The organism is Streptomyces sp. MZ04, from assembly GCF_004684775.1.
Lineage (GTDB): Bacteria > Actinomycetota > Actinomycetes > Streptomycetales > Streptomycetaceae > Streptomyces.
On sequence record NZ_SRIC01000022.1, the window covers coordinates 1 to 51,917 of the forward strand.

General features: G+C 67.6%; 74 protein-coding genes and 2 pseudogenes (1 of these 76 running past the window's edge). 13 read left to right on the plus strand and 63 right to left on the minus strand.

Going from position 1 to position 51,917, the window contains the following annotated elements; genetic code table 11:
• Positions 1 to 199: 199 nt before the first annotated feature.
• Positions 200 to 541 (minus strand): annotated as a pseudogene (locus E2651_RS07660) (chitinase); the annotation flags it as partial.
• A 537-nt stretch (positions 542 to 1,078) separates the two neighbouring features.
• Here E2651_RS07660 and E2651_RS07665 point away from each other — a divergent pair.
• Positions 1,079 to 1,693 (plus strand): GntR family transcriptional regulator, encoded by a 615-nt coding sequence (locus E2651_RS07665; RefSeq protein WP_135330264.1) that lies wholly within the window; start codon positions 1,079 to 1,081, stop codon positions 1,691 to 1,693.
• Positions 1,694 to 1,920: 227 nt separating this feature from the next.
• Here the strand turns inward: E2651_RS07665 and E2651_RS43805 are convergent, their stop codons facing one another.
• The 3 genes from E2651_RS43805 to E2651_RS07675 all read right to left on the minus strand — a co-directional run bounded on the left by E2651_RS43805 (position 1,921) and on the right by E2651_RS07675 (position 3,784).
• A complete protein-coding gene (locus tag E2651_RS43805) occupies positions 1,921 to 2,091 on the minus strand; it encodes a hypothetical protein (protein WP_167828725.1) in 171 nt (56 codons plus the stop codon).
• A complete protein-coding gene (locus E2651_RS07670; protein WP_245238641.1) occupies positions 2,088 to 2,501 on the minus strand; it encodes a hypothetical protein in 414 nt (137 codons plus the stop codon). Before E2651_RS07670 ends, E2651_RS43805 begins: the two co-directional genes overlap by 4 nt.
• 71 nt (positions 2,502 to 2,572) lie before the next feature.
• Positions 2,573 to 3,784, minus strand: a complete 1,212-nt coding sequence (locus E2651_RS07675; protein WP_135330265.1) for a helix-turn-helix transcriptional regulator — start codon at positions 3,782 to 3,784, stop codon at positions 2,573 to 2,575.
• Positions 3,785 to 3,907: 123 nt separating this feature from the next.
• Between E2651_RS07675 and E2651_RS07680 the strand changes: the two genes are divergently transcribed.
• The 3 genes from E2651_RS07680 to E2651_RS07690 all read left to right on the plus strand — a co-directional run bounded on the left by E2651_RS07680 (position 3,908) and on the right by E2651_RS07690 (position 5,067).
• Positions 3,908 to 4,585: an HAD family hydrolase gene (locus tag E2651_RS07680; RefSeq protein WP_135330266.1), complete on the plus strand. Its 678-nt coding sequence runs from the start codon at positions 3,908 to 3,910 to the stop codon at positions 4,583 to 4,585.
• A 113-nt stretch (positions 4,586 to 4,698) separates the two neighbouring features.
• A complete protein-coding gene (locus tag E2651_RS07685) occupies positions 4,699 to 4,848 on the plus strand; it encodes a hypothetical protein (protein ID WP_348541611.1) in 150 nt (49 codons plus the stop codon).
• Between the two features lie 9 nt (positions 4,849 to 4,857).
• On the plus strand, positions 4,858 to 5,067 hold the full coding sequence (locus E2651_RS07690) for a hypothetical protein (protein ID WP_135330268.1): 210 nt from the start codon (positions 4,858 to 4,860) through the stop codon (positions 5,065 to 5,067).
• Position 5,068: 1 nt separating this feature from the next.
• Here E2651_RS07690 and E2651_RS43810 read toward each other — a convergent pair whose 3' ends face one another.
• The gene (locus E2651_RS43810; RefSeq protein ID WP_167828726.1) at positions 5,069 to 5,227 is read right to left on the minus strand and encodes a hypothetical protein; all 159 of its coding nucleotides are present in this window, start codon (positions 5,225 to 5,227) and stop codon (positions 5,069 to 5,071) included.
• A gap of 287 nt (positions 5,228 to 5,514) precedes the next feature.
• Between E2651_RS43810 and E2651_RS07695 the strand changes: the two genes are divergently transcribed.
• Together E2651_RS07695 and E2651_RS07700 are read left to right on the plus strand one after the other, a co-directional pair.
• Complete coding sequence (locus tag E2651_RS07695) at positions 5,515 to 5,856, plus strand: DUF6233 domain-containing protein (RefSeq protein ID WP_135330269.1); 342 nt, start codon at positions 5,515 to 5,517, stop codon at positions 5,854 to 5,856.
• 23 nt (positions 5,857 to 5,879) lie between these two features.
• A complete protein-coding gene (locus tag E2651_RS07700) occupies positions 5,880 to 6,089 on the plus strand; it encodes a hypothetical protein (protein ID WP_135330270.1) in 210 nt (69 codons plus the stop codon).
• A 341-nt stretch (positions 6,090 to 6,430) separates the two neighbouring features.
• Here the strand turns inward: E2651_RS07700 and E2651_RS07705 are convergent, their stop codons facing one another.
• From E2651_RS07705 to E2651_RS07720, 4 genes are all read right to left on the minus strand, one after another.
• Complete coding sequence (locus tag E2651_RS07705) at positions 6,431 to 6,781, minus strand: hypothetical protein (protein WP_135330271.1); 351 nt, start codon at positions 6,779 to 6,781, stop codon at positions 6,431 to 6,433.
• Complete coding sequence (locus tag E2651_RS07710) at positions 6,778 to 7,434, minus strand: recombinase family protein (protein WP_135330272.1); 657 nt, start codon at positions 7,432 to 7,434, stop codon at positions 6,778 to 6,780. The genes E2651_RS07705 and E2651_RS07710 overlap by 4 nt, the downstream gene beginning before the upstream one ends.
• Positions 7,435 to 7,580: 146 nt before the next feature.
• Positions 7,581 to 9,008 (minus strand): DNA methylase, encoded by a 1,428-nt coding sequence (locus E2651_RS07715; protein ID WP_209446088.1) that lies wholly within the window; start codon positions 9,006 to 9,008, stop codon positions 7,581 to 7,583.
• A 66-nt stretch (positions 9,009 to 9,074) separates the two neighbouring features.
• Positions 9,075 to 9,281 (minus strand): hypothetical protein, encoded by a 207-nt coding sequence (locus tag E2651_RS07720; protein WP_135330273.1) that lies wholly within the window; start codon positions 9,279 to 9,281, stop codon positions 9,075 to 9,077.
• Between the two features lie 154 nt (positions 9,282 to 9,435).
• Here E2651_RS07720 and E2651_RS07725 point away from each other — a divergent pair, with 154 nt between their 5' ends.
• From E2651_RS07725 to E2651_RS07750, 6 genes are all read left to right on the plus strand, one after another.
• Positions 9,436 to 9,735 carry a sigma-70 family RNA polymerase sigma factor gene (locus tag E2651_RS07725; RefSeq protein WP_135330274.1) on the plus strand — a complete coding sequence of 100 codons (300 nt, stop codon included), beginning with the start codon at positions 9,436 to 9,438 and terminating at the stop codon, positions 9,733 to 9,735.
• 160 nt (positions 9,736 to 9,895) lie between these two features.
• Entirely contained in the window at positions 9,896 to 10,195 is a 300-nt protein-coding gene (locus tag E2651_RS07730; protein WP_135330275.1) for a hypothetical protein, read from the plus strand.
• Positions 10,192 to 10,491: a hypothetical protein gene (locus E2651_RS07735; protein WP_245238643.1), complete on the plus strand. Its 300-nt coding sequence runs from the start codon at positions 10,192 to 10,194 to the stop codon at positions 10,489 to 10,491. The genes E2651_RS07730 and E2651_RS07735 overlap by 4 nt, the downstream gene beginning before the upstream one ends.
• Positions 10,488 to 10,700 carry a hypothetical protein gene (locus E2651_RS07740; RefSeq protein WP_135330276.1) on the plus strand — a complete coding sequence of 71 codons (213 nt, stop codon included), beginning with the start codon at positions 10,488 to 10,490 and terminating at the stop codon, positions 10,698 to 10,700. The genes E2651_RS07735 and E2651_RS07740 overlap by 4 nt, the downstream gene beginning before the upstream one ends.
• A gap of 9 nt (positions 10,701 to 10,709) precedes the next feature.
• Positions 10,710 to 10,892, plus strand: coding sequence for a hypothetical protein (locus E2651_RS07745; protein WP_135330277.1), 183 nt, complete (start codon positions 10,710 to 10,712; stop codon positions 10,890 to 10,892).
• A gap of 140 nt (positions 10,893 to 11,032) precedes the next feature.
• Complete coding sequence (locus tag E2651_RS07750) at positions 11,033 to 11,659, plus strand: hypothetical protein (RefSeq protein ID WP_135330278.1); 627 nt, start codon at positions 11,033 to 11,035, stop codon at positions 11,657 to 11,659.
• Positions 11,660 to 11,695: 36 nt separating this feature from the next.
• Here E2651_RS07750 and E2651_RS07755 read toward each other — a convergent pair whose 3' ends face one another.
• From E2651_RS07755 to E2651_RS07920, 35 genes and pseudogenes are all read right to left on the minus strand, one after another.
• Entirely contained in the window at positions 11,696 to 11,890 is a 195-nt protein-coding gene (locus tag E2651_RS07755; RefSeq protein WP_135330279.1) for a hypothetical protein, read from the minus strand.
• Between the two features lie 542 nt (positions 11,891 to 12,432).
• The gene (locus tag E2651_RS43815; protein ID WP_167828727.1) at positions 12,433 to 12,588 is read right to left on the minus strand and encodes a hypothetical protein; all 156 of its coding nucleotides are present in this window, start codon (positions 12,586 to 12,588) and stop codon (positions 12,433 to 12,435) included.
• Between the two features lie 9 nt (positions 12,589 to 12,597).
• Positions 12,598 to 13,233, minus strand: coding sequence for a collagen-like protein (locus tag E2651_RS07760; RefSeq protein ID WP_135330280.1), 636 nt, complete (start codon positions 13,231 to 13,233; stop codon positions 12,598 to 12,600).
• Positions 13,230 to 13,580, minus strand: a complete 351-nt coding sequence (locus tag E2651_RS07765; RefSeq protein ID WP_135330281.1) for a hypothetical protein — start codon at positions 13,578 to 13,580, stop codon at positions 13,230 to 13,232. Before E2651_RS07765 ends, E2651_RS07760 begins: the two co-directional genes overlap by 4 nt.
• 13 nt (positions 13,581 to 13,593) lie before the next feature.
• Positions 13,594 to 13,938: a hypothetical protein gene (locus tag E2651_RS07770; RefSeq protein WP_135330282.1), complete on the minus strand. Its 345-nt coding sequence runs from the start codon at positions 13,936 to 13,938 to the stop codon at positions 13,594 to 13,596.
• Between the two features lie 5 nt (positions 13,939 to 13,943).
• Positions 13,944 to 14,957: an N-acetylmuramoyl-L-alanine amidase gene (locus E2651_RS07775; protein WP_135330283.1), complete on the minus strand. Its 1,014-nt coding sequence runs from the start codon at positions 14,955 to 14,957 to the stop codon at positions 13,944 to 13,946.
• Between the two features lie 15 nt (positions 14,958 to 14,972).
• Entirely contained in the window at positions 14,973 to 15,401 is a 429-nt protein-coding gene (locus E2651_RS07780; RefSeq protein WP_135330284.1) for a hypothetical protein, read from the minus strand.
• A gap of 62 nt (positions 15,402 to 15,463) precedes the next feature.
• Positions 15,464 to 16,084 (minus strand): hypothetical protein, encoded by a 621-nt coding sequence (locus E2651_RS07785; protein ID WP_135330285.1) that lies wholly within the window; start codon positions 16,082 to 16,084, stop codon positions 15,464 to 15,466.
• Positions 16,084 to 16,296 carry a hypothetical protein gene (locus E2651_RS07790; protein ID WP_135330286.1) on the minus strand — a complete coding sequence of 71 codons (213 nt, stop codon included), beginning with the start codon at positions 16,294 to 16,296 and terminating at the stop codon, positions 16,084 to 16,086. The genes E2651_RS07785 and E2651_RS07790 overlap by 1 nt, the downstream gene beginning before the upstream one ends.
• A 10-nt stretch (positions 16,297 to 16,306) precedes the next feature.
• Positions 16,307 to 16,975, minus strand: a complete 669-nt coding sequence (locus E2651_RS07795; protein WP_135330287.1) for a hypothetical protein — start codon at positions 16,973 to 16,975, stop codon at positions 16,307 to 16,309.
• Entirely contained in the window at positions 16,972 to 18,063 is a 1,092-nt protein-coding gene (locus tag E2651_RS07800) for a DUF5047 domain-containing protein (protein WP_135330288.1), read from the minus strand. The genes E2651_RS07795 and E2651_RS07800 overlap by 4 nt, the downstream gene beginning before the upstream one ends.
• Positions 18,064 to 18,066: 3 nt before the next feature.
• Positions 18,067 to 20,301: a hypothetical protein gene (locus E2651_RS07805; protein WP_135330289.1), complete on the minus strand. Its 2,235-nt coding sequence runs from the start codon at positions 20,299 to 20,301 to the stop codon at positions 18,067 to 18,069.
• 3 nt (positions 20,302 to 20,304) lie between these two features.
• Positions 20,305 to 25,563: a peptidoglycan DD-metalloendopeptidase family protein gene (locus E2651_RS07810; protein WP_135330290.1), complete on the minus strand. Its 5,259-nt coding sequence runs from the start codon at positions 25,561 to 25,563 to the stop codon at positions 20,305 to 20,307.
• A 21-nt stretch (positions 25,564 to 25,584) separates the two neighbouring features.
• Positions 25,585 to 25,935, minus strand: coding sequence for a hypothetical protein (locus tag E2651_RS07815; protein WP_167828728.1), 351 nt, complete (start codon positions 25,933 to 25,935; stop codon positions 25,585 to 25,587).
• Positions 25,936 to 25,991: 56 nt separating this feature from the next.
• Positions 25,992 to 26,429: a hypothetical protein gene (locus tag E2651_RS07820; RefSeq protein ID WP_245238645.1), complete on the minus strand. Its 438-nt coding sequence runs from the start codon at positions 26,427 to 26,429 to the stop codon at positions 25,992 to 25,994.
• A gap of 84 nt (positions 26,430 to 26,513) precedes the next feature.
• On the minus strand, positions 26,514 to 27,098 hold the full coding sequence (locus E2651_RS07825; RefSeq protein WP_135330291.1) for a phage tail protein: 585 nt from the start codon (positions 27,096 to 27,098) through the stop codon (positions 26,514 to 26,516).
• A gap of 72 nt (positions 27,099 to 27,170) precedes the next feature.
• Complete coding sequence (locus tag E2651_RS07830; protein ID WP_135330292.1) at positions 27,171 to 27,563, minus strand: hypothetical protein; 393 nt, start codon at positions 27,561 to 27,563, stop codon at positions 27,171 to 27,173.
• Complete coding sequence (locus E2651_RS07835) at positions 27,560 to 27,889, minus strand: HK97 gp10 family phage protein (RefSeq protein ID WP_135330293.1); 330 nt, start codon at positions 27,887 to 27,889, stop codon at positions 27,560 to 27,562. Before E2651_RS07835 ends, E2651_RS07830 begins: the two co-directional genes overlap by 4 nt.
• Before the next feature lie 39 nt (positions 27,890 to 27,928).
• Positions 27,929 to 28,291, minus strand: a complete 363-nt coding sequence (locus E2651_RS07840) for a hypothetical protein (protein ID WP_135330294.1) — start codon at positions 28,289 to 28,291, stop codon at positions 27,929 to 27,931.
• Positions 28,291 to 28,704, minus strand: coding sequence for a hypothetical protein (locus tag E2651_RS07845; RefSeq protein WP_135330295.1), 414 nt, complete (start codon positions 28,702 to 28,704; stop codon positions 28,291 to 28,293). The genes E2651_RS07840 and E2651_RS07845 overlap by 1 nt, the downstream gene beginning before the upstream one ends.
• Positions 28,705 to 28,713: 9 nt before the next feature.
• Positions 28,714 to 29,745: a glycosyltransferase family 4 protein gene (locus E2651_RS07850; protein WP_135330336.1), complete on the minus strand. Its 1,032-nt coding sequence runs from the start codon at positions 29,743 to 29,745 to the stop codon at positions 28,714 to 28,716.
• On the minus strand, positions 29,745 to 30,668 hold the full coding sequence (locus E2651_RS07855) for a phage major capsid protein (RefSeq protein WP_245238647.1): 924 nt from the start codon (positions 30,666 to 30,668) through the stop codon (positions 29,745 to 29,747). Before E2651_RS07855 ends, E2651_RS07850 begins: the two co-directional genes overlap by 1 nt.
• Positions 30,669 to 30,720: 52 nt before the next feature.
• Positions 30,721 to 31,377, minus strand: a complete 657-nt coding sequence (locus E2651_RS07860) for a hypothetical protein (RefSeq protein ID WP_135330297.1) — start codon at positions 31,375 to 31,377, stop codon at positions 30,721 to 30,723.
• Positions 31,378 to 31,443: 66 nt separating this feature from the next.
• Entirely contained in the window at positions 31,444 to 32,259 is an 816-nt protein-coding gene (locus E2651_RS07865) for a hypothetical protein (protein ID WP_135330298.1), read from the minus strand.
• Positions 32,237 to 33,697: a phage portal protein gene (locus tag E2651_RS07870; RefSeq protein ID WP_135330299.1), complete on the minus strand. Its 1,461-nt coding sequence runs from the start codon at positions 33,695 to 33,697 to the stop codon at positions 32,237 to 32,239. The genes E2651_RS07865 and E2651_RS07870 overlap by 23 nt, the downstream gene beginning before the upstream one ends.
• Positions 33,694 to 34,923 (minus strand): terminase large subunit, encoded by a 1,230-nt coding sequence (locus E2651_RS07875; RefSeq protein ID WP_245238649.1) that lies wholly within the window; start codon positions 34,921 to 34,923, stop codon positions 33,694 to 33,696. Before E2651_RS07875 ends, E2651_RS07870 begins: the two co-directional genes overlap by 4 nt.
• A gap of 424 nt (positions 34,924 to 35,347) precedes the next feature.
• Positions 35,348 to 35,503 (minus strand): annotated as a pseudogene (locus tag E2651_RS45125) (HNH endonuclease signature motif containing protein); the annotation flags it as partial.
• 861 nt (positions 35,504 to 36,364) lie between these two features.
• Entirely contained in the window at positions 36,365 to 36,772 is a 408-nt protein-coding gene (locus E2651_RS07885) for a hypothetical protein (RefSeq protein WP_245238651.1), read from the minus strand.
• Positions 36,773 to 36,867: 95 nt separating this feature from the next.
• Positions 36,868 to 37,308 (minus strand): hypothetical protein, encoded by a 441-nt coding sequence (locus E2651_RS07890; RefSeq protein WP_245238653.1) that lies wholly within the window; start codon positions 37,306 to 37,308, stop codon positions 36,868 to 36,870.
• 1,126 nt (positions 37,309 to 38,434) lie between these two features.
• A complete protein-coding gene (locus tag E2651_RS43820; protein WP_167828729.1) occupies positions 38,435 to 38,608 on the minus strand; it encodes a hypothetical protein in 174 nt (57 codons plus the stop codon).
• A 10-nt stretch (positions 38,609 to 38,618) separates the two neighbouring features.
• Positions 38,619 to 38,930 (minus strand): HNH endonuclease, encoded by a 312-nt coding sequence (locus E2651_RS07900; RefSeq protein ID WP_135330303.1) that lies wholly within the window; start codon positions 38,928 to 38,930, stop codon positions 38,619 to 38,621.
• Positions 38,927 to 39,148 carry a hypothetical protein gene (locus E2651_RS07905; protein ID WP_135330304.1) on the minus strand — a complete coding sequence of 74 codons (222 nt, stop codon included), beginning with the start codon at positions 39,146 to 39,148 and terminating at the stop codon, positions 38,927 to 38,929. Before E2651_RS07905 ends, E2651_RS07900 begins: the two co-directional genes overlap by 4 nt.
• Positions 39,149 to 39,151: 3 nt before the next feature.
• Positions 39,152 to 39,700 (minus strand): hypothetical protein, encoded by a 549-nt coding sequence (locus E2651_RS44600; protein WP_209446089.1) that lies wholly within the window; start codon positions 39,698 to 39,700, stop codon positions 39,152 to 39,154.
• On the minus strand, positions 39,700 to 39,912 hold the full coding sequence (locus E2651_RS07915; RefSeq protein ID WP_135330305.1) for a hypothetical protein: 213 nt from the start codon (positions 39,910 to 39,912) through the stop codon (positions 39,700 to 39,702). The genes E2651_RS44600 and E2651_RS07915 overlap by 1 nt, the downstream gene beginning before the upstream one ends.
• Positions 39,912 to 40,187 carry a hypothetical protein gene (locus E2651_RS07920; RefSeq protein WP_135330306.1) on the minus strand — a complete coding sequence of 92 codons (276 nt, stop codon included), beginning with the start codon at positions 40,185 to 40,187 and terminating at the stop codon, positions 39,912 to 39,914. The genes E2651_RS07915 and E2651_RS07920 overlap by 1 nt, the downstream gene beginning before the upstream one ends.
• 39 nt (positions 40,188 to 40,226) lie before the next feature.
• On the opposite strand from E2651_RS07920, the gene E2651_RS07925 reads away from it, so the two are divergent.
• Complete coding sequence (locus E2651_RS07925) at positions 40,227 to 40,571, plus strand: hypothetical protein (protein ID WP_135330307.1); 345 nt, start codon at positions 40,227 to 40,229, stop codon at positions 40,569 to 40,571.
• Here the strand turns inward: E2651_RS07925 and E2651_RS07930 are convergent, their stop codons facing one another.
• From E2651_RS07930 to E2651_RS08020, 19 genes are all read right to left on the minus strand, one after another.
• Positions 40,572 to 41,015: a hypothetical protein gene (locus E2651_RS07930; RefSeq protein ID WP_135330308.1), complete on the minus strand. Its 444-nt coding sequence runs from the start codon at positions 41,013 to 41,015 to the stop codon at positions 40,572 to 40,574. It abuts the gene before it with no gap.
• A gap of 20 nt (positions 41,016 to 41,035) precedes the next feature.
• Positions 41,036 to 41,218, minus strand: coding sequence for a hypothetical protein (locus tag E2651_RS07935; protein WP_135330309.1), 183 nt, complete (start codon positions 41,216 to 41,218; stop codon positions 41,036 to 41,038).
• Between the two features lie 274 nt (positions 41,219 to 41,492).
• Positions 41,493 to 42,374 (minus strand): NAD-dependent epimerase/dehydratase family protein, encoded by an 882-nt coding sequence (locus E2651_RS07940; RefSeq protein WP_135330310.1) that lies wholly within the window; start codon positions 42,372 to 42,374, stop codon positions 41,493 to 41,495.
• Between the two features lie 142 nt (positions 42,375 to 42,516).
• A complete protein-coding gene (locus tag E2651_RS07945; RefSeq protein WP_135330311.1) occupies positions 42,517 to 43,110 on the minus strand; it encodes a class I SAM-dependent methyltransferase in 594 nt (197 codons plus the stop codon).
• Positions 43,107 to 43,475, minus strand: coding sequence for an HIT family protein (locus E2651_RS07950; RefSeq protein ID WP_135330312.1), 369 nt, complete (start codon positions 43,473 to 43,475; stop codon positions 43,107 to 43,109). The genes E2651_RS07945 and E2651_RS07950 overlap by 4 nt, the downstream gene beginning before the upstream one ends.
• Positions 43,472 to 44,182 carry a hypothetical protein gene (locus E2651_RS07955; protein ID WP_135330313.1) on the minus strand — a complete coding sequence of 237 codons (711 nt, stop codon included), beginning with the start codon at positions 44,180 to 44,182 and terminating at the stop codon, positions 43,472 to 43,474. Before E2651_RS07955 ends, E2651_RS07950 begins: the two co-directional genes overlap by 4 nt.
• A 13-nt stretch (positions 44,183 to 44,195) precedes the next feature.
• Positions 44,196 to 44,489: a hypothetical protein gene (locus E2651_RS07960; RefSeq protein WP_135330314.1), complete on the minus strand. Its 294-nt coding sequence runs from the start codon at positions 44,487 to 44,489 to the stop codon at positions 44,196 to 44,198.
• Positions 44,480 to 45,322, minus strand: coding sequence for a hypothetical protein (locus E2651_RS07965; RefSeq protein WP_135330315.1), 843 nt, complete (start codon positions 45,320 to 45,322; stop codon positions 44,480 to 44,482). The genes E2651_RS07960 and E2651_RS07965 overlap by 10 nt, the downstream gene beginning before the upstream one ends.
• A gap of 14 nt (positions 45,323 to 45,336) precedes the next feature.
• Positions 45,337 to 45,636: a hypothetical protein gene (locus E2651_RS07970; RefSeq protein ID WP_135330316.1), complete on the minus strand. Its 300-nt coding sequence runs from the start codon at positions 45,634 to 45,636 to the stop codon at positions 45,337 to 45,339.
• Positions 45,637 to 45,738: 102 nt separating this feature from the next.
• A complete protein-coding gene (locus tag E2651_RS07975) occupies positions 45,739 to 46,038 on the minus strand; it encodes a hypothetical protein (RefSeq protein WP_135330317.1) in 300 nt (99 codons plus the stop codon).
• Positions 46,029 to 48,329: a hypothetical protein gene (locus E2651_RS07980; RefSeq protein ID WP_135330318.1), complete on the minus strand. Its 2,301-nt coding sequence runs from the start codon at positions 48,327 to 48,329 to the stop codon at positions 46,029 to 46,031. The genes E2651_RS07975 and E2651_RS07980 overlap by 10 nt, the downstream gene beginning before the upstream one ends.
• Before the next feature lie 3 nt (positions 48,330 to 48,332).
• Positions 48,333 to 48,791: a hypothetical protein gene (locus E2651_RS07985; RefSeq protein ID WP_135330319.1), complete on the minus strand. Its 459-nt coding sequence runs from the start codon at positions 48,789 to 48,791 to the stop codon at positions 48,333 to 48,335.
• Positions 48,792 to 48,817: 26 nt separating this feature from the next.
• On the minus strand, positions 48,818 to 49,264 hold the full coding sequence (locus E2651_RS07990; RefSeq protein WP_135330320.1) for a hypothetical protein: 447 nt from the start codon (positions 49,262 to 49,264) through the stop codon (positions 48,818 to 48,820).
• Positions 49,265 to 49,282: 18 nt separating this feature from the next.
• Positions 49,283 to 50,110, minus strand: coding sequence for a glycoside hydrolase family 16 protein (locus E2651_RS07995; RefSeq protein ID WP_135330321.1), 828 nt, complete (start codon positions 50,108 to 50,110; stop codon positions 49,283 to 49,285).
• Between the two features lie 208 nt (positions 50,111 to 50,318).
• Positions 50,319 to 50,600: a hypothetical protein gene (locus E2651_RS08000; protein WP_135330322.1), complete on the minus strand. Its 282-nt coding sequence runs from the start codon at positions 50,598 to 50,600 to the stop codon at positions 50,319 to 50,321.
• Between the two features lie 85 nt (positions 50,601 to 50,685).
• The gene (locus E2651_RS08005) at positions 50,686 to 50,922 is read right to left on the minus strand and encodes a hypothetical protein (protein ID WP_135330323.1); all 237 of its coding nucleotides are present in this window, start codon (positions 50,920 to 50,922) and stop codon (positions 50,686 to 50,688) included.
• Positions 50,919 to 51,356, minus strand: a complete 438-nt coding sequence (locus E2651_RS08010) for a DUF6221 family protein (protein ID WP_135330324.1) — start codon at positions 51,354 to 51,356, stop codon at positions 50,919 to 50,921. Before E2651_RS08010 ends, E2651_RS08005 begins: the two co-directional genes overlap by 4 nt.
• A gap of 19 nt (positions 51,357 to 51,375) precedes the next feature.
• Entirely contained in the window at positions 51,376 to 51,837 is a 462-nt protein-coding gene (locus E2651_RS08015; RefSeq protein ID WP_135330325.1) for a hypothetical protein, read from the minus strand.
• Positions 51,834 to 51,917: the final stretch of a hypothetical protein gene (locus E2651_RS08020; protein WP_135330326.1), read on the minus strand. Its footprint extends 657 nt past the window's final position; the window shows 84 of its 741 coding nt (coding positions 658–741); its start codon lies beyond the right edge, outside the window; its stop codon occupies positions 51,834 to 51,836. The genes E2651_RS08015 and E2651_RS08020 overlap by 4 nt, the downstream gene beginning before the upstream one ends.

Here is a 51,917-nt window from a genome sequence, read left to right on the forward strand (position 1 = left end):
GCCCACCCCGACTTCCCTGACGCTGCGTCACCCACCTCCAGCGCCGATCCAGCAACCGTATAGATGACCAGCGATGACGACAGCTGACGAACCGCGAGACCATACAGCGCGGATCCAGCAACCGTCGTGGGACGGATGCGTCCACCACTCGGGACGCACCCTTCTGACCTGCAAGTTTGCCAGTGTCACAACGTCGATGCTATGGAAGCCCCTTCACATTGTCCCCGAACGTCCACCCCTTGGATCCGTCCCAGTTGATGGACCACGTCATGAGGCCCTTCAGCGCGCCGTTGTAGTGGTTCCACGCCTGGGCCACCAGGTTCGGGGCCATGTAGCCGCCGCCTGCGCCCGGTTGGGCGGGCAGACCCGGGACCTGTTTGTCGTAGGGGACCTTGATCGTGGTGCCCTGGACGACGAGGCCCTTGTTCAGGCAGTCCGTCTGGGCGGTGAAGCCTTCGACGGTTCCGGCGGAGTAGGAGTCGCCTGAGCAGCCGTACATGCTGCCGTTGTAGTACTGCATGTTCAGCCACCAGAGGCGGCCTGGTTGTTTCCGTAGAACTTGCTGGTGAGGGCCGTTTCGGGCTTCGCGAGTTACTGCCTGGTTGGTCGTGGTTGAGCTCTGGTTAGGCGAGTTGGGTTCCCACTTGTTTCCCAGTGCTGACCGCAGCGGAACCCGAAAGCCGCAGCGGCAGGTACGGGAAGAGCGATAGGAACGAACACCGGAGCCGGATCCCCGTGCACCCTTGGAGGCGATGAGGGGGTCCGGCTCCGGCTTCCATGGCCAACGAGGGACCTCCGTCTACGGCACGGCGATTAGGTCACTCGTTCGGGTGGATACCTGGCATGTGTTGCTGGGTATACCGGGAGCCGCCACCGAGCCCGCTATAGGGGTACGACGGGCCGGTGGCGGCCCCTTCGGGGCGGCGGGCCCTGAAGTTCCGCCGCCCCAAAGCTCTCTTTTCAGTTGCTCCTGGCATACGCCAGGCCGTTCGCCCTGCCTGGTTGTAACCAGCCAGGGCCCGCGTTCGTAGCTTCAGACCTCACGTCATGATCAAAGTGATCGAGGCCAGGGGTCCGTATGCCAGTCGCGCGCTACCGCCGTATCGCCGACGACATCCGCCGACGCATCGCCAACGGCGAGTGGCGTCCCGGCGATCCGCTCCCCTCGCGCCGCGTCATGGCCGGCGAGTACGGCGTGCACCACGAGACCATCAACCTGGCCTACACGCTTCTGCGGCGAACCGGCGCTCTCGAGGGCGAGGAGCGGAAACAGGTCGTTGTCGCGCATCCTCCTACTGTGCGCACCCTCACCGATGTCGACGCCGTCTGGCCGTTCGCCAGCGAGACCACCGATACCCGCCCGCGCCCCGCCACCGAAGAGCTCGCCGAGCGGCTTGGCGTCCGCATGCGGACGGTGCTGCAGCACGAGACCGTGGAGTGCCTGGATCCGGGTGGCCGCTCGGCGATGCTCGTGACCAGTTGGTGGCGTGGCCGGCGGCAGGCTCATGCGTCGTTCACCGCCGAGCTCAGCACTGCCCCGCTGGACGTTGATCAGGCTCACGCGTTGGGGTTGCTGGTGGACACGCCCGCGTTCTGCGTGATGCGAACCCGGCTCGATATCCATGGCACCCCTATCGAAACTGCGGATCTGATCCTGCCGATGGACAGGTGGCGGATCCGGCTGAGTGGCTGACCGGTCGCCGCACGGGGTCTGGGTGCGGCGGCCGGAAGCTGACGCGTGATTGACCATTGAAATGCATATATCTGCGGTGGGGAAGAGTGCCGCACGCATATGTCCCTGCATTCCGTTCGCACCCCGTGTGAACCGATCACGCCACGTCATACCAGGGGTAACGATTCACTGGTTGGGTGCGGAACGTTCACACCGCATCCGCGCTCTGTGGCGCCGCGGGGTGACCGTCAGCCCTGCGGCTGCGCCCGCCGTGCCAGGTTCGGCCACCGTGTCTTGGTGTAGGCGTGGTAGTGGTCGTCCTTGTGGTCCTGCCCGAGGGTGCAGTGCAGGACGTCTCCGGGTTTCTCGTCCCAGCACAGGCCGCGAATCTTTGTCTGCGCGTACTTGGGTGCGTTCACGTGAAGTGCTCCATCCTCGGGTTCCACGAAGGCCGCGACCCGGTGACGCGCTCGAGGGCGGCCCGCACCGTGGCCGTGTCGGTGTGGAGGCGGCCGTCGGCGGGCGATGTCAGCCAGTACGGGCCGGGTGGCATGACCCGGCTCTCCGGCGGGAGTGTCACGTGGTTGGTGACGCTCAGCGCCGTGGACTGTGCGACGTTCCAGCCGTCCGTGGTGCCGGGCCGGACGAAGAAGTACACGGCGGGAGCAGCCGCGCTGGGGTCGACGACGACCGCGCCAGGTTCTGCTATCCGGTCGAGGGCTTGCAGGCCGAAGGACCGGACGACTTTGATGGCGTCCCAGTCGACTCCGGCGGCCACGATCCGGGTTCCTGCCGGCCCTGGCACGTAGGGGGCATTTCCGCTGGTCATGCGCAGAAGCTAGTGGCGGGGCGCCCGCGCTACCCGAACTGGCGGTTCGGGGTGCCTGCGAGTTCGGGTTGTCAGAGCAGGCCGAGGCGTTGGGCGAGTCCGACGGCTTGTGCGCGGTAGGTGGGGCGTACCCGCCGCAGGAGCCCTTCGACCAGCTCGACGGCCAGAGGGCTGCGGGCCAGGTCTTCGGGCGCCAATTCCTCCAGGCCGAGGAGGTGGACGAGGACCGCGGCGTCTTCGCGGCGCAGGTCGTACAGGCGGGTGACCTCGAGGCCGAACGTGAACTGCCGTTCACGGGACGGCATTCGGCTGACGTCGATCTTGTCTGCGACGTGGAGACCCTCGGAGGCCTCCCCGGCGAGCATCTCGATGCTGACCGCGTGGAGGCGGACGTTGGTCGGGCCGAACACCGTGTGCTGCGCGTTGCCCTCACCGCTCCGTTTGGCGAGCGGCACGGCACGCCCCTCCAACCGGGCGCGGGCGTCCCACCAGCGTCTCGTGCGGGCCTCCGCCACCACTGCCACCAGCTCCAGCGCGCCAGCGACCGCGTCCTTCTCATGCCCGGCGGGCGCCTGTTGGAGGTCTTCGACGGCGAGGACGGCAACCTCACGAGCGTGGGCCACAGCTCCGGCGTCGTTGTGGGAGAGCAGGACATGGCCCAGGTTCCACTGCGCTGCCGCGATACGGATGGGATCGTCGGCATCTTCCGCTGCGCGCATGGCCCGGTCGGCGACCATCAGGGACAGATCCAGGCGTCCGGTGCGGCGGCAGTAGGAGCGCAGCAACCCGTACAGGTCGGCGGCGCAGCGTGATACTTCACGGCGGGCCTGCTGGTCGCTGCCGGTTCGGTGGACTTTGCCTGCGTGTTCGACGTCGGCGATGAGGGTTGGCAGAAGTGCCTCGGCTTCGGTGAAGCGGGTCTGGGACGTCTGCCAGATCCGCCAGGCGTTCTCGACGCGGTCGCGGAGGTCGCCGGCTGTGGCCGCGGGTTCGCTGCGCGGGGTGCTGCATCCCATGAGGGCGTGGGCGACGCTGGGCGCGGCGGTGATGGCGGGGACCGCGTCGGGCACCGAGTCGTCGCTGAGCAACATCGCAATGGTGACGCCGAGTTCGGCGGCCAGACGCCCCAGCAGGTCGGGGGATGGGCTCTTCCTGCCGTTCTCGATGAGGGACAGGTAGCGCTCGGTGATGCCGCAGAGTCCGGCGATGGCGACCTGGCTGCGGCCTGCCTGCTCGCGGTGGTAACGGATGCGGACGCCGACCGGGAGACGTGGTGTGCTCATGCCTGCCACCTCCCCGTTTGTGTCGACTGGTGGGGCTCAGCGTATGGCTGAGCATTCCCTTGTGGGACGGTGATTCCACGGATGGGTGACGGGTTGTTACGGCTGGGCGGGAGAGGGTGCGTTATGGCGCAGCTGGTGTTGTGGGACATCGACCACACGTTGATCTCGACGCGCGGCGTGGGCCGCGAACTGTCGGCGGCGGCGTTCGAGAGCACGCTGGGCCAGCCGATGAGAGAGCAGGCGAAGATCGACGGAATCACGGAGCCGGTCATCTTCCGTGAGACGGCGAAGCTGCACGGGCTGACCACGACCCGCGGCGACTTCGAACGGTTCGCCGCGGCGCTGGCTGAGGAGCATCTGCGCAGCGTCGGAGAGCTGCGGGAGCGCGGGCACGCCCTCCCGGGTGCCGCATCCGTCCTCGACGCCCTGGATGCGGCGGGGGTTCGACAGGCCGTGGTATCCGGCAACATCCGGGCGGTCTCGGAGATCAAGCTGGGAGTCTTCGGGCTGGACACGCACATCGAGTGGGAGGCCGGCGCCTACGGGGAGGACGACGACCTGCGTCCCGCCCTGGTCCGGCTGGCGCTCGAGCGCGCAGCGGTACCAGCCTGCGAAGCGGTGCTGATTGGGGACACTCCTGCCGATGTGGAGGGCGGGCACGAGAACGGGGTGCGGGTCATCGCCGTCGCCACCGGCAAGAGCGACGAGGCAGTACTGCGGGAGGCTGGCGCGGAAGTCGTGCTGTCGGATCTGCGAGACACGGACCTGCTGGTGAAGCTTGTCCGCGGGGATGGCGGGTAGCCGTGATCGTCATATGCCGATGTCGCCGCTTCCTGGGTTCTGTCGGACCCGGCGCCTAGACTTGCTGCATGATCCCCTTTCCCCCGTCGCCTGGTTCCGCACGGTCTGCGGCCGTGGTGAACTCTGAGATCAGGGAGCTGTGGCCGCATCCCGCGGTGCGCCTGTCGTCGGAGGATCGGGCCCGGTACGAGGAACTCGTGGCCGAGTGGGCGGCCGCCTCCCGCGCAGAGTCACTGCGTGGAGAGATCGTGGAGGCGGCGTAACATCCCTGCGTGGCTATCGAACTCCCTGACGACCTGATCGTGCTGGAACGTTCCGCCTGGGAGGCAATCCAGGCGGGGACGCTGACCGTGGACACTGCGCTCGCGGTACAGGAGCGGATCCGGGAGTACGCCGCAGAGTCCGGGAAGTCACGGCTCGCTGTCGAGACCGAGCTGAAGAAGCGCGTGCGGCACCCGGAGTCTATGAGCGACGCGGCCTGAGCTACGGCCGCCACCTGTAGGCGAACCAGTCGTAGACGGATGCGGGCCAGCGCAGCCACAGCGGCGCGTCAGGATCGAGGACGTAGAGCGCGGCAACACCGGCGTATCCGTAGCTCAGCAAGATCAGAACGAGCAGCAGCCAGTCCACGGCGCCCTCCATGATGCGAGCGCCCCGCCGGGCATCACTCCGGCGGGGCGGCAGCGCTGCAGCCACAGCGCGGATGTGATGGCAGCAACGGTAGCGGTAGCCACTGACAACGCGGCCGGGGTCAGCTCGCGAGCTGGAGCACGGCAACGATCACGAGTACCGCGACTGCCGCCAGGGCGCCCTGCGCGACGGACTGCCGCCAGGCCGGGCTTGCGATCCAGGAGCGGACGACGTGCATGGCGCCTCCTCGGTAGGGCCTCAGGATGGCAGACAGCTCCGACGCGGGTAGAGTCGAACGCATGTCCGATAGCCCGCGCCCGTCCCGCATGGAGAAGCTCCGCATCGTCCGCGGCTTTCTCGCCCACCAGCTCGACCAAGTCGACCGCTGGATCGCCGAAGAGCAGCAGCGGCAGCAGGAGAAGGCGCGCGGCGAGGAAGCCCGGCCACCGGCCCCGGACTGGTTGATCGAGCAGGGCCTCGACGGGCGCGCCGCGGTGTACGTGCACGTCGGCGGCTGCCACATGGCGGGCAAACGGTCCCGCGGCGTCGACCGGGACCAGGCGCGCCAAGCCCTGTACGAGCTGCAGGTCGACGCGTGCCCGCACTGCCGTCCCGACACCGAGCTCGGCGTGCTGGAGTGAGCGACCCGTCGCACCCTGAAAGCATGAGCGCCCCGATAGTCGTGCACCAGCCGTCCCCCACCGGCGGCCGGCGAGTCACCGTGCGCGGGGAGATCCTCGGCCTCGCACACTCGGACGCGGACGTGTTCGAGTTCCTGCGGCGGGCCGGACTCCCGGAGGCCGAGGGACTGCTCGATGACCCGGCTTGGGTGACGTGGCGGGGCGGGCGGGCGCACCACTACGAAGCGGCGTGAGCGGGAGATGCACGAGCGCCCGCCTCCGACGAGGGGGCAGGCGCAAGGCGAACGTCTCCGGGGGCCTCTGCCCCGCCGATAGGGCGGGAGGGATGCGGTTGCCCGCGCCCGGCTGATCCCGGCAGACGGTGGTCCTGGCGGGCTGTGAGCTTCCACTCCGCGCTTACGCCTCTGACCTAGTGGGAGACCAAGACCCTGACCAACATGGCATGAGGGGCTGACAGGCGGTACGAGATTCACCTACCGTGGCCGCACCTACTTGGGGAGGCGCCGTGAGCGACACGTGGTGGGGCTAGCCCCCCAGCCGCTCAGCCGAGGGCACGCCACTGCAAAGCGGCGTATTACGGATCTTGCAATCCGCGATCGCGCGCTTCTCCCTCCCCTATGCGCTGCCTGTATTCCAGCAGGAGATGGCGATCTTCGAGGGTCAGGTTCGCAGCTAGCTGGTTGATCTCGTTTGAAACAGCGGCGCAAGCGACTCGACCGGCGGGCCAATCGCGTCGGCCCACGGCCGCGTACAGGTGGCGCCAACTCTGGTCGAGCGGCTTCCGGGCAGCCAGCTGCTTCTTTGAGAACTTGCGCGTCTTCTTCGGAGACTTGCGCTTCTTCGAGCCGCCAGGTGTGGCGCGGGCCTTCTTGAAGGTGGGGCCGCCTGCCGTGAGGCGTATGCGTGGGCTTGCGCGATGCGTCATGGCCTGGCTCCTGTCAGCGCTCCTTCGCGAGTCGCGACATCGTGATCCCGCAGAGCCTGCGAGATGGCGCCGGTGCTGGGACTCTTCCCCTTGTTCTTCCCCTCGGCGATACGGAGGTGCGGCTGGATCTGGCGGATGCTGAACCCCTTCCCTCGCAGCGCCAGAGCCTGGATCACCATGGTCTCCGTCATCACCGGCCGACGGCCGAGCTGCTTGCCCGACTTGCGGGCAGCCTCGAGGCCGTTCTTCGTCTTGCGGCTGATGTCCTTGCGGCGCTCCTCAGCGAGCAGCATCGCGAGCTTGAGCATCATGTCCGCCTGTGGATCGTGCTTGGGATGCTCCTCGGGGTAGTGGTCGCCCGCGCCGATGCCCTTGAGGACCCGGAGCGGGATCCCCTGGGTGCCGAGGTGCCCCATGAGGAGCAGTCCGTCGAGAAGGTTGCGGCCGAGGCGGTCGACCTCCTGTACGCAGAGCATGTCGCCGTGCCGCATCCAGTCGAGGGCCTTCGCAAGTTCGGGGCGCTTCTCGTGACTGATCTTGCCGCTGATCTTTTCCTCGAAAATGCGGATGCATCCAACCGCTTCGAGGTCGATCCGCTGGCGCAGCGTGTTCTGCTCGTCGGTGCTAACGCGGCCGTACCCAATGAGGTCCAATACCCCTCCGTGTTCAGAAAGTTGGTAGAGAACAGTTTCTGAACACGATTGCAGATGAACGGGAAGATGAACAGAGGAACCCTGAACTCCGCCCTCTCCGAGGGGGTCCCGTTCAGAATCAGCAGCGGACCGTTTGATGAAGGGAGTCAGGCAGCCTCGCCGACTTCGGCTGCGAACAGGGACAACTGCTCGACGATGCGCGCCTCCGGAGCGGGCGGGACAGTGTCCTCTGCGGCAGCACAGGTGGTGTCGGCGCTCGCCGCAAGGCGCTGGAAGGCGAGCCTCTCGCGCACCCCACGCTCAATATCCGACCACACGACGCCGCGTGACGGATCGGCCGGCGTGGAGGGTTCGCCGCGGTTTCCCAGCACGGCGGAGACCTTGTCACCGACGGGCGCCTGGTTGCGATGCACGAGGATCACGGTCGGCGTGCCGTGTCCGGGAATGTAGGCGCCGGACGTGTCGATGACCCACCGCAGATCCTGCCGGGCCAAGTACTTCTCAACGAACGGCTTGCCGAACTCCCGCTTCATGAACGAGTTCGCGGTCAGCTGCGCGCACCATCCGCCCGGAACGAGGAGCTCGGTCATCAACTGATGGAAGGGCAGGCTGAGCGCGTACTTGCCGTGGCACACGAGCGAGTAGGCGGCACGGACCGCGTCCCGTTGCTCGGGCGACTTTGGCGTGATGTACGGCGGGTTCCCCAACACGGCGTGGTATCGGCCGCGCTCCAGGAGCGGCTCGGCGCGGTCCAGCAGGGCGTCAGCAGCGGCCACATTGACGGGCCAGTCGGCGGGCATCCGTTCCGGCATCTCCGGGTGGTTCTTCCGGTTCACCCGCAGGAAAAGCGTCACGTGAGCGACAATGCGCAGCCTGGCGATCAGGACGGCGTAGGGGTCGAGGTCGACACCGCACACAACATGCAGGGCCTGCTCAAGGCGGGCGGCCGAGGCTGCGACGAAACTGTGCGGTGGCCCCCAGAACTGCGCCGCACCCAGCGCCTCGTACAGGATGTGGCCGGTACCGCACGACGGGTCGATCATCCGGAAGTCGTCCATGGTGCCGTGCGCTTCCGCTGCGGGCCGGAACGCCATCTCCAGCAGCAGGTTGGTGACGAAGCGCGGGGTCTGCGCGAGCGCCCGGTGTTTGCGGGACTCCTCTGAGAGGGCCTGGTAGGCGTTGCCGAGCAGGTAGCCGTGCGGTCGACAGTCCGGGTCCTTGACGTATCCGGCCGCCCACAGGTCGCGTATCGCTGCCGCGTTCTCGTCGTCGATCGGCTGCCGCCACAGGGCGTTCACGGCGGGGTCGGTGAAGCCGGCGAGCGCGGGATGCAGATCGGCCAGCCGCTTCAGTCCGTCGCAGATGCCCGCCGCCGTGCCGGACGGGCGCGCACCGGGCGCCAGGTGTAGCGCGTCCGCCCACCACAAGACGGCGCCGGTGTGCACCCAGGCGACTGCGGCCTGGTGGCCGATCTCGCGTGCGAGCCGGTCGACGATACGGCCGGCCTCACGGTCTGCGGCCTTCGGGAATCCGGCATGGCCATGCTGGGCGGGGGTGCCGTCGAGCAGTCCCACGATCTGCCTTCCTGATTGAGTCGAGAGCGAGGGGAGGCCCGGCCCCGGAGGGCCGGGCCGGGCGGGTCAGCAGACCTCCCAGTCGTCACGCTCCGGCCACAGCTGCGCGGGGCGCTCCCGGCCCGGCTGCTCGACCTCGATGAACATGATCGAGTTGTTGAGGTTGCGGCTGATGCCGGTGACGCGGCCGACGACCGGCACGTCCCGGTAGTCGAAGCCGCTGACCAGGCAGCCGACGAAGGTGCTGTTCTGGGTGGTGGAGGTGGTGGCCATGAGGCCCTCCTCTGGAGTGGGTTGATGTAGCTGAGTTCCGCTGCTCCGAGGTGACCTGTGGCCTCCTCCATAGCTTCAATTTAGTGGGTACCCATCAATTGCGTCAAGTGGGTACCCACTATTCATTTTGAGGGGTACCCACTAGGGTTCCCGCATGGAGACTCCGCCCGAACCATTCACCAGCCTCGCCAAGCTCACCGAAGGCGCAGAGAGCATCGAGCAAGCCAAGGCGCTCACCGAGGCGCTGAACGCCGTACCCGATCTCCAGCGTTGGCTCCGCGAGGAGCGTCAGCGCATCGTGCGGACGCTGCATGAGCGGGACGGGGTGAGCTACACCGAGATGGCGCCACAGCTTGGGGTCAAGCCGGAGCGAGTGTCAGGCATTGCCCGCGGCCATAGCCGCTCTCCGCGCCGCGGGACCGAGGGCGGGGGCGCCCCCGCGACCACTCCATAAATTCGGACAACCACCCCAAACGGCGCTCGCGATAGGGCATGTTATCGAGAGTGCTTCATGGTCAACTCGCAGCGCTTAACAAGACGTTATGCGCTCCCCCCCTCTAAACGGTCTTGACGTGAACCCTTGACCTCAAGTCTTGACTTGCTACCTTGAGTTCATGACGAACACTCAAACCGAGACCAGGCTCCAAGAACGCATCTACGACTCCCTGGTCGCCTTCAACAAGACCGCCCACACGCCCGAGTTGCGCCTCGCCCAGATGCGCCAGCACCTCGCCGAACACCTCACCCGCGATCTGCTCTCCTACTGCCGCGCCGAGAACCTCCGCGAGGCGATTGAGGCCGCGCGTACCGAGTACCTGACCGGCAGCACCGGCACGGCCGAGGACACCGCCTACAACGATGGCGTCGCCGACGCCATCGCCGCGATCGGTGCGCTGCTGGAGGGTGGCAAGTGAGCAAGCCTCGCCTCCTCCCGACTGGCAACTGCTGGTGTGGCTGCGGCCGGGAGGTCGGTCTCGGGAAGTTCTTCGCCCAAGGCCACGACAAGGTGGCGGAGGCTGCACTCGTGGCCGTCCGCTACGAAGCGTCCGTGCCACGCCTGCTCGCCGAGCACGAGTTCGGCCCGGACAACTCGGTAACCGGCGCGGCCGTCGCGGAAGGGCGCTGGGAGCGCTGCGACCGCTGTGGCTATACGGGTGCCCCCGCCAGCATGCGCAACCACGAGAAGAAGCCCCACAAGGAGACCGAATGATCGTCGTCACCCCGCCCAGCCCGCGCGCTCTCGCAGGATCCACGGCCCCGCTCATCAAAGCCCTCCAGGACTACGCCGAGCAGCGACCCGGCGGAGACGGAGGCGCCATGCTCGAAGTGCGCGACGAGCACAACCAGCGCGCCATCAGCATCATCTGCGACGCGGCCGAGATGAACGAACTCGCCGCCCGACTCACCGACGAGAAGTGAGGAGCGCAGGTGACCGAGGTGCACATCCCGGCTGACGATCTCCGTATCGGGGACGTCATCGTCCATGGCGGCGGCGAGACCACGGTGCGCGACCTGGACCGCAGCAAGTCGCCGACCATCGTCACCAACCCCGGCCAGCCCGACGAGATCAGCGGCTATCTGTGGCAGCACGTGGCCGTTCGCCGCGCCTGACACAGAACAACGGCGCCCCGGCTGAGGAAAGCAGCCGGGGCGCCGTCATGCCCGCACCCTACCGGGGGGGCACCGCTCCCTCTCCCCCGCTGGTCGCTTCTGCCCTACGGTGTCCCTCTGGCTCAACCCTGGGGGGACATATGCGAGTTCGCACCATCTCGGCGTCGGCCGTCCTGCTCCTTGCCGCCCTCACGGGGTGTGGCGACAGCGGCAGCGGCGACGAGCCCGCAGCGAAGCAGCCCACGAAGACGGCTGTGTCGAAGGAGCCGAACGACGGAGACGGCGGCGGTGTCGAGAAGGCGCTGAAGCTCGGCGAACCCGCGCAGACCATCGGCGACGGAGGAACCGGCGTCCTGCAGATCACCCCGGACACCGTCGTGTACGTGAAAGAGAGCAGCGGGGAGAAGGCCGCGAACGGGACCTTCGCCGTCATCACGATGCAGGTGAAGGCGATGACCGGGGCGCCAGCCGCACAGACTGCGCCGATCACGGGTGACGGTTGGAAGTGGATCGCCCCGGACGGTGAAGCGATCGGCTTCGACAGCGGCAACTCCACGATGATCAGCCTGGGCAAGTACAGCAGCGGCGGCGCAGTACAGCCCGGCACCTACGAATGGGATTCGCAGGTCTTCGACCTGACTGCGGCGCAGGCGAAGGGCGGCACGCTCCTCTACACCGACGGCGACGGAACCGCCTATCGGTGGAAGATGCCAGCCGCAGGCTCGGGGCCGCACGTCGCCGAGGTGAAGAAGCAGTTGGCGGAGTAGACGCAGAAGAGCCCGAGGCGGCACTGTTCATCTACGTCAGGACTTTCCCTTCTCGATCTGATCCACTCGGGAAGGGCTGGTCCCGATCAGCTCGCCGATCTCCCGTCGCACCAGCGTTTTCCGCAGCGTCAGGACGTCGGCCTGCCTGGTGCGCTTCATCTGAGGGCCCTTGTCCTGCATCACGGCGAGGATTTCGGTGATCGCGCGGGCGCGGTCTGCGGGATCTTGCATGGACAGAGCTTGCTCGACAGCGGCTCGGACGCGGCTTCCTGGAGTGTCATCCATGAGTGGATTATAGGACCCTCTAAAGAATCTTGACCAGACCCCTAGACGTGGACATTAGAGGGCCCTATAAATGAAGTAGAGCAGAACAAGAGAACAGCACAAGGGGCCCCACGAGGAGATCACGACCGGTTCGAATCCGGCGCGGGGCGCGTGGATCTGCAGCACGGGTACCGCGTCAGATGAGGGGCACCTCAAGCTGATCGGTCAGACAGAGAAGCCCGGCAGCACAAGGCCAGTACCGGGGGCACCTGGTGCAGGCTGCAAAGCACAACGGCATCCCGGGGGCACTCGGGATGCCGTTGTCAGCTACCCGGAAGACAGGGGCCGTCATGGACAACATCGTTTTCGAGTCGGTCCGCTGGATCTGGGCACACTGGGCCGTATTCGCCGCAGCGGCCATCGCCATATCCAGCATTGCAACATCCGTCAAAGAAGCGTGACGTGACGAAACGCCCCGCTCCTGCCATGAGGCAGGAGCGGGGCGTTGGTCATTCTGCGGGGTCAGCGGGCGGCATGTCCGGCTCGAGGAACAGTCTCTCGTAGATGGGCTGTGGCGGCGCCTCGGCCAAGCCGAGCTGCACGAGGGATGGGATGTCGCCTGCCGAGTCGTCGACGCGGCGGGCCATGGGGCGCGGGTCGGGCATCGGCTCTCCTCAGTACTGGCGGCGTTGCGGATCCAGCGCGGCGGCCTGCGGTCCGTTGCCCGGCGGGTCAGGGTCCGGAGCCCCGTCACGGCGGCATACGAGCGCATCCGGGTCGTCGGCCGGGGGCTGGAGCGAGTAACCGTCGGGGCAGGTCTGTCCGTCGCGGCCGTCTGCCCCGTTCTCTCCTGCGGGTCCCGGCTCGCCCTGCGGGCCGGCAGGGCCCGGTTCCCCCTGTGGGCCGGGCGGGCCTGCAACACCGTCCGGACCTGCGGCTCCGGTTGGTCCGGTCTCCCCCACGCCGTCGCTGCCTTCGTCGCCGGTCTCGCCATCGTCGCCTTTCCTGCCAGGCGCCCCTGACGGGCCGGGCTCGCCTGAATCTCCCTTGTCGCCCTTGGGGCCGCGGGGTCCGGTGATGGATTCGCCGCGGCTGCCCGGCGGCCCGGCCACGGGTTTCCCGCCGAGGCCTTGCACCTGGCGGGCCAGGGCGTCGCGCGCGTCGTTGGCCGTCCGCAGATCGCCTGAGAGTGCGACCACCTGGACGGCGAGCCAGCCGAGGAACACTGCGACCAGGACGAGGGTGAACCCGACAAGCCATTCGGCGGGCGGCAGGCGGAGCGGGCGGCGCATTTTGCGGGCGGCGCTCATTTTGACACCACCGCCCACACTGCGATCGCCGCCGACATGATGGCCAGCAGCACGGGAATCACTGCCTGATAGAGGCGACGCTGCCGCTCGTCCTCCCTGCGTTTGGCCTCGTCACGCTGATGTTGCTCGAGGTCGTCCTCGAGTTTCGCGTTCTCGACGCGGGCCTGTTGTACGTCGCTTTGGAGGCGGGCGAGCGCCTCGGCCGTGTACCGGTTGTGCGTGTCGTACACGTTCTGCTGCACGAACTCGCCGAGCCGCACGTTGAGGGTGTCCATGCGGCGGTGCATCTCACCCTGCAACGAGCTGATGAGCCGCCCGAGTTCGCCGTTGGACGGTTCATCGGCCATGTGCGTCCCCGGGTCAGACGGCCGTCGGTTTGGCGGGCGAATTCGGGGACACCTGGCTGCGGGTCAGCAGGCCGAGTACCGCGAGGACAACGGCGTTCAGTGCGCCGACGGTTTCGGCGGAGACGCTGAATCCGTAGGCGGCGAGGAGCGCGACGACTGCGGCAACGAGGCCGGTGAACGCGGAAGGGGCGATCGGGCGGGTGATGGCCGCCGTCGCCGCGGCGAACACCGCAGAGATGACGGCGACGATCGCGCCCGCCTGCTCGGCGCTGAGGCCGAAGTTGAAGCTGACCAGAAGCGACAGGCCTGCGCTGACGGTGGCGATAAGAAGGGCAGGCTCCCTGCCGAAGGTCTTCATGGTGCCTACTTCCAGTAGAGGCCGCGCAGGCGGCTGGTTGAGATGGTGATGGACGTCCGGTCGGTCGGGTCGACAGGCCAGTAGGCGAGTTCGAAGCGGAGCTTTTCGGTGGCCTTGATGGAGCCGGCGTTGTGGAAGTCGGCGAACGTCGACCCTTCGCTGCCCTGCCGCTCGGTGATGCCGCCGGTCCAGCGGGTGCCGTCGGTGCGGTGGTGGTAGAAGCGGCCTTGCAGTGTCGAGCCCTCCGGAGCGCTGGTGGTGATCTGCGCCATCGCCTGGTAGGCGGCGGCTCCGGTCAGCAGGTCGATTCCTTCGATGGACAGGGTCGTCCATTTGCCGGGGACGATGGTGCGGTCGGTCTCGTCGTACTGGCCGAGTGTGTGTGGCACGTCGTCCTCCGTGGGTGGTTCGGTGCCGGGGCTCCATCGGGCGGGGTGGGTGAGGCGGGCTGCGACGTCGTTGCGGAACTTGTCCATGTCGAAGCTGGGGTCGATCTTCCGGCGGGTGCCTTCCTTATGGCCGATCACCGAATGCTCTGACCAGCCGTGCGCCCGGCAGATTGCCGCAGCCCACCGAACGGCCTGGTCGTACTGCACATTTGGGTAGGGGTCGCAGCCGTTGCCGAGGTTCTCGATCTCGATGCCGTAGTAGTGCTGGTTGCCGTCGATCAGTTCGGCGGCGTCCGGCTGCGGGTGCGTCGACGCCTCATTGACGACCGCCCGGTGCGCGTTGGCCGCGAACATTCCGCCATGGTTCACGCGCCCATGCCCGACCATTGTCGCGACACCCGACTTGCTCAGGTGGGTGTGGCACAGCGGGCCCGGCAGCCCGGACAAGCCGTTGATGCAGATGTTCAGACTGTTCGATCCGGCTGTGTGGTGGATGACGATGCCGTTCACCGGGCCCCACGGGCCCTTGTGGTTACGGTTATGGACCCGCCACCCGGAGCTCTCAACGACACGGACACCCTCGGCTCGGAGCTCGGCCAGAAGGGTGTCGGCTGACAGTGGTGCAGCCATTTCCGCGTCCTTTCTCTAGTAGTCCCAGGTGGTGGCGACGAATTGGGCGTGGCCGACGGCTGCTGGTTCGTGGTGGTCGTGCCATACCTGGACGCCGACGGGGACGCCGGACTCGCCGAAGAACGTCCACACGTTGGTGTCCCAGTCGCGGCCGGGGGTGTCGAGCTGGTCTTCGGCGCCGGTGTCGTCGGGTTCACCGAGTGGGTCGCGGACGAAGCGGGCCATGAACTGGCGGACCCGGAGATCGCCGTCTGGGATGGTGAGCGGCTCCCAGCGGATGTTGCGGCCCCAGATGAAGTCCCCGTCAAACGGCGGCATGATCAGCGCGGGCGGGCGGTACATGTGCCGGTCGTTGCGGATCGCGTGGTCGAACGTGAGCAGCGTCCACGAGCTCGGCGGGATGATCTGCGGGGTGTCGCGGTAGAGCTTGCACTGGGTGGCCATGCGGCCTCCGAACATGAAAAGAGCCCCCGACCAGGGGCGCGATGACTGTGCTCTTCTGCTGGTCAGAGGCTGACGATGGTGCCGTTGAAGCCAATCCACGGGGGTTTCACAGAGGACCCGGTGCCGTAGACCTGCAGATAGCCGTCGGTCTGCACGTCGAGCTTCAAGGCGATGCGGTCGGAGGCGATGTCGCTGCAGGGGATCGTCACCGTGCGGAGCGTAGCCGGGCGCACGATCGACGGCAGAGCCGTCGAGTTGATGATGTAGCTGCCAGCCGGAGTCGACGGCCACGACGAGCGTCCGACCGCCCCACGAAGCTGCAATGACTCTTCGCCGCTGATGTTGAGGAGCCGGTACTGGAGTGTGCCGTTGGAGTTGCCGTTCTGCTGAAACCCGGATGCGAGAGAGATCGTTGTCCAGGCTGAGGCGCCTGTGGAGACGGCCACCCACCCAGCTCCGTCGTACACGTCCAGGCGGTTCACGTCCTGGAGCCACGTCTGCATCCCCTCGACCGGAGCTGCGGCGCCTGTGAGGGTCGCGGCCCGGCCGGAAGCCGAGGCGAAGCGCATGACACCGCGCTGCACGATGGCGTTGACGATGTCCTTGGCGAGCTTCCCTGCGTCAGGGGCATCGGTGAGGGCGGCGATCTGGACGTTCTGACCGTAGTCGTCCGTGATCGGCATCAGACCTCCAGGACGGCTGTGGTCACGGGCGAGGTGCGGTGGACGGTGACGGTGTTGGCGCCCTCGACGTCCGAGACCGCTCTGGCCAGCTCCCAGACGAGGGCGGGCATGTCGTCGTCGGTGACGGGCGAGTAGTCGCCTTCGGCGAGGGAAACTTCGAGGCTGGATTCGCCACCGTTGACGACGATCCGGTAGCTGGCAGGGGCAGCCATGACGGCCCTTTCAGTCGAGTGGGTAGCGGATCCCTTTGAGGGAGAACCAGTTGGTCTCTGTGGCACCGGCCGCCGCGCTGATGAGGGAGACGGTGCCGTCGGAGTCGAAGTCGACCTTCACGGAGTGCACAACGGAGGTGGAGTTTGCGACGCCCGTGATGCTGGTGGCGTTGCGGGCGGCGACGAAGGATGCGCGGGCGACGGGTCGGAACTCAGCGGCCAGGGCAGCGGAAAGGATGTTGGTGGTCTGGGCGCCGTTGGCGCGGGTGGCGCCGCCATCCCATTCCATCCACCAGCCGCCCTGCCAGACGGTCTTGCGGTAGCTGATCGGGCCGTTGTTGTTGCCCTGCGTGGTGGTGTTGCCCTGCGTGTATCCGGTGCCGAGCGTCGGCGTCGTCCAGCCTGGATCGCCGGTGCTCATGCGGCCCCATGCCAGCCAGTTGCCGCTGCTCGACTGCGTGAGGGCGATGACGTCGCCGACCTGCGCCAGCGTGTACGTCTCCATCTGCCGAGCCGTAATGCCGTCGTCCGTGATGACCGTGCCGCCAGCGTTGACGGTCTGGACCGTGGCGAGCCGCCAGTCCGAACCCCGCACGCTGGTAGCGGTCGCCCCCGCGGAGACAGCCTGCTGCTGGAGCGCGTCGGCGAGCTGGCGGACCGTGCCGAAGTTGGATTTCACGCGTCCTCCTTCGCCGCGATCGTGGTGATCGGGAAGTCGCCGCCGGTGTCCAACGGCACGCTGAACGACTGCACTTGGTGGAGTTCGCGAGTGCCGTCGGGGTGGATGACGCGGATGACGTCGCCGCATTCCAGCGCCGGGTTCGGCAGGCTGGAGAAGTCGCCGGACGCGTTGGGGGCCTTTCCGGCGATCAGCTTCAGATTGGCCGCCTGCGCGCAGGCGTTGACCGTGGTGAGCGTGCTGGAGCTGTAAAAGTCCGGCCTGCGTCCGTAGGGACCGCCCCAGTAGGTCGGCGAGTTGACGTCGTTGTCGGTGGCGAGGTACTCGACTGGCGGGATGTTTTCCTCGGTGTTCTCGCCGCGGGCCAGGACGCCGTTGAAGACCTTGTCGGAGCTCATGGCCCGGCTGCCCTGCACGTACACGCCGCCCTCCCCAGCAGCGACTTCCCAGACTGCGGGCGTAGCCAGAAGCTCCGGCAGCGCGCTGATGACGAAGACTCCGTCGGCGTTCGTGTAGCACTCGGCGCCGGCCGCGGCCACGATCTCCTGCACTCCTGCCCACGGGTCGGCCTCGACGTCGAACGTCCGGGCGCCGATGGGGCTGTCGACGATGAGGCTGATGACGTCGGCTGTCGGCAGGGAGCGTTGGATGAGCGCAGTGGCGGCGCCGACGACGGTCCCGGTCGCCTTGTACGGCTCGGTGAACTTGTCGTCGGCGACGCACGCCTCCAGCGACTTGCCCTGTAGGGTGACGGGCCCGTCTGTGGGGTCGCCGTCGACGCTGTCGAGACGGAAGACGCCGATCGGGACGAGCTCCTGCGAGCCGTCGCCGTAGCTGACACCGCGCGCTATGCGGAGTCGTGCCCCGTAGGTAGCGAGTTGATCGTTGGGCGTGCGGGGTATCAGCAAAACGTCTGCCGAGGTGACGGTGCAGGTGCGGCGGATCGTCTGCCCGCGGTCCACGGGTACGGAGCCGCCCGTGTGCTCGAGCGTGACCACCGAGCCGTCGTTCTTGAAGAGCTTGACCTCGGTGACGGGTGAATGCGATTCGCCGAGGCGGGGCAGGAATCGGTCGGTGACGGGGTACATGGATCACCCCAGCCTGCGGTCGAGGAGGACATCCTCCCAGGTGGCATACGTGGGGAGCAGATCTCCCCATGTGTCGAACTCGGCGAGGATGTCCTGCCAAGTGCGGCCCGCAGACCCGCTGAGCCCTGTCGTGATCGGCATGTCTGATTGCGTGAGGGGCAGCGTCCAAGCGCGCCAGAGCTCCATCGCCGTGCCACCGACGCGGGCCTCAGGAACGAGTGCGACGCTGACGTACATATCGTCGATGCCCATGCCGGGGACGGCCTGCCAGAGAAGGACATTCCCGGAGTCCAGCAGCCAGTGGAGCGCCTTGCGTTCGTCGTCAGAGCGGGTCCAGACAGCAAGGTCGCCTTCGAGGCCGCCACGGACATCGCTGTGGGTCACGGCGTTACGTCGCCCTTTGACCCGGTAGACCGCCTGCTCGATGGGCCGCTGCCAGTCGGGGGCCTTCGAGATCATCACCCGCATGTTGCGCTGCGGGTTGCCCGGGTCTTTCAGCCAGGCGAGATTGAGGTCTCCGGCGGGGATGGTGAGGGTGTCGGAGCTGCGGGTGCCCGGCGTGGTGGCCCCGTCGGGCCAGAGTTCGATCCGGTACAGGACGGGTACGCCGAGAGGTGCCTCATAGTCCTCGATGATCATCAGGTCGGATGTGATGCGGGTCCGGTCGAGGAGTCCAAGCGGCCCGCGCACCAGGGTGCGGATGCCGTCGAGCCCCTCCCGGTAGACGCTGATGGACTGGCCGACAGCGAGCTCCCGCAGAGTCAGGGTGATGCTGGCGCTCTCCTCCACGACGGTCACCGCGGTGAGCGGCACCGCCAGCCACAGGGCCGCCGTGTCGACGTACATCGCCGAGTTGGTGGCGCCCGCCGTGACGGTGAGCTCGATCGCTCCCTGCGTGGCGTTGGCGGGCACGCTGGCGTCGGTTGACATGGCGTACCAGCTGGCGCCCGGAAACGTGTAGCTGGTGCCTCCCGTGGTACCGAGATCACCGTTGGAGGCGTCGTACCAGCGAACCTTGACGTTCACGGTCCACGATCCGGCGCCGAGGGTGGCGAGGATCTGAGCCCGGTAGCTGGTCCCTGCTCCGCCCGGGGCCGCGAAGCGGCCGGAGCGCACGACGCTGGCCGTCGCGGTCGCCGACGTGATCGACAGGGAGTAGGAGCCGTCGAAGGCGACCTGCCCCCAAGGCGTCGACCGGCCGATGACCGCGACCCCAGAGGGGCGTGTCCACCCGGCGACGCCCTGCTCGAAGCTGCCGTCGGCATAGGGAAGGATCGTCCCGGCCTGGACGATCGGTGCGACGGCGACGACGACGCCTTCGAGCCGCAGTACCTGGCCCCCACTGGCGCCGTTGACGCCCGCCGCCACCCCGCACGTCGCAGCATTCGACGGGGCGATAGCCGAGGCGCGCTGCCGGTACCAGCCCGACCCCGGCATCGGCGAGACGAGCGTCGAACGCGTCGCGCTGATCTGGTTGCCGTTGGCGTCGTAGTAGCGCAGCTCGATCCAGCAGTCGGCCAAGAGTGTTGGCGGGTTGAGGTAGGCGTAGGCCAGGTAGTCGGTGCCCAGGGTGACGGCTGGCCGGTCGGTTGAGACCGCTGCGGCGTTGCCCGCACCGGTCGCGGTGACCGCGATGGTGTGGCCGCCCGCCAGGTAGTTGTCGACCGCCCATGCGGCGACCGGAACCTGGCGGGAGACGCCCGCGTTGACCTCGGCCGTCCACCCGGACGCGTCGACCTCCGCGGACTCCGTCCCGAACGCGAAGAGATTACCGACAGTCCTGATCGGCAACCCCAAATAGACGTTCTCCCAGTACTGATTGACCAACCCGGCCGCCGGGGTCGACGACAGCAGTACCTGCGCTTGCGTCGCCCCGGCCGGCGCCATCCCGGCCACGCCAACCCGGTGCCAGTTACTGGAGGCCGCCAGCGTGGTCAGGGACCAGGTGATCGAGATTTCGGTGCTGGTGGCGCTCAGCCAGCGGATTCCGATCCGCTCGGGGACGACCCCGGCGGCGTCCGCGAACGTCTGGTACGTCGTACCTGCGGTGACGGGGTAGGAGGAGACGGTGCGGGCCTGCATCTCCCCCGCCGCCGCCGACTTGACGACGAGGCAGCCGTCCCCGTTCCGCCCCCCCGTGCCCTTGAGCAGGGTGCAGTTGAGCTTGCTCACCCAGCCGGAGGTGTTCGGGTCAACCGACTCGGTGGTTGCCGACAGGAGATTTCCGGGGATCGGCATGTCTCACCTCCGGCCTGCGGTCAGCGTGGTGGTGAGGTCGGACATGGTCTGCTGCACTTCGCCGCGGACGTGTCCGAGGAAGGCCCCGGAGTCGAGATAGAGGTCGCCCTCGAACTGGCCGCCGCCTCCCGCCGACGGCGACATCGCCAGCCGTGTCAGCGCGCTGGCCTGCGTCGACGTGAAGACCGGCTCCGGACGGCCGGTGCCGTTATAGGCGAGGTTGAGGCCTGGCTCCAGGTATCCGCCCTGGTCGTACCAGTGCGGGCTGCGGGAGAGCCACTTCGAGTAGGCCCGTGACGGGCTGCCGTAGTCGGGGCGGCCCTTGATGTAGCCGAGGCCCCACCGGATCTGGGTTTTCGCGTTCGACCGGTAGTCGGCACCGGCAGACCGCATCTTCGATGCAGGGAGCGCCTGGGGGATGCCGTAGGCCCCTGAGCTGCGGTTTAGTGCGTTCCAGCGCCAGTTGGATTCGCCGGTCCACAGCTTCTTGAGCGGCCCGAACTGGCTCGGGCCCCACCCGTATCGGCCAAGGATCGACTTGGCGTACCGCTGCGCTGCGCCGACTGCGTTGGCGCTGAATCCGCCGCCTCCGGCCGTGAGGTACTTCATGGGGTCGACTGCGCGGCCGTTCTTGCGTGCTTCGAGGTGGAGGTGCGGGCCGGTGACGTTGCCGGTGGCTCCGACGTCGCCGATGCGGTTGCCGCCGTTGACGGCCTTGGGGACGGTGGTGCGGATTTTCGACAGGTGGGCGTACAGCGACTGCAGACCGCCACCGTGGTCGATCATGATGTGGTTGCCGTAGGGGCCGCCACGTGCGGTCTGGGACACGTTTCCGTCGGCGACGGCCTTGACCGCGGTACCTACGGCGGCGGGGAAGTCCAGGCCGGTGTGACGGCCAGAGGACCACATGGAGCCACGCTTACCGAAGGGCGTGCCGTAGCGGGCGTTAACCGGCTTAATCCACTCGCCGCGGCCTTCGTAGCCACCCGCGAACATGCTCGTCGCAGCATCGACGATCTTGTCCTTCAGGCCGGAGATCATCTTGAGTGGGATCTTGCCGACCGCCGTGCCCCACTTACCTGCGGACTCAACCCCCTTGGCAATCTTGCCGACGACGGGCTGGACCAACTTCGTCCACACCTTGGAGGGGTGAACGAGGAGGTCAGCACCGGTCTTGACCCAGTCGATGCCCTTGCCGACGACGTCACGGACGGTGTCCTTCGTCCAGTCCCAGGCGTCACCCAGGACGCCTCCGCCTGCCATCAGCCGCGTGCCCGCAGCTGCGTGCAGAGCCTGCGCCCGGTCCCGGAACTTGGGATCCGTCGGGATGACGTACTCGGGGTAGCGGGGATTACCCTCGCCGACGATCGCGGTCGGCCGGTTGGTGACCATCGGACGCGCAGGCCCGAAGCCTTGGCCGACCGTGCCGCCTGCAGCCAGGAGGTCCGGCCCCTTGGGCATGTGGGGCAGCTTGACGAAATCGGCCACCTTGTCCCAAATGGCTTTGATGCCTTTCCGGTACACGTATTCGATCACGAAATTGACGGGCGCAGCCGTGATCGACTTGATCTTCCCGAAGGCGGTACCGATGGCCTTCCGCGCCGAGTCGAAGGCCTTGCCGACGAGCCGGACTGCAGACTTGATCCGGTCGAAGGCAGGCTTGAGGCCCTTGTTGTACAGCCACGACGCCCGGCTCGCGATGAACCCGAAGGTCGGCCGGATCGCCTTGTCGTACAGCCACTTCGACACATCGCCGATCCCGCGGAACGCAGGCCGCAGCGCGGTCCGGTACAGCCACGTTCCGATGCGGCCGACGAACTTGAAGCTCGCGACGATGCCGTCCGCTGCGGGCTTGATCGCGCTGCGGTACAACCATCGCCCCGTTGCCGCGATGCCGTTGAAGGCAGGCTTGATGGCCTTCTCGTACAACCACTTCCCCGTCGCGCCGATCCCCCGGAACGCAGGCCCCAGAGCCGTCTTCCACAGCCACATCCCGACAGCCGCAGCGAGCCGGAAAGCGATCACGATCGGGGCGACGAGGACTACAACGATGATGGCGACGAGAATCCGCGCGGCGAGTGCGATGCCATCGAACGCGGGCTTGATCGCGTTGCGCCACAGCCACATCGCCCAACGGCCCACCGCTTGCAGGGCTACCGTCACCCCGGTCCGGATGCGGCCGAAGTTCTTGATGAAGGTGACCGCAAAGAAGATCACCCAGCCCAGCGGGCCAGCGCCGAGAAGCACCCACAGGTGATCGCGCACCCACTGGAAGGCGACACCCAGCAGACGAACACCCACCATGATCTTCCCGAAGACAGGCCTGAGCACGGTGTTCCACAGCCACAGCGAGGCGACCTTGATACCGGTCCACGCCGCCTGCACCCCCGTGCGGAACCAGGCGAAGTGCTTGTAGGCGTAGATCACGGAAGCGACGAGCGCGATGATCCCCAACACGATCAGCGTGATCGGGTTGGCATTCATCACCGCGTTGAAAAGGAACATCGCGATGGTCCACAACCGAGTCGCGATGTAGGCGAGATACATGCCCTGGATCAGCCACGGCAGCGTCGTGGCGATCGACGCCAGACCACGGGCCAGCGCGCCGAGGATCTCCAGGATCGGACCCGACAGCGGAGACAGAGCTCTGGCCACCTGATAGAAGGCGGAGCTGATATCACCGAGGGAACGGGCCATGATCGGGCCCTGTTCGGCCGTGTAGGCAAGGAAGCGCTCAAAGGCGGGCGAGCCCTTGAGGTTGGTGCCCCAGTTCGCGAAGCGGCCGGTGATGGCCTGCATCCGCGTCGAGATGGAGTCCATGTGCGGCAGGAAGGCTTGGACGATGCCGCCCATGCCCTTGAACAGGTTCGCGAAGGCCACGCCGAGCCCGATGATCGCGGGCCGAGTGGCGCCCGCCAGGTCCGACTTGAAGGCCTTCCATCCCTCGGACTTGAATCCGCGGGACGCCCGATCCTGCAGCTCACCGATCGCGTCGGCGGCAGCCTTCACGAACGGCGTCAGCCCCGGCAAGCTGTTCTTCAGCCCGTTCAGGGCCCGCGTGAAAATCGGCATGACCTGCGGCTGCAGCGACTTCGACCAATCCCCGAACGCGCCCTTCAGCGAGACAAACGCATCAAAGGTCTGCCGGGCCGCTGGCGTCAGCTTCCCAAGGGCTTCCTGGTACTTGGCCTGCGCGACGGCAGCCTGATCGACGCCCCCGGCCGCCTGCTGCGACGCGGAGGCAATCTGCCGCTGAGCACTGGCAATCGAGTCGGCGGCCGACTGCTGCGCGGCCACCAAAGACTCCTGAGCGCGCGCCACAGACCTGGCGCCGTCCTCCTGAACCTTGGTCACATTGCGCTGCGACTCGGCGACCTTCTCCTGAGCCGCAGCAATGTCCCGCTGCCCCCGAACCTGCTGCCGGGCCGCCTCGGTGCGGGTCTTCCCCAGAGCCTTCTGCTGCTCTGCAACTCCCTGCTCGGCGGCGGCGAGGCGCTCCTGGGCGCTGCGGACCGTGTCGGAGCCTTCGACTCCGGCCTTGTCGGCAGCGCGCTTCTCGCCGGTCAGCCGCTTCGTCTCGGCCTGCTGCTCCTTGAGCCGCTGCACCGCCTGGTCATACGAGAGCTGGGCGCGCTGCTGCTCGAGCGCGGTGGCCTTGGATCCGACGGCCTGCGTCGCCCGTAGCCGGACCTGAGCCTCCTGTACCGACAGCGCCGCATCCCGCTCAGACAGCTGCGCATCCGCCAGCCGACCCGACAGCTCGGCCAGTTCGACGACGGCGTCCTTGCGGGCCTGGGTGAGATCCTGCTGAGCCTGCCGGGCAGTGCGCTGAGCGTCAGCGAGAGAGTCCTCGGCCTGCGAGACGCGTTCAGCGGCGTCCCGCTCCCGGTCCGCGGCCTGCTGCACCGCATCCGCCAACGACTGCCGGGCAGCCTTCACCTGTTGGGAAGCCTGTCGGTTCGCCTCAGCCGACGAGCGGACCGCGTCCGCGACAGAGTCCTCCGCCTGCCCGATCTGCCGTGCCGCATTACGGTGCGCCGAGGCAAGAGACTGCTGGGCGCCCGCCAACTGCAAGGCCTTGGAGGCGCCTTGGCCGCTGGCCTGGCCACCCTTGATGGAGGCAGTCGCCGCAGCGTCCTGGGCGGTCTTCTGTGCCTGCAGAGCCCCTGCGATGCCGACGAAAGCCGGGATGGCGACGGCTGCGAGCGCGCCAACGCCAGCCCCGGCGGCAACAGCCGCCGAGGCAATAGAGCCGATCCCCGCAGCCAGAATCGGTATGGCAGGGATCGCGGCGACAGCACCGAGAGCCACCGTCAGCTGGAACAGCGCGGCGACTGCCTGAGCCGTGCTGACGTCGGTGCGGATGTTGATGCGCTTGCCGTCCAGCGCGGCGATCTGCGCACGCACGACAGCGAGTTGCGCGGCGGCGGCTCCGGTGTCGATACGTACCGCGACGTCCGCATCCGATGCCGACAGCGCCTGCAAGCGGGCCTGGATCGCCTCGACGCGGGCCGTCGCGGTGGCGACGTCCATGTCGACGCCGATCCGCACATCCCGCAGCGCCGTCAGCTGGGCGCGCAGCCGGGCGATCTCCACCTCGGCGGGGGTGGTGTCCGCACCGATGTTGATGTTCGGGAGGGACGCCTCGGCCTGCTGCACGGCCGCCCGCAGCCGCTGCCCGAACGTGCCGTCCGTCTCCACCCGGATGTGGGCGGGGCGCGAGCTGACCTCGTCGATCTGCTCCCGCAGCAGCCGCAGCTGCGCGATCGCCGCCGCCGTGTCCGCACGCACCGCGACGTTCGGGTGGGCAGCACCGATCCGGCGCAGCCGCTCCTCGATGTCGGCGGCCTCCGCGCGAGCCCGCTCGGCGTCGATGTCGATGCCGATGGTCTTGCCAGCAAGGGACTCCAGGCGGGCCCTCAGTCGCGCCAGATCCGCATCGACGCCCGTGTCGGACAGACGGACGTCCAGTTTGGGCATGCTGCGGAAGGCAGCCTCGAGGCGGGCCTTCAGCGACCGGGCAAAGGCTCCGCCCGTTTCGCTTCCCTGCCTGGTCGCGGCGGGCCTGGCGGCGCGGGCACCGTTGTTGACGCCCTGGGTGACGGCCGGGGCGATGTGCTGGGCAATCTGCTGCCCGATGATCCGGCCAACCTCATCGCCCACCCGTCGCGCCGGAGGGACCAGCGCAGCCTGCAGCCGGCCATAAATCCCTCTCGCCGACGGGATGACATCAACTTCGACGGATCCGACACTGATCGCCACGAGGGGCCTCCCCTCGCAGCGCTACGCGGCGCCTCCGTGGATGAACTGGAAGAGACGCTCGGCGGTCTGCTCAGACATTTTCAGCTTCGACTGTCGGGGCTTGGCGCCCGGTCTACGCGCGGGCACTGGCGGCTCGGGCTGGTCGCGCTTGTGCTCCGTGTTGGCGCAGATCGTCACGTACTCCAGGCGCCGGACCGCATCCAGTACGGAGGCTGTGAGCTGTTCGAGCTGGGACCAGCGGCCCTTCTCCGGCTCGCCCTTCTCTGCCTGCTCGGTGAGCTCGTCGTCCGAGAGCTCGTTCCGTAGCGCCGTCATCGTCGACGACTCGGGCGGCAGGTGCTGGATCAGGACCCGCAGCTGCCGCCACGTCATCGCGCCACGGTGCACGTCCAGGACGTCACGCTGATAGAAGCGCCACAGGTCAGCCTCTACCGCCTCCGCGTGCGCCTCGTAGACCTGTTGGGTCCACGCGATTTTCCCGGGCCCTCCGCGACCTGCTCGCTGGCCTCACCGATGAACTCACCGAACTGGGCATTCGTCGGGTCGAGTTCCTCGTACCGCTCATAGTCCTCCGGGTGGATGACGAGCTCAGCGAAAGCATCGATCTGGCCGGAGTTCAGCAGCCGGTTCCACGACTGGCGCCACACGCTGGGCGGCAGAATCTGAACGTCCTCACCGACCAGCTTGGCAGTTACGTAGTGGCCTTCGGCCTCGTCTTCCTGCGCCTCAGCGGCGTCGTCATCGTCGAAGTCCTCTTCAGGCTCCACGTCCGGAGCGACGACGGCAGTCTTGCGGGCCGGCCGGGCGGCGGTGGTCTTCTTGCGGGCGGCGGTCCTGGCATTTGCAGCCATGGCGCGGGCCTCCATTCATGTAGGGCGCGGGCAAAGGGCAGAGGTGGACGGGCCGGGCCCGCGCCGGCTGGCTATGCGACCCGCCCACCAGTCAGAGGGTCAGGAGCCCGTGTAGTCGGGCGTCGCCGGGACACGGTCCGCGTGGTAGACCGTGTTGCCGCTGATGTCCGGGTAGGCGGTGACCGTCCACTCGAAGCCGGCCATCTCGTCCTGCTTGTGAGTGACGTCGCTGCGGTCGGAGATCTCGCCCTCGGGCACGTAGAAGCCCAGAGAGGTCTCGCCGTCGAGCACGACGAACCAGAAGGCGCGGCGGTCCGGCAGCGGGGAAGCGGTCTCCGCGAACGTGGTCAGGCCGCTCGCCGGGGTCAGATCTGCGACAGGGATGCGGTACTGCAGGGATCGCACCGTGGTGCGGCCCGTCTCCCACACGGTGATCTTGAAGGTACGGAGGGACTTCGTGATCGTCGTGCGGATCGGCGAGGTGAACCCCCAAGGGGTGTACTCCTGGCTGTCCTCGTCGAACCCCTGCACCAGGCCGTCGTCCGAGATGGCGCCGAGCGGCTCCCACGGCGGCATGGGCTGAATCAGCGGGTCCCCCGGCGAAGAAGTGCCGAGATCGGCGGTCCAGCCGCCGCCATTCGCGCCGACCTCAGTCAGGTCCGCTGCGCGGGTGATGTTGACCATCGTTGTCTCCAGACATGCGTGAAGCCCGCGCACGGGCGGGATCAAAGGGGTCCGGCGCGGGCCCGCAAACGGTCAGGAGACCGGGTGGCTGTAAATCTGGTAGGTGCCGCCGACGCGGCGAAGGGCGAGGTTCTCGTAGGGGCGGATCGCAGGCAGGGCGATACAGTCAGCGCGTCCGATCACCGCCGTACCGCTGGCCGACCCTCGAATCTCGCCGGTGAGCCAGTGGTGAACCTGGCGGGCGAGGTCGAACGCTGCGGCTCGGGAGGCCGCGTACACGTTCATGTCGACGAGCATCCGGCCCAGCCTCAGGCCGTCGTCGCTCCCGCCGGGGATCTGCTCGAACTGGATCGTCGGCAACTCTTTCAGCAGGTTGTTGTCGAGCTCGTCGCGCACCACCGCAGTCGGGAAGCGGGCCTGAGCACGCGGAATCAGCTCGGCCTCGATGTCGATGATCGCGGTCACTGATTCCGCCCGCCGATCAGGGCGGCACGCAGCAGCACGTGATGGGCGGGGACTTTCTCCGTGCCGTACTCCACCCAGCGGGCGTAGTACGCGGTGTTGCGGACGTAGCCCGCAGCACGATCCCGGCGATGTCCGCCGCGGCGCGTACTGTCCGTCTCCCAGGAAGCTTTGTAGTGGCCCGGATGGGGGCCACCCGCGTCCACGGGAGACGTAGCGATGGCGACGCCCTTGATGACTTCGGCGCGGCGCAGCATCTCTGCCTGCATAGTTGGCATGCGCAGCATCTGCCCGACGCCCTTACGGGACATCTTGAACCGTGCGCCCATGGCCGCCTCCTTGCGCGATCGAGGTGCGGGCGGGGTCGGCTAGCCGGTGACGCGGTCTGCGGCGAACTGGACGGGGCCGCGGGTGCCGGTGAAGGGGTTGCGGCCCCAGTCGCCAGGCTCGCCGGTGATTTCGCACAGCTCGCCGCGGATGCGCACCTGGTCGGTGGTGCGCCATTCGCCGCCCGCCGGGGCGTACACGGTCCATCCGACGATGACGGTGTCGCGGGCCTGCTGGTCGTCCCCGCCGACCTGCGGCGTGGACTGGCGGGGAGCCACGACGCAGCCCTTCACGGGCTGTTCCAGCAGCGGGCCGGGGATGGGCTGGCCTCGCGGATCCCGTCCCGGCGACGGCCCGCGCCGCAGACGCACGACCGTCTCCCCGAACGGGTAGAGGCCGGGCATCAGGTGTACCCCCAGCCCGGCTCGAACTCATCAGGGAACCCGGCATCGTCGATCGGCCACGTCGGCGACGGATCCGCCGTGTCCGGTGTCGGATCGACCGTGAACGCACCGCCCCGCCCGGCCAGCGACTTGAGCGCCGACTTGTCGGCCTTCGTCAGATACAGACCGCCCGAACCCGTCGGACGCTGCACCGACATCGGGCCGATCGTCTCGTAAGACACCTGCTGCGGATTGGTGTAGGCCCGGCCTGCGACCGACAGGACCACGGCCTCGGCGCCCTCAGGGAGAGGTTTCACTACGGTCTGGCAGAGGTTGATGGCCTGCCGGATGAGGAGCGCTGCCCGGTCCCCGCCGATCTTGTCCAGGTCCAGGTAGAGGCCCAGGTCTTCGGCGGTCGGGATTTCGAACGCCACGGCGGCCTCCTAGGCGGGCAGGGCTTCCACGGCCTGGCACCAGGCAGCCAGGTCGGCCGCCGGATCGAGTTCGACAGAGCGGGCCTTGGCGCGCTTGGAGGCCAGCCGGTACTCGGCGGCCGACGCGAGCTTCCGCAGGACCGCCTCATAGCCGTCGATGTCCTCGCGGTCCACGAAGATCCCGGCTTCACCGAGGGACTCGCACAGGCCAGGCGTCGGGTGAGCGACGACGGGGATACCCGACGCCATCGCCTCGCAGCCGACCCGGCCCCACGACTCGTAGGAGGACGGCATGAGCAGCACCCGGGTCCTGGCGTACACCGTCTCCCGCATGCTCTGACCGTCCACATGCTCGACGACCTCGACATTCGGCAGATCGGGCAGGAGCTGTGTGCCATAGGCACCGCGCACCGCGAGGAACTGTTGCTCCGGCATCCTGCGCGCCAAGGCCTCCAACACCTTGCCGCCCTTCTCCAGATTGCAGTTGATCAGAGTGATGGCCTTGCCAGGCTTCGTCGCGTACTCGCCGGCGAACACCGGCGGACGCACGATCAGCGACCGCTCGGGGCGGATCGACTTCGGGTACTCGGCGAAGAACAGCTCCGCCTCCCGCTCCATCCACAGCGAGTTGTAGACCGCCAGAGCAGTCCCGCCCGCAGCGGCATCCCGGAACGTGGGCCTGTGCGTGTTGTGGCACACCACGATCATCGGCTTTCCGTAGCCGCGGGCCATCGACGCGGTCGGCGGGACCGTCTCCAGGTGTGCCAACAGCACGTCAGCCCGGCGGATCGCCGTCGGGAAGTCGAGCCGCGACTCCAGAGGGATGACCTTGATGCCGCGGTACTCGTACTCCTTGTGGGCCTGCCCGTAGCGGGACAGCCACACCGACACGTCGTGGCCGCGCTCCACCAGAGGCCGCAGCATCGACACGAGCATGTGCTCGGCCCCCGCATTGTGCTCCGGCGGGAACGCGTGCACCCTGGCGACGATCTTCAGCGGCTTGGCCGTCCCGCCCGGCGCGGACACCGGGACGGCTGCCATCACGACCCCGAAGGAGTGCCGGTGAACTTTACGAACGCGTCCTGGTCGCCCATGACGAAGCCGTAGTAGGCCTCCGCCAGGATCAACACCAGGTTCTCCTGGAAGGCGCTGTGCACGCCGCCCTCCTCGTCGATGTAGGTGGCCTGGTCGGAGATCCGCACGGTGATGTCCATGCCGACGCCGTAAGCCGCCTGGCTCCAGTCGCCGCCGATTCCACGCAGGCCGGTGTCGGTCGACGCGGACTGGCGGCGCTGCTTGCCCGACACCGACCGCGAGTACGCGAGCGGCTCGCCGATCAGCGTTCCCGCCGCCGCCATGTCGGTGCCCGGCGTCTGCGTGTCGACGAGGATCGGACGCCCCGTGGTGTCCGTCGCCAGCAGCAGCTTGGGCTTCAGCCGGTGGTCGGCGACGGTGCCGGTGTAGTCCCAGTCGTCGTCGATGACCTGCTCCATGCCCTTGACCAGGTCGGCCCAGATGCCACCGTTGGCCTGCGTCGCCGTGCCCAGCGCCACGCTGTTGCTGGTGGCGGCCAGGTACTCGGTGAACGGTCCGGTGGCACCCTTCATGGTCTTGCCGTGGATGGTGGCGTGATCGAAGGCCCGCGCGAAGGCGGTCGGCAAGTCCTTCTGCAGCTGTGTGTACAGGCCGCCCGCGTTGGTCTTCGCGACCTCCATGGCGACCGGGATCAGCACGGCCAGCTTCTTGGCCTGCATCTGCTTCACGTCGACGCCGCCGGTCGACAGGGGCTTCTTTGCCGCCTGCCCGACCCAGTCGGCGGTCGGCACGTCCATCGGGATCGGCACCGACGTGGTGGCATCCAGGGCCAGCGGCGCCGGGCGTGCCAGCGCCATGACCGCGGACTGCTCCACGCTCTTCTCGAAGATCGGGGCGGTGATGGTGCGCGGCAGGAGCGCACCATCCACATTGGAAAGTGTCAGAGGGGCGGTGACCGCCATGATGTCTCTTCTCTCGCAGCTACTTCAGCTGCGTGCTCAGCCACCCGGCGAACTCGTCCTCCGGGCTGGGGGCCTTGGTTTTGTTGGCGCCGGACGCTTGAGTGCGATCCGGTGCGGGACGCCGCGGGCCCTCCGGGGGCTGAGCCTTCGCCCAGTGCGGCTTGCGCTCCAAGAGCGCAGCGAGATCGGCCTCGATGGCCGTCACGTCGACGTCGCCGTCAGAGTCGATGTACGAGGCGAGATCTAGTTCGCCGAACGCGTCCGCCGGATCAGCGAACGCGGCCCGCAATTCCGTCGAGGTGGCGGCCAGGGCCTGCACCTCGCTGCGCACCAGCCGCTGCCGCGTCTTGGCGATCTGCTCCTGCGCCGCGGTCAGCTGCTCGTTGAGCCGCTCCGACTCGGACATGTCCGCCTGCTTGCGCTGCTTCAGCTCGGCCAGTAGCGGCTCGGCTTCCTTCAGGCGCTTGCGGAGGTTCTCGTTCTCCGAGTTCTTCTTGCGGAGCGCCGCCTTGGCGCGCGCCTCGTCGAACGGCTCGTCCTTCTTCTCCGGCTCTGCCTCCTGGGCGTCGCCAGCCTCGGGCGTGTCGTCGTTCGGGGCCTCGACCTCGGGTTCGACCTGCTCGGCCGGCTCCGTGGACTCCTGCGGCTCGGTGATCTGCTCGTTCTCTTCGGGCATGACGAAACGGCCCTCCAGGGGCGTGGGTGGAAATGAGAAAGGCTGCCTCCAGGGCGGCCTCGTTGGTCAGAAAGTTCCGGGGTCTGCCTGCGCGCGCTGCTCAGCCAGGGCTGTGCGGAAGCGCTGGAGCTGCTGTCCGGGATAGGGGGCGGCGAACTCGCGGTAGATGCGGTCCCACTCCCGCGCCTTCGATGACAGCTCGAAGGCCTGCCCCCGGAATACAGGGAGCGGCTGGCAGCGGCAGAAGTTGTGAAACTTGATCACGCTGTCGTCTCCGACGAACCGGTCGTTCGCGTCCTCGCCGACCGCTCCGCGATCTTTATAAACCGCCCCTCGGCTGGACATGAGGGCACAGAACGAGCAGCAGCTAAGAGCGGCAGCGCGCGCGTAGGCCACTGCCCCTCGATCCTGCTCGACGGCCTCGCGGACCGTTTGGCGGCCCGCGTTCAGCACCAGCCGGTCGATCGCGCCGTCGGTCTTGGACATGGCCGCTTCCAGACGGGCATCGAGCGGCTCCTGCTGGGCGAGCGTCGCGTCGGCTTCGTCGCGCGGCCACAGATCCTTCGTGGCCCATCGCAGCGAAGCGCCAACCTGATCGTCCGGTGGTGGATCTGCCAGCGGCGCCGTGAATGAGCCCGGCACGCCGGCTGCGTCCCGCTCCCCGTCGTAGAAGTCGGCGGCGAGCGTCGCGGACACGTCCGCGTAGCGGGCAACGACCGCGATCACGGCCTCAATCCACGTCGGCACCGTCACCTGCAGCCGGTTCGGGTTGATGAGGCGCCGTACACCGTGCAGGTCCCGCAGCAGCAGCGTTGTCAGCCCGGCCTGGGCTGCTCTCCACCGGGAGACGCCTGCACCGTCATCCGAGATCGTCGACGCCAAGGCTAGCCTCCGACGGCTCGGGGCTCGGTCGACTGTCGCCCGCGGAGAGTTCGGCGAGACGGTCCATCAGTGCGCTCCGTCCCGCCTGGCCTGCGGCTCGGCGGCGGTCGGCGGCGACGCGCTGCCGTTGACCTTCCGTCAGTCCGGCCATCTCAAGCGTCACGTCGGAGTCGGGCGGCAGGATCTCGGCCTGCACCAGCTTGACGGTCGCATCGACCTGGGCGGCGATCGTCGGCGTGGCCGGGTTGCGCCATACGGTCTCGATCCGCCGGGTTTTCTCCGGTGGCTCCCCGTCCCGTACCCACAGGGCGAGACGCATGGCCTGCTGCCAAGCGGCACCGTAGCGTCGGATGCGGCGCTCGGAGCGCTTGACCAGCTTCGCTTCGGTGGACCGGATCGCATCTGCGGAGGCCGGGTTGTCGGTGGTGTAGCCGAGCATGTGCGGCGGCAGCCCGAACTGGCTGGACATGATCCGCGCATACAGGTCGATGATCTTCGTCATGCCGGACGGGTCATGCGCCGGGAACTGGCTGACCGTCGGCACGTTGCCGTCTTCGTCCCGCTCCAGCGCCAGGATGCGGCCGATGTATGTCTCCCACGCCGACTTGGCGTTCCCCTCGGCGTCCTGGAACGCAGACTCGGAGGCGCCGAGAATGTAGCGCTGCGGGGCGCCGAAGAACTCGGCGGCCACTTCCATGCCCATCAGGCGCCTGCACGCAGCGTCCGTGACCGACATGACCTCCGGGGTGATCTCGCTCCGGCCGACGCGGTCCGAGGTGCGCTGCCGGTTCGCCATCCGCACCACCGGCACGACACCCAGTTCGTGAATGTCCCGGTCGACGACCTCCCAACTGCCCGACGGCGACGGCAAAGCCGTGATCGTCTGATCTGGCAGGTAGAGGACGATCATTCGTTCCTCGGGGCCCGACTCGACATACCCGTCGGCCTGGCACTCCCGGAGAGCCGCCGTCCCCATCCGCAGACGGGCATCCCACATCAGCGTCATGTCCAGCGGCGACTCCACCGAAATCAACGGCGGAGAGTCATCGTCACCCGAGCCGATCGCCAGATACTCCCGGCCGTACACCAGCGAATCCAGGTGAGCCAGACTCGACTCGTCGTACAGATCATTGGCGTCGGCGATCTCCTCCAGGCCAGAGGAGTCCGCTCCGTCGGCCCACCGGAACGCCTCCAAATCGAGGCGTTCCTCCAGGCTCTCGACACCGACCCTCGGCCAGCCGATCACCGTATGGAGACCCTTGAGCTGCGGCGGAATCGAAATCCCGAGATCTCGAATGAGCTGCTCGCCATTGAAGTACGCGTCCCGCAACTGCAGCTCGTACCGGTCGCGCATCATATCCGCCCGCAACATGTTGATCATTGCGAGCTCGTAGTCCGACAGGTACACCAGCGGGAGTTCGGGAATAGAGAGAGTCACCGCAGCACCACCACCCGTCCCTGTCGCGCCTTTGACCTCTTGCCCAGCCCCTTGGCCATGGCATCCACTCGACACTGCCAGGCAAGGACAGCCGCTATCGCGGCATCGATCTTGCGAGGCGACTCGGGATGTTCCTTCATGATCTGAATGCCCGACCTCGACTCACGCCGGCGGGCATTGAGGATGTGACGCGTCAGCACGCTCGTTCCGTCATGCGTCAACTCGCCGTCGGCTACCGAGGATCGGAACTTCTCCAGAGCACGCACGATCTGTACCGCCCGGCCGCCCGTCATCCACCATTCGATCGGATGGTTCGCGGACGCCTTCACCTTCAGGCGCCTGCCGTGCTTCGCCTCCCAGGCCGCGACGTGCGATTCCCACTTGGCGGGGTCCGCATACATACCGACGACGCGATAGTCCCTGAACGCATCCTCGACAGCGGCCAACACCTCCACCGTCGGGACCTGCCAGTCTGTACCGAACGGCCCTTCCGGCTGCTCCCAGCACCCCAACAGGAACAGATGCCCGTCGCTCACGCGGCAGCCCATCAGGGCCGTGGCATCCGTAACCCCGCGAGACCGGCGCCGCGAACCGTCAAAGCCGAGGACTATCTCATCGGTTGAGTCGACGGCCTTTTCGAGGTCAGCCACGCTGGCCCACTCTGGCTGCGAGATCCACGAGTCCGAGGCGTGCGTGATCTGGTTCAGAAAGTCCGCGCGCGCCACCTGGGGATGAGTTGCGGGGTCCCAGATGTCGGCCACGATGCGCTCAAGGTCAACCCAGCCGCCCGCTACGTCAGCGGAGTCCCCGTATACATGGGCCAGGCCCGCGAGAAGGGATACGCGGTCGGTCAGATCCGTCTCCGGAGGCGCCTCTCGGTGGTCGTAGAGGAGACCGTCATCCCTGGCCCGCCCCTCGACGATGCGCTTCCAGTATTCGGCCGAGTGCTCGGCAACCGAGCCCTCACCAGGGATGAAAGCATTCGGCGATTCGATCGTTGAACCGCCAAGCTTGGCCGCGTTAATCCGCATGACCTCCGCCATGCGAATGCCGCCGTTGGACGGCCGCCACTCCTCGGTCTGGTCGAGGATGGCGAAGACCGCCTTGTTGCCCTTCAGGCTGGACGGCGAAGACGTGACGGGCTCGATGCGGCCCCGCGGAAGGTTCACAAAAGTGTCGAGGGGCTCAAGGCCTCGGTAGTTGTCGAGGGCGGGTCCGTCGAGCATTTCCAGGAGGGGGGCCCACGAGTTCTTGGTTTGAGCCTCACTTACCGCCGCCACCTGAACCAGAGGGGTCCGGACCTCGGACCAGGGCTTGCCTACGGGTTGCCCGTCCGCGTCCCAGCCGTCGAACAGAACCGGCCCTAGCGCTTCCACACACGCGATGGCCGCGAGAAAGGGTGATTTGCCCCAGCCTCGCGGCCGACTGATGACGCCGCGACGGTACTTGCGCCTTCCCGTGACTGGGTTCAGCTCGTAGAACTGAAGTAGGAAGCGTGCCTGCTCGTTCGTCGGGATGTACGGCTCGTACTCGCCTCGGTCAGGCGCTGAGAGATTCTCCGTGATCCAGTCCAGGACTTCCCAGCCAAGGGTCGGCAGTTCGCCGGGCTGCGATGGGCGCCAAGGCATTGCCCACCCCCCGCCGCCGCTTCCGCAGCCTCCACTCGACGAGGAACATGACGTTCTTCGTGAGGTTGCAGGTTAGGCATGCAGGCACGAGATTCCCGATGGCGTGTCGGCCGCCCCGCGAGATCGGGATGACGTGGTCCACCGTCAAGTCACCCGGAATGCCGCAGTAGGCGCAGCGGTGAGAGTAGGCCAGGAGCATCCGCTGCCAGTCGCGAGCGCTGACCGCCCGCGTCTCCGATGCGCTGCGGATGCGGGCTCGCCGACGGTCCCGCGCGTTCTTCCAGAGAAGGGGATCCTTGGCGTACTCGCGCTTGGTCTTCTCCGCCAGCGCCTGCCGATTCCGCTCCCGGTAGGCCGCCTGCCACTCTTGCAGCCTCTCGGCGTTCTCCTTGCGGTACTTCTCCTGGTACGCCTTCACGTACTCGCTGCGGTTCTTGGCGCTGGCTTTCCACTTGCACGACTTCGAGCAGTACTTGGTGATCAGTGGCGCGTCGTCAGGGAGTGGTACCGAGCAGGTGGCGCAGTATCGATGGCCCAGCACCACGCCGTTTTGTGCACGCGCCCCACACTTCTGGTCGCAGTAGCGCTTCTGCGTGGATGACGTATCCGGCAGCGGCTTCCGGCAGCACTCGTAGGCGCAGATCCTGCCGCGCTTCGCCTCCAGGCGGCGCTCTGCGATCACCTTCAGCCGGGCATCGGCCTGACATCGATCGGTGCAGTACTTCGGCCACGGCCCGCACGTCGCCTGGCGCACAACCTTGCCGCCACAGGTTACGCAGAGACGCTCCGGCTCGGGTTCGCCTTTCCGGCGAAGTCGGTCACGCTCCAGACGGGACGCGTGTTGGCGGCTGCAGGTTGGTTGACCGCAGTGCGCTCGGCGAGCTCCAGTGAGCGGAGCTTCGCAATATGGGCAGGCAGAGATACTCTCGGCCATGTCGGTTCCTCCAGCTAGGGACCGTCCACGCCCCGGGGGTGTTAGCGCACCCGCCGGGGTCTTTGATGTTCTTGACCTGGCAATTCTATCGAGATTGGCGGTCCCTTAGGCCTCTTTCGCCTGATCCTCCGAGCCTGGCAAGATCCTCAATTCCCCGTAGCGCTGCCGAGACCGTTCGCCCGCGATCGGTCGCTTCCCATCCGCCTCGTCGGCCTGCGCAAACTGCATCCGCAGCCGCGCGCGGTCCTCGGGGGTCGCACCGAACTTGGCCACACGCAGGCGTAGCTCGCCGGCCGCCGACATCTCCCCCGACCACAGCCGCGCGTGCACGACGGCCGTATCCAGAAGGAAGTCCCAGTCCGTCGAGCTGAAGTGCTCGGCCTGTGGGCTGGCCTTCCACATCTCCCACCAGTCGAGGGTGCGTTGCGGCCACCGATACTCGACCAGGTCGCCGTCCTTCTCCACCTGGAATGTCGGCAGCTCTGGCGGCTCGGCCTGCTCGAAGCGCAGCACTGTCTGGGCGATCGGGTCCTTGTTGCTTCGGGCACGCCGGGAAGGATCCTTCGGCTGGGGGCCTCGGCCTGCCACGGCCATCACCCCCTTCAGTGCTAGATCAGCGCCGGGAGCAGTTCGGACAGATCGGCCAGCACGCTCGGGGAGTTGCGCCACACCTTGCCGGTCATGGCGATGTACCTGCGGTCTCCGTACACTTCAAGGCCGCTGCCGTTCGGCATCGCGATTCGTCGGCCGTTCTTGAGGCTGCCGCGGCCCCAGATATGCAGCCCGGCTCCCGAGTGGCTCACCTCGATGAACGTTTCCGGGAGTCGGGCCAGGAGGTCGGCCGCCCATGGTTCGAGCGCCCCGTCTGCGGCCAGGACATGGTCGAGGTCAATGCAGAGGATGTCGTCGGCGACCGTCAGGACGTACCCGAGGCCAACGCCGGCCTGACTCCGCACTGCTGCCCCGTAGTCCGACCAGGACGACGGGTCGGTGACCGAGGCGAACTTTGAGTCGGTGCGCAGCGGAACCTTGCGCTCACTCCATCGCACCCAGCGGTCCCGAACTCGCAGGTCAATGGGGATCGGGTCAACGTCAGCCCGCTGTCGGCGTCGCGCCCTGTATGCCTTGGCCTCGCACGACCGTGAGCAGTGCCGCCGGTCTGACCGGTGCATTACCGGGAGAGGGCCGGAGCAGACGCCGCAGGATGTGGTCGACATGATGCCATCTTAGCGGCGGCGGTGTGTAGGCTACAAGGCTTTGAACTGCTCGAATGCATCATCGCACGGGGAAGGAGCGGCACGCCGGTCTAGACCACCAGGACATAACCGCAGGTCACGGATCCCCCAGACCCGTAGCCGACCTCAGCGTGTATACGGCCCCGATCCCTAAAAGATCATGATCAAGGAACCCTCCCCAGGGTGATCATGGTCTAGTGGATCTTCATCAGAGATCGTTTGGATCACCGAATTGACCATGGAAATCCCTAAGCGCTCAAGGGAAGTCCTTAGGCCCTTAATCGCTTCTGTGTCGAACGTTCACGAATCGATCTTCGTTCTCGATCTTCTTCGACTTCAATCATTGATCATTTCGCTGATCAAGATCTCATCGACAACTGATCACTCTCACGCGATCACCATCGCATCACCATGCAGCACTGCACATGCCTGCCTCACCCCGACCGCTGCCCTGCCCATGCCCTGCCCGCCTGCCCCGGTACGGGGCGGCACGTGGGGGTGGCGGCACCGCCTGCCCTACCCCTCACGGTCGGCCTGCTCCTCGTGGGTCCATGCGTGCGCCCACACATCGGTCTCGTCCACGAGCAGCGTCATCGGCTCGCCTGGTCGGCGTGCAGGATCGGAGGTGACGGTGACAGGGACCGGAACGTGGCATACGCAGCATTGGGTGTACGCAACGGCTGGCATCAACGGGACCTGCGTCGACCGACGTTGCGACGGTCGCCTGGCCAGACTCCCGTGCGCTCGAAGTGCAGCCGTGCGCAGTAGGCCTTGGCTCTTGGTCCGAGGTACTTCGCCAGTTGCTTGGAGCATCGCGTGTGATCACCATGAGTGTTCCAGCGGATCTTGGCCGAGCCTGCCCCAGTCGACCAGTAGGTCTTGAGCTGAGCTGCGTTCCCTCGCCGGCTGCGGTTTCCTCGTCCCTTGCTCGCCACGTGGATCACTCCTCTGGCGCGGGCTTCTGGTCTTCGGGCTCTGGGTCTACGCGTTGGATGCAGGCGACGTGTTCGGTGGGGATGGCCCAGCCGTCTCTGATCTGCAGGGTGAGGGCGGGGTCTTCGACGAGCATGTCCTCACGTCTGCGTTCGGCGTGGATGATCAGGTATGCGGGCATGGTCACCGCCTCACAGGAGTCCGGGGTGGGCCTCTGCCGGGCGATTGCGTCCGGGCCTCGGGTTGGCGGCTTTGGATGCGTGACCTTCTGCACTGCTTTTGTACCGGTGGCAGTGTGGGGGGACGCGGTCGTGGGCCCAGTCGAGGTTGTCGAGGCTGTGGTCGTCGCCGGGATTCTTGTGGTCGAGGTAGTCGCCGCCGGGTTGTCCGCAGAGGTGGCAGACGTGTTCGGGGCTGCGGGCGTGCGCTGCCGGGCGGATCTCGCTGGCCCAGTTCGCCGGGAGTCGGCTCTTCCTTGTGCTGCCGCGCCAGCCGCCGCTCATGACGGTGCCTCCGTCCGGATGGTGACACTGCTGGCGAAGAGGGTGATCGTGACGGTGACGCAGTTCTGGTCGGTGATGTCGTGGGCCTTGATGCATGCCCCGTCGGGGATGGCGACTTCGGTTCCGTTGATGCGGACGGCGTTGGGGACGAGGAAGCCGCTTCGGTCTTCTGGGTTGATGCGGCGTTCGATGATCTCGATGTCTGCGCCTCGAAGCATCGTCTACTCCTCGGGGCTGTGTCCGGTAGCGACGGGCCCCTTGATGTAGGTCTCGGGGCACTCGTGCGGTTCCTCGGGAGTCCACTGGCCCCAGGTTCGGCAGCCGTCGCAGTGTTCCCAGCCGCCTGCGACGATCTCGCTGTAGTTGTACGGCGTGCCGTCGGCGTGCGTTGGGCGGCCAGTGGATTCCCTGGAATTGGGAAGATTCCTGCCCTCTCGCAAGGCCCGCGCGATGTCGGCTTGCGCCTTGCGGGTCTCGTCCTGGACTTGCTGGCGGAACTTCTCGAACTCGCCCTCGATGTGGACCTTAAGGAACAGCGGGTGGCCGTTCTCGTCGACGGGTACGTCGTTGGCGGGGATGTCGACGGTGTCGGGTGTGACGATGACGCCGCGTGCACCGATCTTGTCGGCGATGTCCTGCCAGTGGTCGCGCCACGTGGTGTCGGCGCCGAGGATGTACCGCTGTGGGGCGGTCTCGTCAACGACGAGGACGAACGGCGGTCGGTCGTCGCTGCTGCCTTCGGGGAGTTCGAGGATCTGGATGCGGGCCATCAGGCGTCGCCTCGCTTCAGATTTTCGCGGAGGACGTCGCCGATCTCTAGGAGGGCTTGGGCGATGGCGACGGTTGCGACGGCTTGTCCGTGGGCGGCGCGGGCTTTGATCTCGGCGCTGGCCACGTTCCCTGAGGGCATCGCGTTGAGGTGCTGCGCGGCTTGCCCGAGGGTGCGCTGGGCGAGTTCGCGGTAGCTGGGTACGGCGGCCATCAGGCGTCCACCGCCTCGTAGGTGGCGCGGAAGATGTCGTCGCGGCAGGGGTGGAACTCGCCTGCGACGCCCTTGATGATCCAGTCGCCCGGCTCGGCGCGCATGTTGCCTTCGAGCGTGTGGATGACGAGGCCGAGTTGCGGCTTTGTGGTGTGCGCTCGCTTCGCGTCGCCGCCGTTGGTGCCGATCCATCCGAGGATGCGATTCGCTGATTCAACAGTGCCGTCGAGCTGGCGTGCTTCGATCTCGACGGGCTTCTTGCGGTAGCGGGCCATGGCGCGGGCTCCTGTGTGGGGTTTCGGTACGGTTGCTGAATGAGCAGTGTGACGAGCGTGTTCGTGGTGGTCGGCGACAGCGGGGACGGGGCAGCCGAGGAGGTCGCCCCGAAGGTTGCGGAGGCCGTGGCCGAGGTGATCCGAGAGACCGCCGTGAACCCGGACGCGGCAGCACACCTGCCAGTGATCTCGAACAGCGGAGACGGCGATCACCCGTTGCAGGGCGGCAGCAAGCCGGGGGGCGGCGCCGTGATCTGGTTCGCCTGGAACTATGGCCGCCCCGTTGATCTGGAGCAGCGGTTGCAGGAGCGCGGCTTCGAGAACATCACCGTGTGGTCGCAGCACGAGCTCCACGGCTCGCGTCCACGCGTGACGAGCTGGTAGTTACGGCTTCCAGCGGGGCCCGCGTAGCTCTTCGGGTACGTCGCTGGTGGTGATGGGCGGGGTAGCGAGAATGTCGGCCAGCCCGAGGGCTCCGTCGCGGCGCTTCGATTCGGGTGGCTGCGGTCGGTCGAGCCCGGCGAGGATCTCTTCCGTCAGCCCAAGTGCGTGTGCGAGGTTGAGGAGTTCGGGGCAGTCGTTGAGGTTGTCTACGTTCGACAGGCCCATGTCGCCGTAGGTGCCGCAGCCTTTGCAGGCGGGCTCGTAGGTGACGTCAGGGTCCAGCGTGTGGCGGGCGAGGATGCGGCGGTCCGCCTCGCAGCGGCGCAGGGTGGTGGCAGCTGCGCCACAACCTCCCTGTGCGACTTCCCAGAGGTCGACTTCGGCCTCGCGCGCGAGAGCTTCACGAGCGTCAACTTGCTGGGTGATCCAGGCGTGGAGATCCACAGCTCGAGCCTTCAGTGGGTTTAGTGGTCGTGGACGCGCATGATCAGCAAGCCCTGCCAGGTACGGAGCTCAGTGGTGTCGCCGTCGCAGTCCTTGATGAGGCACACCGTGCGTCCGGATCGTATGGGGCGCTCCGGCTCGGGCTGGCCGATGCCGAGTTCCCGTTCGAGTCGGTCGATCAGGGCGTAGTCGGGTGCAGGCATGGCGTATGCCTTCCGCGGGGTTAGGGCATTTCGATGAGGTGCCATACGAGTTGTCCGCCGGGTGCAATGGCGGTGCCTCGGTAGTGGCTGCCGTCGGGGATGGGCTGGCCGGTGCCGTAGATGCGGTACCGGCGGGCGGGGAAGTCGTCGCGGCGCCAGGCCCAGAACTCGACGATCTGCGGGTCTCGGCAGTCGCCGTGCAGTGGCGTGCTGCAGCCGCCGGCTTCGTGCCACAGGTCGTCGACTGGAATCTCGAAGCGGTAGATCTGCCCCGTTACGCTGTCAGCGCCTGGCGTATGCCCTCTTCGAGGGTGATCTTGGGGTCGTAGAAGGCGAGCATCCTTTTGGGGTCGCACACCCTGTGGTGCACGCCTTGGGGTGCGTCAACGCGGTACTTGATGACGGGGCTGTAGCCGGCGGCTTGAGTGACGAAGCCGGCGAGTTCATCGAACGAGGTCGGCCGGCCCCAGCCGAGGTTGACGGGACCGGGGACGTCTTGGTCAATGGCGGCGAGGGTGGCGCCGACGATGTCGGTGACGTGGATCCAGTCGCGTGTGGAGTCGCCTGCTCCCCAGACTTCGAAGGGGTCTTGTCGGCACAGTGCGCGTTGGATGAACGCGGGGAACGGATACGCCTCGTCCTGGTCGCTGCCGTAGCCACTGAACGGCCGAAGGACGTGCATGCGGGTGCCGTGGGCTTCGACGATGGGGACGAGCTGCTCGCCTGTGAGCTTGGCCAGGCCGTAAGTCGCGTCGGGTGTGCGGGGGTTGGCGAGGTCGATGTCGGTCTCGATGAGGCGGTGGATGTCGCCGGGCTGTTGGAGTGCGACCGGATAGGCGGCGCTGCTGCTGTAGTACACGGCGCGCGGGATCTGGTTGCGGATCAGCCACCGGAAGTACCAGGTATCGAGGGCGAGGTTGGTGGCGACGCCGAGCGGGCTGCCGTCGATGCTGGCCCGCCCTCCGACGATCGCCGCAGCGTGGATGGCGAGGTCCCAGCGGCGGTCGTCGGTGCGGAAGAAGTCGAGGGTGTCACCACTGCGGGCGAGCAGGGTGGCGTTGAGGTCGACGCCGAGGACAATGTCGCCGCGGTCGAGGAGCGCACGATGCAGGTGACGGCCAACGAACCCGGACGCCCCGGTCAGCAGGACGCGCATCAGCCCTCCTCGTCGTCGACGGCTCCGCAGGGGCACGGCTCGAAGCTCGGGCACTCACAGGGCAGTCCGTATCCGTCCCGACCCGCGCATGGACCGGACCGGTGCTCGGCGATCTCGTGATGGCAGGTGCACTTGTCGGAGATCACGGCTTCACGGCCCGGTAGACGCCCCACGGCAGTTCGCTGTCGACGGGCTCCAGGCCGATTCCCGCGCAGGCTTCGGCCTGCCGCTCGCGGGACCAGGTGGTGACGCCGATCCACGAGTCGGCCTCTTCGGGCGTCTCAGAGACGGGCCAGTCGAGGACGATGATCCCGCCGAGCTTGGTCGCGGCCCGCAGCCTGCCGATGATGTGCAGGCAGTCCGCGTAGCTGTGGTGGATGAGGACGGCCAGGCTGTAGACGGCGTCCATGCGGCGGCGGCCGAGATGGGCGGCGAGGCCGTCGGCAGTCGCCTGCACGGTGGCGAGGTCGGGCGCGCGGTCGGTGAGCCGGTCGAGCATCCGCTGCGAGCTGTCGACGGCCGTCACCTCGTAGCCGAGGGCGGCGAGCGGGATGGCGACGCGTCCGTCACCGCAGCCGAAGTCGAGCACCTTCGCCCCGTCGGGGATCACGCTGGCGAGCATGCCGGCCTGCACCTTGCCGGACTCCCAGTACGCCCACTCCGAGACACGGCGCGTGGGGTGGATCGCGGCCGGGTCGGCGGCGTCCCATGCGGTGATGACGTCAGCGGCGGTCACGCTGTCTCCTCGTGTGATCGGCTGCTTCGGCCGGAGTACCAAGGAAGCGCGAGCCCGTCGTTCTCGGCGCGCGGCACGAGGTGCAGGTGCAGGTGGAACACGGACTGCGTTGCTACTCGCCCGCGCGAGGTGATGATGTTGCACCACTGGCTGGCGGCCAGTTGGGCAGCTCGACGCATAGTCGCAGCGCTGATCTCGGGGTCTTGCCCAACGTCAGCAACGTGGATCTTCGGGATGACGAGCAGGTGTCCAGCAACCACAGGGTTCAGCGGAACTATCGCGAGCGCGTCGTCCCACACGTGGAAGATGTCGGCCGGTGCGCGTCCGGCGACGATCTCGCAGAAGGGGCACGAATCTTGCCTCACGCGCTCTCCTCGACGAGCTTCCGCAGCTTGGCGAGGTCGGCGTCGAGACCGCCGCCGTCGCGGTACTCGTAGTAGGCAGCCGAGTCGCTGCTCACCTGCTCAGGGCTGTTGACCTCGGCGTAGCCCACATCCATGGGCGCCTTCTGAGCGGCCGGGTGCAGATGCTCGATGACCATGTCGTCGAGGTACGTGATGCGGCCCATGCCGCGACCCCACTCGACCCAACAAAGATCGACACAGAGATGCACCAGGGCCGGAGGCGCCATGTAGCCGAGCGTCTCGACGATGTCCGAGGTCATCGCCACGGCGGTCGCCATCGCCTCACCCTGGAGGAGGTCGTTGCCGTAGACGATGCCGGGCCCGCCGGACAGGCACTCACGGATCCGTGCATCCCACGGCATTGCGGCCGGACGGGGCCGGTGATCGTCGCCCATGAAGGCGAGGAACCGGTAGCTCTTGGCGGCCTTCACGGCCTGCTGGTTGAGCGTGCCGACGAGCCGCCGCCGCTTGCCGAACGTGAACCGCACGCGCTCGTCGCCCTTGTACTCGGCGGCGTTCTTCTTGTACGCGGCCAGCTCCGGATCATCCGTGTCGACAGCGAACAGCAGATCGGCGGTGGCGCCGGTGTCGTCCCAGGCTTGCACGATCTCCGGCACAGCCTGTGGCCTGCCGCGGGTCGGGATGATGACGAGCAGGTCGTTGGCCATGGCGCGGGCCCTTTCAGTAGACCTTGAGCGTTCCGGTGCGGTAGACGGGGGTTTCGGAGCCGCCCGCAAATTTGATCCACACCGTGTATTCGCCTTCGATCAGCGTGACCGCACCGCCGTTGGGGCCGATGAGGATCCGGCCGTGCGGGGCGATCCATTCGCCGGTCAGCCAGTCCTCGGTGACGGGGCTGGTGTCGGTGAGAAGGAACGCGAACTGGGGTGGTACGGCCAGCTGGATCGTGGTTCCGCCCGACCTTGCCACGACGGTGACCTTGACGAACTCGGTGCTGATGGCGGCTAGATCCACGGCTGGCTCACCGTCCATCCCCCGCGGGGTTCGCTGAGCTGGATGGTGATGTCGTCGGTGTCGGCGGCGTCGGTGCGAGCGCCGAGTTCGCTGCTTCCGGCGAGGTCGGCGGATGCTCCTGCCGTCTGCACGCTGCTGGCGTCGAGGCTGGTGTCTGCTGTCAGGTCGGCGGCGACGACGATGGAGCGGGTCGCTGCTGCGGTCTGGGTGCCGTCGGCGGTGAGTGCGGCGGAGCCGAAGTAGGTGCTGGCCGAGCTTGCCGGCGTGTTGACGTTGTCGATCTCGGCGTAGTTGGTGGTGCCGTTGGTGCGGAAACTCCACAGGTCGAGTGCGCATGTATCGATCGCGGCAGTCACCCACGCCGGGGTCGCTAGAGTCCGGCGGTTCGTCCAAGCCGAGCCGTCTGTGGAGGTGTCCCACAGCACGTTCCCGCCGGTCTCACGGATCCGTAGCCACAGGTGCGTGACTGCCGAGTAGGTGAGGGACACGGCCGCGCCGTCGAAGTAGGCGACATTGGATTCGCAGCGGATCGTCCCCGCCGCCGTGTTGATGTTGAAGGCCAGGTTCGTGCCAGCCGTCGAGGTGATGATGCTGAACACGACCTGCACTTCAGGGCTACCGCCGTTGACTGTTGGAGCGACCGGCACCTGCAGATAGACCGAACTCCCGGCGAGCGTCCACACCTTGGCGGTCTGGTAGCCGGCGTAGGTGCCTGCCACGCACGGCAGGCGAGCCCGGCCACTGGTCTCGGTCACGCCGCCGTAAGAGTTGCCCCAGTCGGGTCCGATGATGTTGTCGTTGAAGTTGTCGACGAGGGTGGAGAGCAGGGCCACGACTCACCCCGCGATCACGAAAGCGCGAACGTCAGAGCGCCTGCGGTGATCTTGAGTTCATCACCAGCAAGCAGCGTCCGGCTCGCGGCGAGCGGCCCGTACCAGAGGCGGACTGGGGTGCCTGCGCTGTCCCAGATCTCAGTCCCGACGAAGGTTCCGGCGGGCATACCGGTCCACACGAGGTCAGCGCTGTTGGAAGTAGCCCCGGATGCTGCGGCGCCGACGGTGAGGGTCTTGCGCACGTAGCTGCCACCGGTCGCCTCAGTTCCGGCCGCGCTGTCGCTGCCGTTAGCGGTGACGATCGCGACCTTCAAAGGCAAGGTAGGGGCCGTCGTTGCAGTCCCCATTAGCCAGTCTAGAGCGCGGTTCTCGGCCGTATTCGAAAGGTTGTCGGCGATGCCTACTGCCCTCCCTTGCTAAGTGATGCCGAGGTGCCCGGACAGCTCGACGATGTTTTCGCCGCCGGGCGGGTCGAAGGTGATCCATACGCGGTAGTCGCCATGCGCGAGGGTGAGGGCGCCCCCGTCAGGTCCGACGAGGAGCCGCGCGGTCGATCCGTCGACCCATGCCGCGGTCTTCCAGTCACCGGCCGCAGGGTTCCCGCGGTTCGAGGCCGGGAGGATCGCGAGCTTCACCGGGGCGCTGGTGATGTCCACCCCGGTGGGCGGTGTGACCTGCACTTTCACGTAGGCGGTGCTGGTCGCGGCTAGGTGCATGGGGCGCCCACCTCCCAGCCGATGCCGTGCGGCACGCCAATGTTCGGGCTGTCCCAGTCGAGGCTCGGCGGTCCGGTACTCCAGTCGCCGGACGGGGCGCCGATGATGTAGTCGGCGTCCTCTGGCGGCTCGTGGCCGGTGAGGATGGTCAGCGCGGTGCAGGTCTCTCCTGCCGTCGTCAGGGTGAGGGTCTTGCGGGCCTGGAGGGCCTGCGCGACTCCTGTTTCTCCGGCGGGCGTCAGGATGATCCGCTTGAGCTGGCCGAGGGGCTGGGCCTGCTCGATGGTCTCGGCCGGTCCGAGCAAGAGGGCTGCGCCGAGCGGGCGGGCTGCGCTGGTCTCCTGCGCGACGCCGATGAGGCGGCTCTTCGTGCGTGCGACCTGCTGCGCTTCGGCGACTTCACCAGCTGCGGTGAGCGCCAGCGTCTTGGCTCGGCCAAGGGGCTGGGCTGTATCGGTCTCCCCTGCCGGGGTGACGCGTCCAGCCGGGGGCAGGGTGCGCGCCTGGTCCTGCTCGATGGCTGGCGCCAGGGGTGCGGTCTTGTGTCGGCCGAGCGGCTGGCTGTCGTTGGTCTCGGTCGCCACGGGGAGCGCAAGGGTCTTGGAACGCCCCAGGTACTGTGCCGTGTTGGTCTCGCCTGCTGCGGTGAGCCGTCCCGGCGTGGCGAGTTGCAGCGCACTGCCGGTCTCGCCTGCGGTGCCGAGCAGCAGCGCCTTGTGGGGTGTGAGCGGCTGCGCGGCCTCGCTGGCAGTCGCGGCCTCCAGGGCCCGCTCCTTGACCGCTGTGAGTGCCTGCGTGTCCTCCAGGGACGTCGCGGTGTCGACCGGGCGCGCCTTGCCCGCCTGGAGGGCTCGCGCGGCGTCCTGCTCGAATGCGGGCGTGAGTGAGCGGCTACGTCCCAGCGCGCGTGCGCTGTCAGCCTCTTCTGCGGTTCCGGCGCCGAGCGTGCGCGTATGCCCGACCGGCTGCGCGGTGCCGGCCTCGCCGGCGGTCAAGAGCGGCACAGTCTTGACTGCGGCCAGGTTCTGTCCGGCGTTGGTCTCCTGTGCCGCAGCGAGCGGCCGTGTCTTCGTGCGACCGAGTGCTTTAGCGGTCTCGCTGCTTGAGGCAGTGGCGATGACCCGTGTCTTGATCTCACCGAGGGCCTGCGCCATGCCAGCCTCGAAGGCCAGACCCAGGACGGCGGTCTTCGCCCGTCCGATGCTCTGCGCGCTGTTCGTATCTGCCGCGGTGCTGAGTGCGCGAGATTTGCGGCGCCCCGCCGTCTGGGCGGCGTCTGTCTCGCTCGCGGTGCCCAGCGGCTTGGTCTTCGTCCTGGCCAGGGTTTGAGCGGTGTCAGTCCCCGCAGCAATGCCCAGGAGCTTGGCCTTGGCTCGGCCGAGAGGTTGCGAGTCGTCGGGTTCGCTGGCTGTTCCGAGCGCCGTTGACTTGGTGCGGCCGATCGGCTGCGCGGTGGCCGTCTCTGCGCTGATGCCGAGCGCCCGGGTCTTGGCGCGCGGCAGGGCCTGCGCGCCGTCCGTTTCACTCGCGGCGCCGAGCGCGGCGATCTGTCCCTGAGTGATGTTGACGTTGTCGAACTCGGCGAAGTCCGCTGTCCCGTCGGAGCGGTGGGCGATCAGCTGGAACTCGAGGCTACCGAGGCCCACCCACGACGAGGCGATGTTCTTGCGGTTGGTCCAGGTGACGCCGTCCGGGGCCGTGTCCCAGTACGTCGTACCTGCGGACTCGCGGATACGCAGCCACGCGTGGGCAGTCGCGTCATACGGGATGACAGTGGCCGTGGCGTCGAAGTAGCCGACCCGGTTGGCCATGGTCAGGGTGCCGGACAGCGGGCTGACCTCGAACATCACGTCCGTGCCCGCCGTGCCGCTGAGCACGAGGACCTGCGCCCACGCCTCTGTGGTCGCCCCGCCCGCGGCGGGCGGGTAGACCCGCACGAACGCCGAGCTGCCCGCGAGCGTGTACGTTTTCGCGCTTGAGTACGCGTTGTAGCCGGTGTCGCAGGTGACGCGGGCCCGACCGCCCGTCTCGCTGTACGTGCCGAACGAGTTCTGCCACAGCGCAGCGTTGACCGTGTTGTCGGCGAAGTCATCGACGAGGCTGGCGAGAGCGAGGCCGACGGCGGCAATGTCCGCGCCGACAGTCCTCGGCGCTCGGCGCGGGTCAAGCGGACGCGCCCAGCCGGGCCCCTTCTGCGACGGCTGCGGGGTGACGATCTGGGAGCGCATCCCGGCCCGCGGCGTGCCCTGCACGGTGACGGCGCCGCTGGTCTGCGCACGGCCCCCAGCCACAGGTCACCGCTCGTCGTAGGCGGCGTAGCAGCGCAAGTTCGCTGTAGTCGCTGCCGCGGTCGCGGTGATGACCATGCCGCCCGCCGCCGCGATGACCAGGCCCGGGTCGGGGAACGTCCAGATGAACCCCGTGCCCAGGGTCGCCGGGGTGGTACCGCGCCGGAACGCGAGGCCCGTGACGGTCGGGTCGGCCGTCGCCCACGTCTTCTCCAGCACTGCGCCGGTCGCCCCGAGCACCGGGTCCTCGGCGGCCGGAGTGTCCGAGGTGATAGCACCCGTGCCGACCGCGTTCATCCGAAAGAGCGCGAACCCGATCGCGGCAGCGGTGCCGGACTCGAGGAACACCCCGACCTCGTACACGGCCAGGCTCTTCGCCGAGCCCGCCTTGAGGTTCCACATGGCCTTGTCGGTGGCGTTCGCCGAGGCTTTGGTCGCGGCAGAGGCGACGCTGTAGCGGGCCATGCGATCACCTCCCGCTCAGATCCCGGTCAGGCCGATGAGGTGGCGCGGAAGAAGTCATTGATGGTCAGCGTGAAGTCCGTGCTGTCTGGGGTCATCGTGACGTCATGCTTGGTGAGCGGGACCAAGTCGGAGTCCGTACCGCCGGTGGTGTCCGGGTCGTAGCAGATGACGACTGCGGAGATCGGGTTCCCGGCGGTGGCCGTCCAAGTGATGTCCGCGCAGTCGACGGCGACGCGATCGTTGGTGTCGTCGACCGTCACGGTGACGCCGGTCAGAGTCTTCCTACCGAGCGTGGTCTGTTCGTTGCTCGCGCCGGCGAGGAGGGCTTGGAGGTCGTCGTAGTCGCGCATGGTGGCGTCGGAGACGATGCCGCTGGTTTCGATGGGGACGGCGATCAACGCGTCGTTGGTGGCGGGGAGTTCCGCATAGTACTTGATCTTCGCCAGGGCGATGTTGAAGGTGATGTTGGCCATGGATCTTCCTTCCGAGGGTCAGCCCCAGGTCCAGCCTTTGACATAAGCGATGTCCATCTGTGCGCTCGTATGCGGCGCAGGGGCGCGCCCCTCGAGGGCGGTCTCGTTCTGGATGTCCCACGACATCGCCGTGTTGGGGACAGCCGTGGTGCTGCGCCCGACGGTGCGTCCGTCGATGGCGAAGGTGACGCGGCCGGGCTTCCACTCAATGACCGTGGTGTGCCAGGCAGTCCAGGTGGTGTGTGCGTCGTAGGCGTCTTGGTCGCCGCCGAGGCTGTTGAGGTGGTGGGCGAACCCGTAGACGCCGCCTGTCCAGTTGCCCTCGGGGAAGTCGATCTCACAGTTGGGGCAGGCGTCATTGCTCACGGGCCACAGCAGGTGCGCGCTCTTGTAACCGGCCGCCGCCTTGGAGACCCGCCAGCGTTCCTCATACCGCCCGTACTTCTGGCCCATCAGCTTCTTCGGTACGACGGCCGCCGAGTGGACGGGCCCGCTGGCGGCGCGCCACATCCGGATGTGCATCTGCCCGCCCGAGATCCACACCGTGGATGCCGGATCGTAGAAGCCGCCGACCGGATACGAGCGTTGGGTCGCGGTGTCAGGCCAGCCCTTCGGGTACGCCCACCAGTTCGCCCGCACCGCCCCCGACAGACCGTCGCAGTACGCGCGCAGGGTGTCCGGGTTGTGGTTGCAGTCGCTTAACTTCCCCTTGGCCACCGGGGTGTTGAACGCGTCGGCGAACTTGAGGCGCCAGGACGGTGTCGCCCCATCGGCCGGCGGCGCCGTGATGCTCCAGACGAGGAGACCCACAACGAGGAGAGCAGTGACGAGGAGGCGTCGACGCATGGCACCTCCCCTGACGTGTGTTGGGGTGTCCCGCTGCCCGCGGCGGGGGCCCGATCGGACAGCGGGACGTCGGGGCCCTGCCGGGTGGGTAGCGGCCCCGAGTCGGAGGGGGTGTCCGCCCGGCCCCCACGGCCGGGCGGACAGGGGTGGGCCGAGCGCTGGAGGCACTGCAAGGCCCGTCCTGCGCGACCACCGTGCGCAGGAGCCTTCAGGCGGCGTGGGTGTGTGGGCCGCGGCTGTTGGCGGCGGGGTCGGTGGGCGTGTACTTGGCTCCGCCTGCCGCTGCTCGCCGGATGGTGGGGAGGTGGAAGTACTGGCCTGCTTCGCCGTCGAGGATGGGTTCGATCTTTCCTCGGGTGACCCAGACGCGGATGGTGCCGGGTTTTACTTCGGCTTCGCGGGCTGCTTCCCAGAGGTCGCCGATGTCGCGGTTGCCTGCGACTTGGGCGAAGTGGATTTCCAGCCCGTCCGGGTTGGGGTAGGTGACCACGGCACCTCCCCGAGGTACGCAAAGGCCCCCACCGGTGTGTTCACGGCGGGGGCTCCAGGGGCGTGATGTGACTCGTGTGCCACGATCAAGGATCACGATTACAGATGGGCGATTTTTCGTCAAGCAGCTTGCCCATTCGGTCGGTGTCGGCGTCGGCAGCAACGTGGCTGTAGTCGCGGTGAGTTGGCCGCCCGCAGGTGGGGCACCGGTGCTTCGCGTCCTGGTTGAAGATCTGATCGACGCAGTAGATGGCGACGGCGCCGATGGTGAGGAAGGTGGCGATGATGCCGAGTGCGGCGAGCGGCGCGACCCAGATGCTCACGGCGCCCACTCCTCGCCTCGGTGATCAGGATGCCCGGCGAAGGGTCGGGCGAGGATGCGGAGGGTGCGGCAGGGGTAGGGGTTACCGGTCAGTTCGCCGTCGTGATTGATCTCCCCGCGCGTCCTGCACACCTTGCCGTCGTTGTTGTCGCCGTCCCATCCGGTCGCGGACGGATGCTCGTCGACGATGGCAAGCTTGGCGTCGCCGTCGGCGATGACGTCGGCCGGGTCGTTGGTGGCGATGTGGGCGGCCTGCTCCTCTGACGGGGAGCCTTCGTCGTACACGACCGCTCGGCCGCGCTCGTCTTCGATGCGGCCCGGATATCGTTCGGCGTCGTCCTGATGCCACCGCCCGTGGCCGCCTTGGCAGGCCGCCACGGCGAGCGCCCGCCGTTCCGCGTACCGGGCCCGCAGGAAGTCGGCGATCTCGCTCATCGGGTGCCTTCGGATTGGTTCACGCCTCGGTCTCCTCTTCCCATCGAAGATCGCGGATCCCGTGGGCCAGGACCGCGACGCCGAACTGGTCGCGCGGCAGTTGGAGCCGCGAGCGTGGATAGATCCGGAACCGCTCCAGGTCGAAGGTGCAGACCGCGTCCCTGCCGCGCCCGTCCGCGTCCGGGCCGTAGCGGACAGGCCAGCGCGCGACGAGCCTGCGGGCATACCAGCGGCGGGCGTGCCGCTTCTTCCACATCTGCCACGTCGAGGTGGGGACTTCGTAGGTGACGTAGTGCCGGGCTGCGAACTGCTCGGGCGGCAGGTCGTCGGAGAGGATCTTCGTCTTCAGCTGGAACAGGAGCTGATCACTGATGAACTCGCGCTGCACGGAGACGTCCATGTCAAGGAACAGTTCCTCGTCCACGGCGAACCGCTGCGCGTAGCGCTTGAAGGTGAGCGCGAGGGTGATGTCGTCTGTCATGCCGCTACTCCTGCCGCTTCGGCGAGTACTGCCTCTTGTGCGGCCCGGAGTTGCCGCCATTCCCCCAGGGTCTCCCACCC

Bases quoted from the DNA above. Each gene is read 5' to 3' on its own strand.
- E2651_RS07780 (WP_135330284.1), bottom strand. From the start codon at position 15,401: ATGGCCACCCAGTGCAAGCTCTACCGCGACACCCCGCAGATCATCCCG.
- E2651_RS07730 (WP_135330275.1), top strand. From the start codon at position 9,896: ATGACGAACACTCAAACCGAGACCAGGCTCCAAGAACGCATCTACGAC.
- E2651_RS07900 (WP_135330303.1), bottom strand. From the start codon at position 38,930: ATGAGCGGCGGCTGGCGCGGCAGCACAAGGAAGAGCCGACTCCCGGCG.
- E2651_RS07670 (WP_245238641.1), bottom strand. From the start codon at position 2,501: ATGACCAGCGGAAATGCCCCCTACGTGCCAGGGCCGGCAGGAACCCGG.
- E2651_RS07790 (WP_135330286.1), bottom strand. From the start codon at position 16,296: ATGGCTGCCCCTGCCAGCTACCGGATCGTCGTCAACGGTGGCGAATCC.
- E2651_RS07820 (WP_245238645.1), bottom strand. From the start codon at position 26,429: ATGGAGGCCCGCGCCATGGCTGCAAATGCCAGGACCGCCGCCCGCAAG.
- E2651_RS43820 (WP_167828729.1), bottom strand. From the start codon at position 38,608: ATGCCCGCATACCTGATCATCCACGCCGAACGCAGACGTGAGGACATG.
- E2651_RS07860 (WP_135330297.1), bottom strand. From the start codon at position 31,377: ATGCCCGAAGAGAACGAGCAGATCACCGAGCCGCAGGAGTCCACGGAG.
- E2651_RS07800 (WP_135330288.1), bottom strand. From the start codon at position 18,063: ATGTACCCCGTCACCGACCGATTCCTGCCCCGCCTCGGCGAATCGCAT.
- E2651_RS07740 (WP_135330276.1), top strand. From the start codon at position 10,488: ATGATCGTCGTCACCCCGCCCAGCCCGCGCGCTCTCGCAGGATCCACG.
- E2651_RS07700 (WP_135330270.1), top strand. From the start codon at position 5,880: ATGAGCGCCCCGATAGTCGTGCACCAGCCGTCCCCCACCGGCGGCCGG.
- E2651_RS07990 (WP_135330320.1), bottom strand. From the start codon at position 49,264: ATGGCCAACATCACCTTCAACATCGCCCTGGCGAAGATCAAGTACTAT.
- E2651_RS07765 (WP_135330281.1), bottom strand. From the start codon at position 13,580: ATGGCCGATGAACCGTCCAACGGCGAACTCGGGCGGCTCATCAGCTCG.
- E2651_RS07875 (WP_245238649.1), bottom strand. From the start codon at position 34,923: ATGCTCGACGGACCCGCCCTCGACAACTACCGAGGCCTTGAGCCCCTC.
- E2651_RS43815 (WP_167828727.1), bottom strand. From the start codon at position 12,588: ATGCCCGACCCGCGCCCCATGGCCCGCCGCGTCGACGACTCGGCAGGC.
- E2651_RS07720 (WP_135330273.1), bottom strand. From the start codon at position 9,281: ATGGCCACCACCTCCACCACCCAGAACAGCACCTTCGTCGGCTGCCTG.
- E2651_RS07705 (WP_135330271.1), bottom strand. From the start codon at position 6,781: ATGACGCATCGCGCAAGCCCACGCATACGCCTCACGGCAGGCGGCCCC.
- E2651_RS07940 (WP_135330310.1), bottom strand. From the start codon at position 42,374: ATGCGCGTCCTGCTGACCGGGGCGTCCGGGTTCGTTGGCCGTCACCTG.
- E2651_RS07975 (WP_135330317.1), bottom strand. From the start codon at position 46,038: ATGCACCTAGCCGCGACCAGCACCGCCTACGTGAAAGTGCAGGTCACA.
- E2651_RS07920 (WP_135330306.1), bottom strand. From the start codon at position 40,187: ATGGCCCGCTACCGCAAGAAGCCCGTCGAGATCGAAGCACGCCAGCTC.
- E2651_RS07915 (WP_135330305.1), bottom strand. From the start codon at position 39,912: ATGGCCGCCGTACCCAGCTACCGCGAACTCGCCCAGCGCACCCTCGGG.
- E2651_RS07815 (WP_167828728.1), bottom strand. From the start codon at position 25,935: ATGACGTGGCGGCAGCTGCGGGTCCTGATCCAGCACCTGCCGCCCGAG.
- E2651_RS07985 (WP_135330319.1), bottom strand. From the start codon at position 48,791: ATGGCCCGCTACAGCGTCGCCTCTGCCGCGACCAAAGCCTCGGCGAAC.
- E2651_RS07905 (WP_135330304.1), bottom strand. From the start codon at position 39,148: ATGCTTCGAGGCGCAGACATCGAGATCATCGAACGCCGCATCAACCCA.
- E2651_RS07785 (WP_135330285.1), bottom strand. From the start codon at position 16,084: ATGCCGATCACGGACGACTACGGTCAGAACGTCCAGATCGCCGCCCTC.
- E2651_RS07695 (WP_135330269.1), top strand. From the start codon at position 5,515: ATGTCCGATAGCCCGCGCCCGTCCCGCATGGAGAAGCTCCGCATCGTC.
- E2651_RS07925 (WP_135330307.1), top strand. From the start codon at position 40,227: ATGAGCAGTGTGACGAGCGTGTTCGTGGTGGTCGGCGACAGCGGGGAC.
- E2651_RS07955 (WP_135330313.1), bottom strand. From the start codon at position 44,182: ATGGCCAACGACCTGCTCGTCATCATCCCGACCCGCGGCAGGCCACAG.
- E2651_RS07935 (WP_135330309.1), bottom strand. From the start codon at position 41,218: ATGCCTGCACCCGACTACGCCCTGATCGACCGACTCGAACGGGAACTC.
- E2651_RS07665 (WP_135330264.1), top strand. From the start codon at position 1,079: ATGCCAGTCGCGCGCTACCGCCGTATCGCCGACGACATCCGCCGACGC.
- E2651_RS07840 (WP_135330294.1), bottom strand. From the start codon at position 28,291: ATGCCCGGCCTCTACCCGTTCGGGGAGACGGTCGTGCGTCTGCGGCGC.
- E2651_RS07835 (WP_135330293.1), bottom strand. From the start codon at position 27,889: ATGGGCGCACGGTTCAAGATGTCCCGTAAGGGCGTCGGGCAGATGCTG.
- E2651_RS07755 (WP_135330279.1), bottom strand. From the start codon at position 11,890: ATGCAAGATCCCGCAGACCGCGCCCGCGCGATCACCGAAATCCTCGCC.
- E2651_RS07680 (WP_135330266.1), top strand. From the start codon at position 3,908: ATGGCGCAGCTGGTGTTGTGGGACATCGACCACACGTTGATCTCGACG.
- E2651_RS08010 (WP_135330324.1), bottom strand. From the start codon at position 51,356: ATGAGCGAGATCGCCGACTTCCTGCGGGCCCGGTACGCGGAACGGCGG.
- E2651_RS07750 (WP_135330278.1), top strand. From the start codon at position 11,033: ATGCGAGTTCGCACCATCTCGGCGTCGGCCGTCCTGCTCCTTGCCGCC.
- E2651_RS07775 (WP_135330283.1), bottom strand. From the start codon at position 14,957: ATGGCTGCACCACTGTCAGCCGACACCCTTCTGGCCGAGCTCCGAGCC.
- E2651_RS07825 (WP_135330291.1), bottom strand. From the start codon at position 27,098: ATGGTCAACATCACCCGCGCAGCGGACCTGACTGAGGTCGGCGCGAAT.
- E2651_RS43810 (WP_167828726.1), bottom strand. From the start codon at position 5,227: ATGGAGGGCGCCGTGGACTGGCTGCTGCTCGTTCTGATCTTGCTGAGC.
- E2651_RS07770 (WP_135330282.1), bottom strand. From the start codon at position 13,938: ATGAAGACCTTCGGCAGGGAGCCTGCCCTTCTTATCGCCACCGTCAGC.
- E2651_RS07805 (WP_135330289.1), bottom strand. From the start codon at position 20,301: ATGCCGATCCCCGGAAATCTCCTGTCGGCAACCACCGAGTCGGTTGAC.
- E2651_RS44600 (WP_209446089.1), bottom strand. From the start codon at position 39,700: ATGGCCCGCATCCAGATCCTCGAACTCCCCGAAGGCAGCAGCGACGAC.
- E2651_RS07995 (WP_135330321.1), bottom strand. From the start codon at position 50,110: ATGCGTCGACGCCTCCTCGTCACTGCTCTCCTCGTTGTGGGTCTCCTC.
- E2651_RS07675 (WP_135330265.1), bottom strand. From the start codon at position 3,784: ATGAGCACACCACGTCTCCCGGTCGGCGTCCGCATCCGTTACCACCGC.
- E2651_RS07760 (WP_135330280.1), bottom strand. From the start codon at position 13,233: ATGAGCGCCGCCCGCAAAATGCGCCGCCCGCTCCGCCTGCCGCCCGCC.
- E2651_RS07725 (WP_135330274.1), top strand. From the start codon at position 9,436: ATGGAGACTCCGCCCGAACCATTCACCAGCCTCGCCAAGCTCACCGAA.
- E2651_RS07850 (WP_135330336.1), bottom strand. From the start codon at position 29,745: ATGGCAGCCGTCCCGGTGTCCGCGCCGGGCGGGACGGCCAAGCCGCTG.
- E2651_RS08015 (WP_135330325.1), bottom strand. From the start codon at position 51,837: ATGACAGACGACATCACCCTCGCGCTCACCTTCAAGCGCTACGCGCAG.